The 57,671-nt window shown below is 66.7% G+C and carries 47 protein-coding genes and 1 tRNA gene (2 of these 48 only partly in view); 27 read left to right on the top strand and 21 right to left on the bottom strand.

Annotated elements, in window-relative coordinates; genetic code table 11:
* Both EO141_RS08185 and EO141_RS08180 read right to left on the bottom strand, forming a co-directional pair.
* Positions 1–135: the beginning of a plasmid replication/partition related protein gene (locus EO141_RS08185; RefSeq protein WP_127168935.1), read on the bottom strand. Its footprint begins 723 nt before the window's first position; 135 of the gene's 858 nt are visible here — the first part of the coding sequence; it begins with the start codon at positions 133–135; its stop codon lies off the left edge, out of view.
* 111 nt (positions 136–246) lie between these two features.
* A complete protein-coding gene (locus tag EO141_RS08180) occupies positions 247–1,599 on the bottom strand; it encodes an aspartate aminotransferase family protein (RefSeq protein WP_104582135.1) in 1,353 nt (450 codons plus the stop codon).
* Between the two features lie 406 nt (positions 1,600–2,005).
* Between EO141_RS08180 and EO141_RS08175 the strand changes: the two genes are divergently transcribed.
* From EO141_RS08175 to EO141_RS08155, 5 genes are all read left to right on the top strand, one after another.
* Positions 2,006–3,685: an OFA family MFS transporter gene (locus EO141_RS08175; RefSeq protein ID WP_115677443.1), complete on the top strand. Its 1,680-nt coding sequence runs from the start codon at positions 2,006–2,008 to the stop codon at positions 3,683–3,685.
* Between the two features lie 6 nt (positions 3,686–3,691).
* Complete coding sequence (gene fdhD, locus EO141_RS08170) at positions 3,692–4,537, top strand: formate dehydrogenase accessory sulfurtransferase FdhD (protein ID WP_127168934.1); 846 nt, start codon at positions 3,692–3,694, stop codon at positions 4,535–4,537.
* Positions 4,534–6,882 (top strand): FdhF/YdeP family oxidoreductase, encoded by a 2,349-nt coding sequence (locus EO141_RS08165; RefSeq protein ID WP_127168933.1) that lies wholly within the window; start codon positions 4,534–4,536, stop codon positions 6,880–6,882. Before fdhD ends, EO141_RS08165 begins: the two co-directional genes overlap by 4 nt.
* Positions 6,872–7,150, top strand: a complete 279-nt coding sequence (locus EO141_RS08160) for a hypothetical protein (protein ID WP_164739119.1) — start codon at positions 6,872–6,874, stop codon at positions 7,148–7,150. Before EO141_RS08165 ends, EO141_RS08160 begins: the two co-directional genes overlap by 11 nt.
* 1,001 nt (positions 7,151–8,151) lie before the next feature.
* Complete coding sequence (locus EO141_RS08155; RefSeq protein ID WP_127168931.1) at positions 8,152–9,456, top strand: MFS transporter; 1,305 nt, start codon at positions 8,152–8,154, stop codon at positions 9,454–9,456.
* Positions 9,457–9,483: 27 nt separating this feature from the next.
* Here EO141_RS08155 and EO141_RS08150 read toward each other — a convergent pair whose 3' ends face one another.
* From EO141_RS08150 to EO141_RS08140, 3 genes are all read right to left on the bottom strand, one after another.
* The gene (locus tag EO141_RS08150) at positions 9,484–10,782 is read right to left on the bottom strand and encodes a diguanylate cyclase (protein ID WP_047125193.1); all 1,299 of its coding nucleotides are present in this window, start codon (positions 10,780–10,782) and stop codon (positions 9,484–9,486) included.
* Positions 10,783–10,878: 96 nt separating this feature from the next.
* Positions 10,879–12,195, bottom strand: a complete 1,317-nt coding sequence (locus EO141_RS08145) for an FAD-binding oxidoreductase (RefSeq protein ID WP_127168930.1) — start codon at positions 12,193–12,195, stop codon at positions 10,879–10,881.
* Entirely contained in the window at positions 12,195–13,574 is a 1,380-nt protein-coding gene (locus tag EO141_RS08140) for a glutamine synthetase family protein (RefSeq protein WP_127168929.1), read from the bottom strand. The genes EO141_RS08145 and EO141_RS08140 overlap by 1 nt, the downstream gene beginning before the upstream one ends.
* A 285-nt stretch (positions 13,575–13,859) precedes the next feature.
* Between EO141_RS08140 and EO141_RS08135 the strand changes: the two genes are divergently transcribed.
* The 10 genes from EO141_RS08135 (at position 13,860) to EO141_RS08090 (ending at position 26,451) form a co-directional block, all read left to right on the top strand.
* Positions 13,860–14,615, top strand: a complete 756-nt coding sequence (locus EO141_RS08135; RefSeq protein ID WP_104582237.1) for a gamma-glutamyl-gamma-aminobutyrate hydrolase family protein — start codon at positions 13,860–13,862, stop codon at positions 14,613–14,615.
* 6 nt (positions 14,616–14,621) lie between these two features.
* On the top strand, positions 14,622–16,007 hold the full coding sequence (locus EO141_RS08130; protein ID WP_127168928.1) for a glutamine synthetase family protein: 1,386 nt from the start codon (positions 14,622–14,624) through the stop codon (positions 16,005–16,007).
* Positions 16,008–16,208: 201 nt separating this feature from the next.
* Positions 16,209–17,585, top strand: coding sequence for an aspartate aminotransferase family protein (locus EO141_RS08125; RefSeq protein WP_127169204.1), 1,377 nt, complete (start codon positions 16,209–16,211; stop codon positions 17,583–17,585).
* A gap of 214 nt (positions 17,586–17,799) precedes the next feature.
* Entirely contained in the window at positions 17,800–18,915 is a 1,116-nt protein-coding gene (locus EO141_RS08120) for a polyamine ABC transporter substrate-binding protein (protein WP_127168927.1), read from the top strand.
* A gap of 196 nt (positions 18,916–19,111) precedes the next feature.
* Positions 19,112–20,314 (top strand): HlyD family secretion protein, encoded by a 1,203-nt coding sequence (locus tag EO141_RS08115; protein ID WP_104649074.1) that lies wholly within the window; start codon positions 19,112–19,114, stop codon positions 20,312–20,314.
* Positions 20,311–21,897: an MDR family MFS transporter gene (locus EO141_RS08110; RefSeq protein ID WP_127168926.1), complete on the top strand. Its 1,587-nt coding sequence runs from the start codon at positions 20,311–20,313 to the stop codon at positions 21,895–21,897. The genes EO141_RS08115 and EO141_RS08110 overlap by 4 nt, the downstream gene beginning before the upstream one ends.
* A 4-nt stretch (positions 21,898–21,901) precedes the next feature.
* Positions 21,902–23,392, top strand: a complete 1,491-nt coding sequence (locus EO141_RS08105; RefSeq protein WP_164739118.1) for an efflux transporter outer membrane subunit — start codon at positions 21,902–21,904, stop codon at positions 23,390–23,392.
* Between the two features lie 172 nt (positions 23,393–23,564).
* Positions 23,565–24,695 (top strand): polyamine ABC transporter ATP-binding protein, encoded by a 1,131-nt coding sequence (gene potA / locus EO141_RS08100; RefSeq protein ID WP_119128631.1) that lies wholly within the window; start codon positions 23,565–23,567, stop codon positions 24,693–24,695.
* Complete coding sequence (locus EO141_RS08095; RefSeq protein ID WP_127169203.1) at positions 24,695–25,606, top strand: ABC transporter permease subunit; 912 nt, start codon at positions 24,695–24,697, stop codon at positions 25,604–25,606. Before potA ends, EO141_RS08095 begins: the two co-directional genes overlap by 1 nt.
* On the top strand, positions 25,603–26,451 hold the full coding sequence (locus tag EO141_RS08090) for an ABC transporter permease subunit (protein WP_127168924.1): 849 nt from the start codon (positions 25,603–25,605) through the stop codon (positions 26,449–26,451). Before EO141_RS08095 ends, EO141_RS08090 begins: the two co-directional genes overlap by 4 nt.
* Before the next feature lie 156 nt (positions 26,452–26,607).
* Here EO141_RS08090 and EO141_RS08085 read toward each other — a convergent pair whose 3' ends face one another.
* The gene (locus tag EO141_RS08085) at positions 26,608–27,018 is read right to left on the bottom strand and encodes a hypothetical protein (protein WP_102256702.1); all 411 of its coding nucleotides are present in this window, start codon (positions 27,016–27,018) and stop codon (positions 26,608–26,610) included.
* 270 nt (positions 27,019–27,288) lie between these two features.
* Here EO141_RS08085 and EO141_RS08080 point away from each other — a divergent pair, with 270 nt between their 5' ends.
* A complete protein-coding gene (locus tag EO141_RS08080) occupies positions 27,289–28,653 on the top strand; it encodes an NAD-dependent succinate-semialdehyde dehydrogenase (protein WP_127168923.1) in 1,365 nt (454 codons plus the stop codon).
* 268 nt (positions 28,654–28,921) lie between these two features.
* Here the strand turns inward: EO141_RS08080 and EO141_RS08075 are convergent, their stop codons facing one another.
* From EO141_RS08075 to EO141_RS08040, 8 genes are all read right to left on the bottom strand, one after another.
* A complete protein-coding gene (locus tag EO141_RS08075) occupies positions 28,922–29,923 on the bottom strand; it encodes a magnesium and cobalt transport protein CorA (RefSeq protein WP_047125205.1) in 1,002 nt (333 codons plus the stop codon).
* Between the two features lie 14 nt (positions 29,924–29,937).
* Positions 29,938–31,209 (bottom strand): DUF4105 domain-containing protein, encoded by a 1,272-nt coding sequence (locus tag EO141_RS08070; RefSeq protein WP_127168922.1) that lies wholly within the window; start codon positions 31,207–31,209, stop codon positions 29,938–29,940.
* Entirely contained in the window at positions 31,206–32,084 is an 879-nt protein-coding gene (locus EO141_RS08065; RefSeq protein WP_016901625.1) for a transporter associated domain-containing protein, read from the bottom strand. The genes EO141_RS08070 and EO141_RS08065 overlap by 4 nt, the downstream gene beginning before the upstream one ends.
* Before the next feature lie 95 nt (positions 32,085–32,179).
* Positions 32,180–32,698: a hypothetical protein gene (locus EO141_RS08060; RefSeq protein ID WP_119131417.1), complete on the bottom strand. Its 519-nt coding sequence runs from the start codon at positions 32,696–32,698 to the stop codon at positions 32,180–32,182.
* Entirely contained in the window at positions 32,698–33,183 is a 486-nt protein-coding gene (ybeY, locus tag EO141_RS08055) for an rRNA maturation RNase YbeY (RefSeq protein WP_104582154.1), read from the bottom strand. The genes EO141_RS08060 and ybeY overlap by 1 nt, the downstream gene beginning before the upstream one ends.
* A 240-nt stretch (positions 33,184–33,423) precedes the next feature.
* The gene (locus EO141_RS08050; protein ID WP_127168921.1) at positions 33,424–34,413 is read right to left on the bottom strand and encodes a PhoH family protein; all 990 of its coding nucleotides are present in this window, start codon (positions 34,411–34,413) and stop codon (positions 33,424–33,426) included.
* A gap of 754 nt (positions 34,414–35,167) precedes the next feature.
* Positions 35,168–36,622 (bottom strand): tRNA (N6-isopentenyl adenosine(37)-C2)-methylthiotransferase MiaB, encoded by a 1,455-nt coding sequence (gene miaB, locus EO141_RS08045; RefSeq protein ID WP_127168920.1) that lies wholly within the window; start codon positions 36,620–36,622, stop codon positions 35,168–35,170.
* A 69-nt stretch (positions 36,623–36,691) separates the two neighbouring features.
* Entirely contained in the window at positions 36,692–37,306 is a 615-nt protein-coding gene (locus EO141_RS08040) for a glutathione S-transferase family protein (RefSeq protein ID WP_115677109.1), read from the bottom strand.
* Between the two features lie 98 nt (positions 37,307–37,404).
* Here EO141_RS08040 and EO141_RS08035 point away from each other — a divergent pair, with 98 nt between their 5' ends.
* The 7 genes from EO141_RS08035 to EO141_RS08000 all read left to right on the top strand — a co-directional run bounded on the left by EO141_RS08035 (position 37,405) and on the right by EO141_RS08000 (position 44,609).
* Positions 37,405–38,373, top strand: a complete 969-nt coding sequence (locus tag EO141_RS08035; protein WP_127168919.1) for a WYL domain-containing protein — start codon at positions 37,405–37,407, stop codon at positions 38,371–38,373.
* A 49-nt stretch (positions 38,374–38,422) separates the two neighbouring features.
* Positions 38,423–39,412, top strand: a complete 990-nt coding sequence (locus EO141_RS08030) for a lytic transglycosylase domain-containing protein (RefSeq protein WP_127168918.1) — start codon at positions 38,423–38,425, stop codon at positions 39,410–39,412.
* 377 nt (positions 39,413–39,789) lie between these two features.
* Complete coding sequence (gene petA, locus EO141_RS08025) at positions 39,790–40,434, top strand: ubiquinol-cytochrome c reductase iron-sulfur subunit (protein ID WP_026064126.1); 645 nt, start codon at positions 39,790–39,792, stop codon at positions 40,432–40,434.
* Complete coding sequence (locus EO141_RS08020) at positions 40,434–41,693, top strand: cytochrome bc complex cytochrome b subunit (protein WP_104649060.1); 1,260 nt, start codon at positions 40,434–40,436, stop codon at positions 41,691–41,693. Before petA ends, EO141_RS08020 begins: the two co-directional genes overlap by 1 nt.
* Complete coding sequence (locus EO141_RS08015) at positions 41,686–42,444, top strand: cytochrome c1 (protein ID WP_164739117.1); 759 nt, start codon at positions 41,686–41,688, stop codon at positions 42,442–42,444. The genes EO141_RS08020 and EO141_RS08015 overlap by 8 nt, the downstream gene beginning before the upstream one ends.
* Before the next feature lie 1,007 nt (positions 42,445–43,451).
* Positions 43,452–44,087: a glutathione S-transferase N-terminal domain-containing protein gene (locus EO141_RS08005; protein WP_024939278.1), complete on the top strand. Its 636-nt coding sequence runs from the start codon at positions 43,452–43,454 to the stop codon at positions 44,085–44,087.
* A 78-nt stretch (positions 44,088–44,165) separates the two neighbouring features.
* Positions 44,166–44,609, top strand: coding sequence for a ClpXP protease specificity-enhancing factor (locus EO141_RS08000; RefSeq protein ID WP_127168917.1), 444 nt, complete (start codon positions 44,166–44,168; stop codon positions 44,607–44,609).
* A 198-nt stretch (positions 44,610–44,807) separates the two neighbouring features.
* On the opposite strand, the gene EO141_RS07995 is transcribed toward EO141_RS08000, so the two are convergent.
* Positions 44,808–45,152 (bottom strand): DUF3301 domain-containing protein, encoded by a 345-nt coding sequence (locus EO141_RS07995; RefSeq protein ID WP_119128642.1) that lies wholly within the window; start codon positions 45,150–45,152, stop codon positions 44,808–44,810.
* Between the two features lie 230 nt (positions 45,153–45,382).
* On the opposite strand from EO141_RS07995, the gene EO141_RS07990 reads away from it, so the two are divergent.
* Positions 45,383–49,777 (top strand): DEAD/DEAH box helicase, encoded by a 4,395-nt coding sequence (locus EO141_RS07990; protein WP_127168916.1) that lies wholly within the window; start codon positions 45,383–45,385, stop codon positions 49,775–49,777.
* On the opposite strand, the gene EO141_RS07985 is transcribed toward EO141_RS07990, so the two are convergent.
* On the bottom strand, positions 49,717–50,337 hold the full coding sequence (locus tag EO141_RS07985; protein WP_115676869.1) for a DNA-3-methyladenine glycosylase: 621 nt from the start codon (positions 50,335–50,337) through the stop codon (positions 49,717–49,719). The two genes, EO141_RS07990 and EO141_RS07985, sit on opposite strands and share 61 nt — an antisense overlap.
* A 296-nt stretch (positions 50,338–50,633) precedes the next feature.
* Here EO141_RS07985 and EO141_RS07980 point away from each other — a divergent pair, with 296 nt between their 5' ends.
* Entirely contained in the window at positions 50,634–52,292 is a 1,659-nt protein-coding gene (locus EO141_RS07980; RefSeq protein WP_104582168.1) for a methyl-accepting chemotaxis protein, read from the top strand.
* An 11-nt stretch (positions 52,293–52,303) separates the two neighbouring features.
* Positions 52,304–52,813 carry a chemotaxis protein CheW gene (locus EO141_RS07975; protein WP_104582169.1) on the top strand — a complete coding sequence of 170 codons (510 nt, stop codon included), beginning with the start codon at positions 52,304–52,306 and terminating at the stop codon, positions 52,811–52,813.
* A gap of 226 nt (positions 52,814–53,039) precedes the next feature.
* Here the strand turns inward: EO141_RS07975 and EO141_RS07970 are convergent, their stop codons facing one another.
* The 5 genes from EO141_RS07970 to rnd form a co-directional block, all read right to left on the bottom strand.
* Complete coding sequence (locus EO141_RS07970) at positions 53,040–54,119, bottom strand: sensor domain-containing diguanylate cyclase (protein WP_127168915.1); 1,080 nt, start codon at positions 54,117–54,119, stop codon at positions 53,040–53,042.
* Positions 54,120–54,325: 206 nt separating this feature from the next.
* The gene (locus tag EO141_RS21345) at positions 54,326–54,502 is read right to left on the bottom strand and encodes a hypothetical protein (protein ID WP_164739116.1); all 177 of its coding nucleotides are present in this window, start codon (positions 54,500–54,502) and stop codon (positions 54,326–54,328) included.
* 171 nt (positions 54,503–54,673) lie between these two features.
* Positions 54,674–54,749: transfer RNA gene (locus EO141_RS07965), tRNA-Ala, on the bottom strand.
* Positions 54,750–54,837: 88 nt separating this feature from the next.
* Complete coding sequence (locus tag EO141_RS07960; protein ID WP_104649055.1) at positions 54,838–55,239, bottom strand: H-NS family nucleoid-associated regulatory protein; 402 nt, start codon at positions 55,237–55,239, stop codon at positions 54,838–54,840.
* 462 nt (positions 55,240–55,701) lie between these two features.
* A complete protein-coding gene (gene rnd, locus EO141_RS07955; RefSeq protein WP_127168914.1) occupies positions 55,702–56,796 on the bottom strand; it encodes a ribonuclease D in 1,095 nt (364 codons plus the stop codon).
* Between the two features lie 97 nt (positions 56,797–56,893).
* Here rnd and EO141_RS07945 point away from each other — a divergent pair, with 97 nt between their 5' ends.
* Positions 56,894–57,671 carry the 5' portion of a formylglycine-generating enzyme family protein gene (locus EO141_RS07945; protein ID WP_104582240.1) on the top strand. The gene runs 1,085 nt beyond the window's last position, so only the first 778 of its 1,863 coding nucleotides appear in the window; its start codon is at positions 56,894–56,896; its stop codon lies beyond the right edge, outside the window.

Genomic DNA, 57,671 nt, shown 5'->3' with positions numbered 1-57,671 from the left:
CACCAGCACATCGCCCCACAGCACCAGTGCATCGCGGCAGCCCTCGGCCAGCAGGCTGCGCTCCAGCGCCTCGTGCTCGTCGGGCGTCAACGGGTCGATGTAGGCCTTGAGTTCTTCTTTGACAACGATGTTCATGCGGCAACTGCGGGGAAGTGCGGGGCCGGCATTGTAGTGAGCCTGCTCCGGCTTTGCGCGCTTGACCGGGCTGCGCGCGGACGGTACACGCGGGCGCCCGTGCCGTCGCCGTCAGGCAGTGCTGCGCAGGATCTTCCCCAGCGTTTCGACCATTTGCCCGATCTGCTCGGGGGTGACGATCAGCGGCGGCGACAGCGCGATGACATCGCCGGTGACGCGCACCAGCAGGCCGCCGTCATGGAAGCAGCGCTCGAAGACTTCGTAGCCGCGTGCGCCCGGCGCGCCGTCGCGCGGGGCCAGCTCGACCGCGCCGATCAGGCCGATGTTGCGGATGTCGATGACGTGCGGCAGCCCGCGCAGGCCGTGCAGCGCATCTTCCCATTGCCGCCCCAGCGTGATCGCGCGGTCGAACAGGTTCTCCTCGGCGTAGGTGTCCAGCGTGGCGATCGCCGCGGCGCAGGCCAGCGGATGGCCGGAATAGGTGTAGCCGTGGAAGAGCTCGATCGCGTTCTGCGGGCCGTGCATGAAGGCGTCAAAGATCGCATCGGCCACCAGCACCGCGCCCATCGGCACGCTGCCGCTGGTCAGCCCCTTGGCGGCGGTGATCAGGTCCGGGGTGACGCCGAAGCGTTGCGCCGCGAACGCCTCGCCGACCCGGCCGAAGCCGGTGATGACCTCGTCGAACACCAGCACGATGCCGTGGCGGTCGCAGATGGCGCGCAGCCGCTGCAGATAGCCTTCCGGCGGCAGGATCACCCCGGCCGAGCCGGACACCGGTTCGACGAAGACCGCCGCAATGGTGGAGGCGTCATGCAGGGTGATCAGGCGTTCCAGATCGTCGGCCAGTTCGGCGCCGTGCGCCGGCAGCCCGCGCGTGTAGGCATTGCGTTGCAGATCCAGCGTGTGCCGCAGATGGTCGGTGCCGGCCAGCAGGGGGCCGAACCATTTACGGTTGTTGGGCAGCCCGCCGATCGACATACCGCCGAAGCCGACCCCGTGGTAGGCCTTCTCGCGGCCGATGAAGCGGGTGCGCTGGCCCTCGCCGCGCAGGCGGTGGTAGGCGAGCACGATCTTCATCGCGCTGTCGACCGCCTCCGAGCCGGAGTTGGTGAAGAACACATGGCCCAGGCCGGGCGGGGCGATCGCGGCCAGCCGCTGTGCCAGCACGAACGGCAGCGGTGAGCCCATCTGGAAGGTCGGCGCGAAATCCAGCGTGCCGGCCTGCGCGCGGATCGCCGCCACGATGCGCTCGCGTGCATGGCCGGCATTGCAGCACCACAGCCCGGCAGTGCCGTCCAGGATCTGGCGCCCATCGACATCGCGGTAGTACATGCCGGCAGCGGAGGCCAGCAGGCGCGGGCGCGCCTTGAACTGGCGGTTGGCGGTGAACGGCATCCAGAACGCGTCCAGCTGCGCCGCTGCCTGCAACGCATGCGCGTCGTCGCGCGGAGGGTGGTCGTGCATGGCGGGCTCCGTCGCTGGGGAGCGTCCGACTCTACGGCCACCGCGCGTCGGCCGTCACCCCGCAGAGCGCGACGGCGACCACGATTTCCGGACCCGCATGCACCGATCCGCACGGACTAGTCAATTAGTCGCAGCGTCTGCCGCTAAGCTCTGGGAACGCCTTGTGGCGCGGGCCGGGACGGGTGTTTGAGCGGCTGCGGGGCGCGCCGAAGCATTGCAAAGATTCAACGATCGCCGATGATGCGCCAGACGAGTGCCAGTTGGGCCTGGTAGTCGCCGCTGCCCTTATCGCAACACGTCAATCGATCGCAGCCATCAATCGTTTTCGCGGCCACTGACACCGTCTGCGTGCAGGCGTTTCGTCAGGCGCTCCGGACACTTCATCGTACTTTTTAGGGGAACGGGAATGACACAAGGGTCCACCGTGGCGAGCGCCAACGGCGCAGACGCCGGCCTGCTGTCCAAGGAGCGCATCGTCGCGCGTCCTGGGTTCAATCGTTGGTTGGTACCGCCGGCCGCACTGGCGATCCATCTGTGTATCGGCATGGCCTACGGCTTCAGCGTGTTCTGGCTGCCGCTGTCCAAGGCGCTGGGCATCACCGAAGCGATCGCGTGCCCGGCCGACATGGGCCTGTTCGCGCGCATGGTCGCCACCACCTGTGACTGGAAGATCAGCGAACTGCAGTGGATGTACACGTTGTTCTTCGTGCTGCTGGGCTGCTCGGCGGCGGTCTGGGGCGGCTGGCTGGAACGTGCCGGCCCGCGCAAGGCCGGTGTGGTCTCGGCGCTGTGCTGGTGCGGCGGGCTGGTGATATCGGCGGCCGGCATCCACTTCCACCAGATCTGGATGCTGTGGCTGGGCTCGGGCGTGATCGGCGGTATCGGTCTGGGCCTGGGCTACATCTCGCCGGTGTCGACCTTGATCAAATGGTTCCCGGACCGCCGCGGCATGGCGACCGGCATGGCGATCATGGGCTTCGGTGGCGGCGCGATGATCGGCAGCCCCCTGGCCGATGCGCTGATGCGCCACTTCGCCACGCCGACCTCGGTGGGCGTGATGGAAACCTTCCTGGTGATGGCGGCGCTGTACTTCGTCTTCATGATGGCCGGCGCGTTCGGTTACCGCGTGCCGCCGAGCGGCTGGACCCCGGCCGGCTGGACCGCGCCGGTGGCCAGCAACAACGCCATGATCACCGCCAACCACGTGCACGTGAGCAAGGTCTGGGGCATCCCGCAGTTCTGGCTGCTGTGGGGCGTGCTGTGCCTGAACGTGTCGGCCGGTATCGGCGTGATCGGCATGTCCTCGCCGATGCTGCAGGAAGTGTTCGGCGGCCGCCTGATCGGGGTGGATGCCGGCTTCGGCAGCCTGGATACGGCGCAGCTGGCCAGCATCGCGGCCATCGCGGCCGGCTTCACCGGCCTGCTCAGCCTGTTCAACATCGGCGGCCGCTTCTTCTGGGCCAGCATGTCCGACAAGCTCGGCCGCAAGAACACCTACACGCTGTTCTTCGTGCTGGGCATCTGCCTGTATGCGGCGGCACCGTCGGCCGGCAGCGTGGGCGGCATCGCGCTGTTCGTGGGCATCTTCTGCATCATCCTGTCGATGTACGGCGGCGGTTTTGCCACCATCCCGGCATATCTGGCCGACCTGTTCGGCACCCAGATGGTGGGCGCCATCCACGGCCGCCTGCTGACCGCCTGGGCCACCGCCGGCATTCTCGGCCCGGTGGTCGTCGGCTACATGCGTGAGTACCAGCTGGCCCACGGCAGCCCGCCGTCACAGGTCTACAACACCACCATGTACATCCTGGCCGGCATGTTGGTGCTCGGTCTGATCTGCAACCTGTTGGTGCGTCCGGTGGCCGCGCGTCACTTCATGACGCCTGACGAACTGGCGCGCGAGAAGCAGCTGGCGCACGAGAAGGTGGACCGCAGCGGCAAGGCGATCCTGCCGCCGGAGCAGATGGCGCGCATCGGGCATGGCGGCAATCCCGCGCTGGTCGCGCTGGCTTGGCTGGCCGTTGGCGTGCCGATGTGCTGGGGCATCTGGGTCACGCTGCAGAAAGCCTTCGTGCTGTTTCATTGAGATGAGATGACCACTCTGTCTTCCCGTTCCGTGCGCGCCGGCAGTGTGGTGCGCACGGTCGTCCGCCACCGCGGCGGCCGCAACGCCACGGTGCAGGACATGGTGGCGGCCGAAATGCCGGTTGCCTTCCACTACAACGGCGTGCCGTTCGCAGTGATGATGGCCACGCCGGAGGACCTGGAGGATTTCGCACTCGGGTTCTCGCTGAGCGAAGGCATCGTCGAGCACCCGCAGGACTTGCGGGTGACGGCGGTGGAGACGTTCCTGGAGGGCGCCTCGCTGCAGATCGAGATTCCGCCCGGGCGTGCCGCCGCGCTGGACCAGCGGCGGCGCAACCTGGACGGGCGCAGCGGTTGCGGGGTATGCGGCAACGAATCGATCGAAGCGGTGCTGCGTGTGCCGCCGGTGCTGCAGTCCGCGCTGCAGATCGATGTGCAGACCCTGGCGCGTGCACTGGATGCGCTGCATGCGCAGCAGCCGATCGCCGCGCAGACCGGCGCGGTGCATGCCGCCGGCTGGGCCGATGCGCAGGGTGTGGTGCGTTACGTGCGCGAGGATGTCGGCCGGCATAACGCGCTCGACAAGTTGATCGGTGCCCTGGCGCGCGCGCGCGTCGATGCATCGCACGGATTTGCGGTGGTGACCAGCCGCGCCAGTTACGAAATGGCCATGAAAGCCGCGCAGGCCCGGATCCCGCTGCTCGCAGCGATTTCGGCGCCGACCGCGCTGGCGATCAGCCTGGCCGACAGTGCGGGACTGACCCTGATCGGGTTTGCCCGCAATCACGATTGTGTCGTTTACAGCCATCCGCAGCGCCTGGACTTGGGCGTCGCCGTGGGAGAGCCCGCATGAGCAAGAAGACCATCCAGCAATACGACAATCCCGCTGGCGGCTGGGGCGCACTGCGCTCGGTGGCCAAGCACCTGATGGAACAGGACATCGCGGTGCAGGGCGCCAAGACGCTGCTGCATGCCAACCAGCCGGACGGTTTCGACTGCCCCGGCTGTGCCTGGCCCGACCGCGACCACACCTCCACCTTCGAGTTCTGCGAGAACGGCGCCAAGGCCGTTGCCGCCGAATCCACCGCACGCCGCGCCGGGCCGGAGCTGTTTGCCTCGCACAGCGTCAGCCTGTTGTCGCAATACAGCGACTACTGGCTGGAAGGGCAGGGCCGGCTGACCCAGCCGATGCGTTACGACGCCGCCACCGATCACTACGTGCCGGTAAGCTGGGACGCGGCGTTTGCGCAGATTGCCGGGCACCTCAACGGGCTGGCATCGCCGGACGAGGCGATCTTCTACACCTCCGGGCGCACCAGCAACGAAGCGGCCTTCCTGTATCAGTTGTTCGTGCGCGAGTTCGGCACCAACAACTTCCCGGACTGCTCGAACATGTGCCACGAGCCGTCCGGCACTGCGCTGCGTTCGCAGATCGGCGTGGGCAAGGGCACGGTGTCGCTGCACGACTTCGAACTGGCCGATGCGATCTTCATCTTCGGCCAGAACCCGGGCACCAATCACCCGCGCATGCTCGGCGAGTTGCGGCAGGCCTCCAAGCGCGGCGCGGCGATCGCGGCATTCAATCCGTTGCGCGAACGCGGGCTGGAAAAGTTCGCCGACCCGCAGGACAAGCTGGAGATGCTGCACAACGGCTCCACCCGCATCGCCTCGGATTATTTCCAGCTCAAGATCGGCGGCGACCTGGCCGCGGTCAAGGGCATCATCAAGCATGTGCTGGAGCGCGACGAGCAGGCCCAGCGCGATGGCACGCCGCGCTTGCTGGACCTGGAATTCATCCACGCCCACACCGCCAATTTCGAGGCCTTCGCTGCCGAGGTGCATGGCGAATCCTGGGACACCATCATCGAAGAGTCCGGGCTGGACGAGGCCGCGCTGCGCAAGGCCGGCGAGCTCTATCTCAATGCCGAGCGCGTGATTGCCTGCTGGGGCATGGGCATCACCCAGCACAAGCATTCGGTGGCCACCATCCACATGATCACCAACCTGCTGTTGCTGCGCGGCCATCTGGGCCGGCCGGGCGCGGGCGTGTGCCCGGTGCGCGGGCACAGCAACGTGCAGGGCGACCGCACGATGATGATCTACGAGAAACCGCCGGCCGCCTTCCTGGACAAGCTGCAGACGCTGTTCGGGTTTGCGCCGCCGCGCGAAGACGGGTTCGACACCGTTGGTGCGATCGAAGCGATGCTGGACGGGCGCGGCAAGGTGTTCTTCGCGATGGGCGGCAACTTTGCCGCGGCCACGCCGGATACCGACGCCACGCATCGCGCGCTGCGCAATTGCGAACTCACCGTGCATGTGACCACCAAGCTCAATCGCAGCCACCTGGTGCATGGCCGCGATGCGCTGATCCTGCCATGCCTGGGTCGTACCGAAATCGACATCCAGGACGCGGGCCCGCAAGGCGTGACGGTGGAGGATTCGATGAGCATGGTGCACCTGTCGGCCGGCATCAATCCGCCGGCCTCGCCGGACCTGCTGTCCGAGCCGGCGATCGTGGCACGCCTGGCCGAGGCAACGCTGGGCGCGCGCAGCGCGATCCGCTGGCGCTGGCTGGTGGGCGACTACGACCGCGTACGCGATCTGATCGCACAGGTCTTCCCGGACTTTGCCGACTTCAACCAGCGCGTGCGCGTGCCGGGCGGTTTCCGTCTGTCCAACACCGCGCGTGATCGCCAGTGGGTGACGCCCGAGAAGCGCGCGGTGTTCAAGCCACACGCGGTGCCGACCGACAACCCGATCCACCGCGCACGCCGCAGCCACACCGGGCAGATGGTGTTTACGCTGGCCACCACGCGCTCGCACGATCAATACAACACCACCATCTATGGGCTGGACGACCGCTACCGCGGCGTGTTCGGCGAGCGCCGCGTGCTTTTCATCAATGGTGCGGACATCGCGGCATTGAACATGAAGGCCGGCGATTGGGTGGACCTGGAGAGCCTGTGCGAGGACGGTGTGCATCGTGAGGCACGCCGCTTCCTGCTGGTGGACTACAACATCCCGCGCGGCTGCCTGGCAGCGTACTACCCGGAAACCAACGCATTGGTGCCGCTGTCCAGCTTCGCCGACGAAGCGCGTACGCCCACCTCCAAGTCGATTCCGGTCATCGTGCTGCCGCACCGCGCCGAAACCGCCGATGCGGCGCCGCGCGACATCGGAGCGGTGCTTGTCCGCTGATCCACAGCTCACCACGCAGTTGCTTGTTGCGTTGGCCGACACGCCGGAGGGCGTGTCGCTGGCCCGGTTGTGCAAGCAGCTGGGCGTGCGCATGAGCGTCCTGCTGCGCACCCTGGCGTGGTTGGGCAGCGCCAGCCTGGACGGTCACCCCGGTCCGGGCTGGATCCAGGTGGAAGCGCGCGGCGAGCGCCAATTCGCGGTGCTGACGGATGCCGGGCGCGCTGCGCATGCGCAGCGTGCAATGGCACAGGCGCCGCACGGCGACTGAGCAACTTGCTGTCAGTTCCCGGCTGAGGAAGGCGGGAGACTGAAGCCTCTTCACCTGCACGGAAGCTTGATCAGACGCAACCTGATCCGAACAACGCAGGCCGTGCTTTGCTTGCAGCCAAACACACCGAGTGTCTCGACAGGTCCTTGCCCGCCCACCGTCGCGGGACCTTACGCGGCATGGATGCCGCGTAAGAGCCTACACGGACGTACTTGCGGCGTGTCCTACGAGGGTGGGCGGGCAAGGACCCTGCAGCACACTCGCAGCGTCGAGCCCCCAGGACGGGCCCACCGCGTGCGGGACACGCCGTGAACCCGTCCCTGGGGGCTCGGTGGCGGCATCCATGCCGCCACACGGTCCCGCAACCGGCGAGGACACCGCACCAGACAGTTGGTCGGCGCTCGTTTGAAGAGCTGTCTGTCGCGCGGTGCGCATCAGACGTGGAGGCGATGCTTCACGATCGAACAAGGCGCACCCAGCACTGCTCTACGTGACGTACCGACCATCTCGACTGGTCCTTGCCGGCCCACCGTCGCGGGACCCTGAGCGGCATGGATGCCGCGCCGGAGCCTACATGGACGTACTTGCGGCGTGTCCCGCGATGGTGGGCCGGCAAGGGCCTTGCAGCCAAATAGCTGACCAACCGCTCTGTCAGTGATCTATCCGCATTGTCTGACGACCACCCTAAAATAAGCGGAATTTCGGGAGTTAGCGATATACCCAGAGCGGACTTGCGGCACGTCCTGCTGTGGCGAGCAGACAAGAGCTCTACAGCCAAGTCGCAGACCCGCCGCTCTGCAACCGACGCATTTTCGGCGCGATCAATCCTCGGTGAAGAGAACGCGCCGCGCGCTGTCGGTCACTGCCAGAACTGAGGCTGACATGGCCCACCTCGGCCGGAGGTCACGTCTGTAACTTTTTGCCCACCGGTGGGCCTGCGCAAACCCTTGCTGCAATCTGCCAGAATCGTCTGTCCTGTCTTGTCTGGAAGCCGATCAACGATGACTGCTGCCGCGCCGCCCGCTGCTCCCATCAATTCGCCTGCGCGCGTGCTGTTCGCCAGCCTGATCGGCACCACGATCGAGTTCTTCGATTTCTATATCTACGCCACCGCCGCGGTGCTGGTGTTTCCCACCCTGTTCTTTCCGGCGGGCGATGGCAGCGCGGCGATGCTGCAGTCGCTGGCGACGTTTGCAGTGGCCTTCGTCGCGCGGCCGGTAGGCTCGGCGGTGTTCGGCCACTTCGGCGACCGGATCGGGCGCAAGGCCACCCTGGTGGCGGCGCTGCTGACGATGGGCTTGTCCACCGTGGCGATCGGCTTGCTGCCCAGCTACGCCCAGATCGGCGTGTTCGCACCAGCGCTGCTGGCCTTGTGTCGCTTCGGCCAGGGCCTGGGTCTGGGCGGCGAGTGGGGCGGGGCCGTGCTGCTTGCCACCGAAAATGCACCGCCGGGCAAGCGCGTGTGGTACGGCATGTTTCCGCAGTTGGGTGCGCCACTGGGCTTTCTGCTGTCCACCGGCACCTTTCTCGGCATGGGCGCGGTGCTCGACGATGCGCAGTTCATGCAATGGGGCTGGCGGGTGCCGTTCCTGGCCAGCGCGCTGTTGGTGCTGACCGGTCTGTGGGTACGCCTGAGCATCACCGAGACGCCGGATTTCCAGAAGGCCCTGGACCGCAAGACCCGTGTGCGCCTGCCCCTGGGCACGGTGATCTCGCAGCACTGGTCGGCGCTGATCATCGGCACGCTGGGCGCGTTCGCCACCTTCGTGCTGTTCTATCTGATGACGGTATTCGCGCTGGGTTACGGCACCAAGACCCTGGGCTACGACAAGGAGCAATTCCTGTTGTTGCAGATGGCCGGCATCGTGTTTTTCGCGATCGGCATCCCGCTCTCGGCCAGGTTTGGCGACCGTCATGGTGCGCCGCTGGCGATGATGCTGGCCAGTGTTGCGATCATTGCGTTCGGGTTGGCGTTCGCGCCGCTGTTCCAGGCCAATCACCCGCTGCAGGTACTGGCATTTCTGGGGCTGGGCTTCTTCTTCATGGGCCTGACCTACGGCCCCTGCGGCACGTTGCTGGCCGAGCTGTATCCCACTGAGGTGCGCTACACCGGTGCCTCGCTGTCGTTCAACCTGGCCAGCATTCTCGGTGCGGCGCCTGCGCCGTACGTGGCCACGCAACTAGCCGCACGCTTCGGCGTGCAGGCGGTGGGGCAGTATCTGGGCGGCGCTGCGGTACTGAGCCTGGTGGCGTTGATGGCCGCACGTGCGATGCGGCGCCGTTCGGCATCGGCGATTTCGACCTAGCCAGCGCGGCGGCGGAGCCAACGCGGCTCAGCTGGCCAGGCGCACCTGGTTGCGACCGCCGGCCTTGGCCAGGTACAGGTATTTGTCCGCTTCGCCCAGCAGGTGGTGCAGCGACTGGCCGTCTTCGGTAGCGATGCACACGCCGATGCTCACCGTCATGCTGAGGGTTTCATTGCCGATCCGCACGCGCAGCGCGCTGATGCGCTCGCGCAGGGTTTCGAAGTAACTGGTGGCGTTGGCGGCATCCAGCCCCGGCACCAGCAGGCAGAATTCCTCGCCGCCGAAACGTGCCACCAGATCCTGCGGCCGCGCATGGCTGGAGACCGATGCGGCCACCGCCCGCAGCGCCTGGTCGCCGGCTTCGTGGCCCCAGGTGTCGTTGATGTGCTTGAAGTGGTCGATGTCCAGCATCGCCGCGGTGACCGTCTGCTCCTGCGACAGCAGGGTGGGGATCACCCGCTGGCTCTGTTCCAGGAAATAGCGCCGGTTGGGCAGGCCGGTGAGGAAGTCGCGGGTGGCCAGGTCCTGCAGCGTGCCGATCAGTTCCAGCTGGTCCACATTCTGCGATACGCGGCAGAAGAATTCTTCGCGCGAAAACGGCTTGCGCAGGAAGTCGTTGGCGCCATTTTTCAGGAAGCGCGGAATCAGCGACGAATCGCTGTTGCCGGAGATGCCGATCACCGCGACCTTGTCGCGCGAACGGATCGCGCGCAGCCGGCGGGTGAATTCCACCCCTTCCATACCGGGCATTTCCTGGTCGACGATGGTCAGGCGGATACCGGGATCGCGCTCGATCGCCTGCAGGCCGGCCGCGCCGTCGGCCGCCAGCACCACGCGGTAGCCGTACATGGACAACAACGCGGCTGCATAGGTCCGTGCAGACAGCGAATCGTCCACCACCAGCGCCGCGATGCGGCGGTTGCGTTCCAGGCGCTGCACCAGCCAGGCCAGATACTCGATGCTGCCGGGCGCGTTCTTGAGCACGTAATCGATGATCTGCTGCTGCAGCACGCGCTGGCGCAGGTCCTCGTCATAGACGCCGCTGACCACCACGGTGGGCAGTTTGCGCGAAAGGAAAAATTCCACGACCTTGTCGCGGTCGCCGTCCACCAGCACCAGACCGGTCAGAACCAGAAACCAACCGTCTTCTTCGTCCAATACGCGGGCCGCTTCCGCCAGGGTCGACACGACCGTGACCGGCAGTTCCACACGTTGCTCGATGGCTTCGCGCAGCATGCTGGTGAAGGTGCGCGAGTTCTCCACCAGCAACACGCGTTGCGGCAGGACTGCGCTTTCGCTATTGCGATGTAGGGTACCTGGGGACATCGGCTGGCCGTGCGGATCGAACCGTCCTACCGGCTAACGGCCCGGTTCGCCAAAACTTGAGCGCCGCGTCTCAAAGTGCCCAAGACCGCGCCCCTCTCACCACAATGCATCGCGCAGCCGGTACCAGCTCATCGCGGCCACCAGCAGCGGGGTACGCAGCAGGCGTCCACCGGGAAAAGGCTGATGCGGGATGCGCGCGAACACGTCCAGCCGCCGGCTCTGGCCGGCGATGGCCTCGGCGACGACCTGGCCGGCCAGCCCGGTGGCGGCGACGCCATGCCCGGAGAATCCCTGGGCGAAATACACGTTGGACCCCAGCCGTCCCCAGTGCGGGGCGCGATTGCGCGAGATGTCCACGTAACCGCCCCACAGCGTTTCCAGCGGCACGTCGTGCAGTTGCGGAAAGACCATGTGCATGCGCCGGGTCATCAAGCGATCCAGCCCGGGGGGCGGGCGCGATGAGTAGCTGGCGCGCCCGCCGAACAGCAGCCGGTGGTCGGCGCTGAGCCGGTAATAATCCAGTGCCCAGTTGGTGTCGGCGACCGCCATGTCGTTGGCGATCAGCGTGCGCGCGCGGGCTGCGCCCAGCGGCGGCGTCGCGCCGACATAGGTGCCGACCGGCATGATGTGGCCTTCCAGCGTTGTGGAAATGCCCTGCAGCAGGGCGTTTCCGGCGATCACCCCGAAGTCGGCGCTGACGCTGCCCTGGTCGGTCTGCATCGTCACGCGCGCGCCATGTTCCAGGCGGGACACCGCCGAGGCCTCGTGGATGCGCACGCCAGCCGCCAGCGCTGCGCGTGCCAGGCCCAGTGCGTAGGCCAGCGGATGCAGATGGCCGCTGGCCGGGTCGAACATCGCGCCCAGGTAGAGCGGGCTGTCCAGCACCTGCCGGGTACGCGCGCGGTCCCACCATTCCAGCGGGTAGTCATAGCGCTCGGCCATCCGCACGATGCCGTGCTGCAGGGCCTGCACCTGGCGCGGTTTCAGTGGCACATGGGCGTGACCGTCGCGCCAGTCGCAGGCGATGGCATGACGCGCGATGCGCGCGCGCAGCAGGCGCATGCCGTCGCGCGAGAAGTCGAACAGCAGCCGCGCGTCGGCATCGCCGACCAGCGCTTCCAGGGTTTCCTGCTCGCAGCCGTAGCCGACGATGGCCTGGCCGCCGTTGCGCCCGGAGGCGCCCCAGCCGATGCGCCTGGCTTCCAGCACGATGACGGAGTAGCCGGCCTCGGCCAGGGCGAGCGCGGCGGTGAGGCCGGTGTAGCCGGCGCCGAGGATGCAGACATCGGCACGTGCGGCGCCCTGCAGGCGCGGTTGCTCCGGCAAGGGCGGCGTGCTGCGCGCGTACCAGCTGTCGGGATAGCCATTGCCCGGCGGATCGGCAGGCGGCAGGGGCGTGCCCGGGCCGTCCATCAGACGATTCGCAGATATCGGGCGTAGTCCAGATCCGGCACCAGCGCCTGGTAGTCGAGCAGCTCGCGCTGTTTCTGCTGGCCAAATACATGCTGGAACTGGCTGCCGAACTGCGCGCCGACGAAGTCGCTGGCGCCGAATGCATCCACTGCGCCCTGCCAGGTGCGCGGCCGGAACACCGATTGCGCATAGGCATTGCCGGTGACTGGCGCGGTGGGTTCGCCGGGGTGTTGCAGGCCGTCCAGCATGGCGGCAAGCACGGCGGCGGCGGCCAGGTACGGGTTGGCATCGGCGCCGGCGATGCGGTGTTCGATGCGGGTGTTGCGTACATCGCTGTGCGGGATGCGCAGCGCCACGGTGCGGTTGTTGAAGCCCCAGCTCGCATCCAGTGGCACGAAGGCGTTGCTGACGAACCTGCGGTAACTGTTGGCGTGCGGTGCGAACATCAGCAACGAGGCCTCCGCATGCCGTTGCAGGCCGGCGATGGCATGGCGCAGGCGGTCGGCAGGTGCAGCGACGCTGCCGGCAAACACGTTGTGTCCGTCGGCATCGAGCAGGCTCACGTGCAGGTGCAGGCCGCTGCCGGCCTGGTCGGGAAACGGCTTGGCCATGAAGCTCGCGAGCTTGCCCTGCTGCTGCGCAATCGCCTTGATGGTGCGCTTGAGCAGGAGTGCCTCGTCGCAGGCGGCCACCGCATCGGCACGATGCTGCAGGTTGATTTCGAACTGGCCGGGCGCGTACTCGGCCACGGCGGTGTCGGCCGGGATGCCTTGCTGCCGGCAGGCGGCGGTGACCGCGTCGGTGAACGTGCGCTGGTCGTCCAGGTCCTGCAGCGAATACACCTGGGTACTGTCGCTGCGCGCACCGGTCTGCGGGTCGCGCGGTGTTTGCGGACGCCCCTGTGCATCGGGCACCGCATCGAACAGGTAGAACTCCAGTTCCACCGCAATCACCGGTGTCAGGCCGAGCGCGGCGAAGCCGTGCAGCACGCGCTGCAGGACCGCACGCGGCGCGACCTCGAACACGCTGCCGTCCGGCTGATGCATCGCCAGCAGCAGCTGTGCCATCGGCCGCGGTGCCCACGGCACCGGGCGCAGCGAGCCTGCAATGGGCCGGCAGATGCGATCGGCATCGCCGATGGCATAGCCCAGCCCGGTTTCCTCGACGGTATTGCCGGTGATGTCGGTGGCGATCAGCGACATCGGCAGGCACACCCCGTCGCGATAGATCTTGCCCAGGACCTCGGCTGTCACGCGTTTGCCACGCAGCACGCCATTGGTGTCGGGCAACAGCAGGTCGACCGCCTCGCAGCCATCGATCCGCGCCAGCGTGGCGGCATCGGTGGCGGGCAAGCACGCGACGGAGTTCTCGGAAACCATGGGCACCACCTGCAGGGTCGCTGCCCAGACTAGCAAAGCGCACGTGATCTTTCGCAATCGTGCGCGTGCCGACCCTGGCAATGCCGCTGGCTGCGCGGTAAGTTCGCAGGCATCCACGACACACCCTCAACCCGTGGCGAAGACACGCTGACGTTGCGTCGCGATCGGAGCATGCAATGCCACGCACGATTGCAAACACGCGCCACCCTGTGGCCTGCACATTTCCTGCGCCTGCCTGACGGCGAGCGCACCCGTCTCCCTGCCGCGTACAACCGGGATATCCGCATGGCTGTCGTTCCCCTGGTCGGGTTGCCGACCGATCGCATCCAGCAAGGGCCGCATCCGTTTCTGGCCACCGGCGAAAAATACATCCGCGCGGTGGTGGACGCGGCCGGCGCAATGCCGGTGCTGTTGCCGAGCCTGCAGCCGGCGCTGGATGCGGGCGTCTGGCTGGATCGCCTGGATGGCCTGCTGCTGACCGGTGCGGTGAGCAATGTGGAGCCGCATCACTACAGCGACGAGCCGAGCTGGGAGGGCAATCCGCACGACCCGGCGCGCGATGCCGCCAGCCTCGGGCTGATTCCGCAGGCACTTGCGCGCGGCCTGCCGGTGCTGGCGATCTGCCGCGGGCTGCAGGAGGTCAACGTAGCGCTGGGCGGGCGTCTGCATCAGCGCGTGCATGAGGTGCCCGGTCTGGCCGATCACCGCGAAGACCGTACCGCGCCACTGGACGCGCAGTACGGCCCGGCGCATGCGGTGCAGCTGCATGCCGGCGGCCTGCTGGCCGGCATCAGCGACAGCGCGCAGGTGGCGGTGAACTCGCTGCACGGGCAGGGCATTGCGCGGCTGGCCGACGGCCTGCTGATCGAGGCGACCGCGCCGGATGGACTGATCGAAGCCTTTCGCGGCCCCGGGCCGGGCTTCCTGCTGGCGGTGCAGTGGCACCCGGAGTGGCGTGTCACACAGCATCCGTTCTACCGTGCCATCTTCCAGGCCTTCGGCGAGGCCTGTCGCCAATATGCCGCCCGACGCGGTCAGTGAGGTTGCATGTCCATCCGCACACGTTCGCGCACGTCCACGCCCAAGCAGCCCGAAAGCGCCCTGCGCCGCTGGCTCAAGGAGCGCCACATCACCGAGGTCGAGTGCCTGGTGCCGGATATCACCGGCAATGCACGCGGCAAGATCATTCCGGCCGACAAGTTCTCGCACGACTACGGCACCCGGCTGCCGGAGGGCATCTTCGCCACCACCGTCACCGGCGATTTCCCGGACGATTATTACGCGCTGACCTCGCCATCGGATTCGGACATGCATCTGCGCCCGGACGCGTCCACCGTGCGCATGGTGCCGTGGGCGGCCGATCCCACCGCGCAGGTCATCCACGATTGCTACACCAAGGATGGCCAACCGCATGAGCTTGCCCCGCGCAATGTGCTGCGGCGCGTGCTGGAGGCGTATGCCGAAGCCAGGCTGCAACCGGTGGTGGCGCCGGAGCTGGAATTCTTCCTGGTGCAGAAGAACACCGATCCGGATTTCCCGTTGTTGCCACCGGCCGGGCGCTCGGGGCGTCCGGAGACGGCGCGGCAGTCGTATTCGATCGATGCGGTCAACGAGTTCGACCCCATCCTGGACCTGATGTACGACTACTGCGATGCGATGGAGCTGGACGTGGATACGCTGATCCACGAATCCGGCGCCGCGCAGCTGGAGGTCAACTTCACCCACGCCGATGCGCTCTCGCGCGCGGACCAGGTGTTCCTGTTCAAGCGCACCATGCGCGAGGCCGCGCTGCGGCATGGCGTCTATGCGACGTTCCTGGCCAAGCCGATGGAGACCGAGCCGGGCAGTGCGATGCACATCCACCAGAGCCTGCTGCATGCCGGCACCGGCAAGAATGTGTTCAGCGGCAGACGCGAGGGCGGCTTCAGCGACACCTTCGCGCATTATCTGGGTGGCCTGCAGAAGTACATTCCGATGGCGATGGGGCTGCTGGCGCCCAACGTCAATTCCTACCGGCGGCTGATGTTCGGCGAGGTCTCGCCGAGCAATGTGCTGTGGGGCTTCGACAATCGCACCTGCGGGCTGCGCGTGCCGATCGATGCACCACAGAACATGCGGGTGGAAAGCCGCTTTGCCGGCTCCGACGCTAACCCGTATCTGGCAATGGCGGCGACCCTGGCCTGCGGGTTGCTCGGCATCCGCGAGAAGCTCGAGCCGACTGCGCCGATCAGCAGCAACGGCAAGGAGCAGGGCTACGATCTGCCACGCTCGCTGGGCGAGGCACTGGACGGACTGGAGGGCTGCGAGGCCTTGCAGGACATGCTGGGGCAGCGCTTCGTGCGCGCCTATATCTCGGTGAAACGGAAGGAATACGAGACCTTCTTCCGGGTGATCAGTTCGTGGGAGCGCGAGTTCCTGTTGTTGAATGTATAAGGCGTATGCGCCTCGCGCAGCGTGCCGCACCGTTCCCTTCTCCCATCGGGAGAAAGTGCCCGAAGGGCGGATGAGGGGAGGTTGTCTGGCAATGGCTCGAACCCAAGTGCACTGCTGGCGTCCGACGCGTTCTGCGCCAGCTGCTTTTTATAACGCCACTGCATTCGCGCCACTGGCGTGAGCCACCTCCCGGAGCAAGCCGTGCACCCCACCGCGTTGAAAACCCTGCAGCAACTCGATGCCGCCCATCACCTGCATCCGTTCAACGACAACGCGGCATTGGCCGAGCAGGGCACGCGCATCCTGACCCGCGGCGAGGGCGTGTATGTCTGGGACGCGCAGGGCAACAAGCTGCTGGATGCGTTCGGCGGCTTGTGGTGCGTGAATGTGGGCTACGGGCGCACCGAGCTGGCGCAGGCCGCAGCGCGGCAGATGGAACAGCTGGCCTACTACAACAGCTTCTTCCAGTGCACCACCGAGCCCACCATCCATCTGGCCGCCAAGCTGGCGGAGCTGGCGCCGGGCGATCTGAACCACGCGTTCTTCGCCAACTCCGGGTCGGAGGCCAACGACACCATCCTGCGCCTGGTGCGGCATTTCTGGGCGGTGCAGGGGCAGCCGGAAAAACGCATCTTCATCGGCCGTCACGACGGTTACCACGGCACCACCATGGCCGGTGCCAGCCTGGGTGGCATGAAAGGCATGCACAGGCAGGGCGGCTTGCCGATCCCGGATATCCACCACATCGCGCCGCCGTATCACTTCGGCGATGGCGGCGACATGGACCCCGAGGCCTACGGACTGCTGGCGGCACGTCGGCTGGAAGACCGGATTCTGCAGCTCGGGCCGGAACACGTAGCGGCGTTCATCGGCGAACCGATCATGGGCGCGATCGGGGTGTACATCCCGCCGCGCAGTTACTGGCCGGAAATCGAACGTATCTGCCGGCGTTACGACGTGCTGCTGGTGGCCGACGAGGTGATCTGCGGGTTCGGGCGTACCGGTGCCTGGTTCGGTGCGGAGTATTTTGGCTTCCAGCCCGACGTGATGACGCTGGCCAAGGGCATCACCTCCGGCTACATCCCGTTGGCAGCGGCAATGTTCAACGATCGCGTGGCCGGTGTGCTCAAGGCGCAGGGCGGCGAGTTGGCGCATGGCGGCACCTATGCGGGGCATCCGGTCTGCGCGGCGGTGGCGCTGGAGAACCTGCGCCTGCTGCAGGACGAGGGCATCGTGGAACGCGCGCGCACCCACATCGCACCGTATCTGGCGCAGCGCTGGGCCGAGCTGGGCGAACACCGGCTGGTGGGGGAGGCGCGTATCGCCGGGCTGGTCGGGGCACTGGAATTGGTGCCGGACAAACGCCAGCGCGGCGTCTACTTTCCCGAGCGCGGTCGGGTTGGCGCCCTGTGCCGCGATTTCGCGCTGCGGCGCGGGCTGATCCTGCGTGCCACCCATGACGCCATGCTGCTGTCGCCGCCGTTGATCATCACCCGCGAACAGGTCGACGAACTGTTCGACAAGGCCTGGGCGGCGCTGGACGATACCGCGCAGGCGCTGGGCGTCGGCGCGGCGTAAGCCCTGCCGGCGCAGCTCCCGAGGCTGAAGGTCTCGCGCGCATGTGCAAAGGGCGGCGGGCCGGTGCGATTCCGGCATCGGCCGTGCCCGCCTGCCGCAGTGCACGCGGGAATTGCGCCACGCCACGCTGTGCAAACACAAACACCATGGGTAGGCTGGACCTCCGACCGGCCGTACACCGGTCCGCCCTGATCGCGCTGCCCTGGAGACCCGCATGACGCTGCGACTGCTCGCCCTGACGCTGTCCACCACCTTGCTGGCCGCCTGCGGCGGCCGCAATGCGCCCGGCGACGCCGAGGCGCAGGCCAAGGTGCTCAATGTCTACAACTATTCGGACTACATCGCCGAAGACACCATTCCCGCGTTCGAAAAGAGCACCGGCATCAAGGTCACCTACGACGTGTTCGACAGCGACGAGATGGTGGAAACCAAGCTGCTCGCCGGTGGCAGCGATTACGACGTGGTGGTGCCCACGCTCAACTTCTTCGGCCGGCAGATCCAGGCCGGCGTGTTCCTGCCGCTGGACAAGGGCAAGATCCCCAATCTGGCCAATCTGGACCCGGACATCATGCGGCGCATCGCCACGCAGGATCCGGGCAATGCCTATGGCGTGCCGTACATGATCGGCACCACCGGCATCGGCTACAACGTGGACAAGCTCAAGGCGATCTTCGGCAGCACCGAGGTCGCCAACAGCTGGGATCTGGTGTTCAAGCCGGAAAACCTGTCCAGATTGAAGGACTGCGGCGTGACCCTGCTGAACACGCCCTCGGACCTGATTCCGATCGCGCTCAACTACCTGGGCCTGGATCCGCACAGCAGCGCACCGGCCGACATCGAAAAGGCCGCCGCGCTGATCAAGACGATCCGCCCGTATGTGCAGAACTTTCATTCCAGCCAGTACGTGACCTCGCTGGCCAACGGCAACACCTGCCTGGCAGTGGGCTGGTCGGGCGACATCATCCAGGCGCGCGACCGCGCGGTGGAAGCCGGCAACGGCATCAAGGTGGCCTACGCAATCCCCAAGGAAGGCGCGCCGCAGTGGTTCGACATGCTGGCCATTCCCAAGGACGCCAAGCACCCGGACAACGCCTACGCCTTCATCAATTATCTGTTGAAGCCGGAGGTAGCCGCGGCCAACAGCAACTTCATCCACTACGCCAACCCGGTGCGCACCGCCACGCCGCTGGTGGACGCGGCGATCCGCAACGACCCCACCATCTACCCGCCGCCGGAGGTGACCGCCCGGATGTTCACCTATGCGATCAATCCGCCCGAGGTGGACCGCCTGTATACGCGGCTGTGGACCGAGATCAAGACCGGGCGCTGACAGCCGCCATCACTGTTTTATTCCTGTAGGAGCGTCTGCCGGCGTTTGTCCGGAAGTCCGAGCGGACGCTGACTGCGGTCATCACGCAATCTGTACCGGGCGGTTCAAATAATTGTATGGTTGCGCCGCCTTCGCCGAACCGCTGATGCGGCCCCGTCGTCGCGCGCGCCTCGCCCACGACACAGGACACCCCACCTTGAGCAATCACGACCAGCAGTCCAACGACGGCCAGCCTTCGGGCACGGATGCGCAAGGCAGCGGCGCGCACGACGAGCAGGAGCCACCCAAGCCCTCGCCGTTGAAGAATCCCAAGGTCAAGTGGACGCTGATCGTGGTCGGGGTGCTGGTGGTGGTGCTGCTGGTGATCTGGCTGGCCTATTACCTGATCAAGGGCCGCTACATGCAGGACACCAACAACGCCTACCTGCAGGCCGATTCGGTCGCCGTGGCGCCGCGGGTCAGCGGCTACGTGACCAAGGTGATGGTGAGCGACAACCAGATCGTGGAGGCCGGCCAGCCGCTGCTGCAGATCGACGACCGTACCTACCAGGCCACGCTGCAGCAGGCCGAAGCCGCGATCGCCGCGCGCCAGGCCGATATCGCCGCTGCCACCGCCAATGTCTCCGCACAGGAGTCGGCGCTGGTGCAGGCACGTAGCCAGGTGAGCTCGGCAGCGGCGAGCCTGACGTTTGCCCAGGCCGAAGTGAAGCGCTTCGCGCCGTTGGCCGCCTCCGGCGCGGACACCCACGAACACCAGGAAAGCCTGCAGCACGAACTGCAACGCGCACGCGCGCAGTACCAGGCCGCGCAGGCGCAGGCCAAGGGTGCGCAAAGCCAGATCCTGGCCAGCAACGCGCAACTGGAACAGGCCCAGGCCGGCGTCAAGCAGGCCACTGCCGACGCCGACCAGGCCCGCGTGGCGGTGGAAGACACCTTGCTGACCAGCCGCATCCACGGCCGCGTCGGCGACAAGACCGTGCAGGTCGGCCAGTTCCTCGGGGCGGGTACCCGCACCATGACCATCGTGCCGCAGGAATCGCTGTACCTGATCGCCAACTTCAAGGAAACCCAGGTCGGCCTGATGCGTCCTGGCCAGCCGGCCGAAATCGAGGTCGATGCCTTGTCGGGCGTCACGCTGCACGGCAAGGTCGAGAGCCTGTCGCCGGGGACCGGCTCGCAGTTCGCACTGCTGCCGCCGGAAAATGCCACCGGCAACTTCACCAAGGTGGTGCAGCGCGTGCCGGTGCGCATCCGCGTGCTGGCCGGCGAGGAGGCGCGCAAGGTGCTGGTGCCGGGCATGTCGGTCGAGGTCACCGTGGACACGCGCTCGGCCAAGGACGCCAAGCAACGGGCCGAGGAGGAATCCGATCGCGTGCAGGCGCAGGAGCGCGCGCAGTGAGTGCAGCGGCAGCCACCGGCCCGCGTGCCGGCGGCAGCGCGCAACGCGAGAAGGCCGAGCCGGGCGCCTGGCTGGCGGTGCTGGCCGGCACCATCGGCTCGTTCATGGCGACGCTGGACATCTCCATCGTCAATGCGGCGCTGCCCACCATCCAGGGCGAGGTCGGCGCCAGCGGCACCGAAGGCACCTGGATCTCCACCGCGTATCTGGTTGCCGAGATCATCATGATCCCGCTGACAGGCTGGTTCGTGCGCACGCTGGGCCTGCGCAACTTCCTGCTGATCTGCGCGGTGATGTTCACCGCGTTTTCGGTGGTGTGCGGGCTGTCGACCTCGTTGACGATGATGATCATCGGCCGCGTGGGGCAGGGCCTGGCCGGTGGCGCGCTGATTCCCACCGCGCTGACCATCGTCGCCACGCGCCTGCCGCCCAGCCAGCAGACCATGGGCACCGCCCTGTTCGGCATGACCGTGATCATGGGCCCGGTGATCGGCCCGCTGCTCGGCGGCTGGCTTACCGAAAACGTCAGCTGGCACTACGCGTTCTTCATCAACGTGCCGATCTGCGTCGGCCTGGTGGCCTTGCTGCTGCTCGGCCTCAAGCATGAGAAAGGCGATTGGGCCGGCCTGCTCAATGCCGACTGGCTGGGTATCTACGGCCTGACCGCCGGCCTGGGCGGGCTCACCGTGGTGCTGGAAGAAGGCCAGCGCGAGCGCTGGTTCGAATCCAGCGAGATCAACACGCTCAGCGTGATCGCGCTCAGCGGATTTGCTGCACTGGTCGTGGGCCAGTTCCGCAAACGGCCGCCGGTGATCCACCTGTCACTGTTGCTGCATCGCAGTTTCGGCGCGGTGTTCGTGATGATCATGGCGGTGGGCATGATCCTGTTCGGCGTCATGTACATGATTCCGCAGTTCCTGGCGGTGATCTCCGGCTACAACACCGAGCAGGCCGGCTACGTGCTGCTGCTGTCGGGCCTGCCGACCGTACTGTTGATGCCGATGATGCCCAAGCTGCTGGAGGTGGTGGACGTGCGCATCCTGGTGATCGCCGGGCTGATCTGTTTTGCCGCGGCCTGCTTTGCCAATCTGTCGCTGACCGCCAACACCGTCGGCATGCATTTTGTCGCCGGCCAGTTGTTGCAGGGCTGTGGCCTGGCGCTGGCGATGATGTCGCTGAACCAGGCGGCCATCTCCTCGGTGCCGCCGGAGCTGGCCGGCGATGCGTCCGGCCTGTTCAATGCCGGCCGCAACCTGGGCGGCTCGGTGGGGCTTGCGCTGATCTCCACCTTCCAGGAGCGCCGCATGACCTTCCATACCGAAACCATCGGCAGTGCGATCACTGCCAATTCCTCGCGCGCGCAGGATTTTCTTTCCGGCCTGACCGCGCAGATGCAGGGCAGCGCCGGCGGCGAGGCGGCCATTCGCTCGGTTGCGCAGCTGGCGCGCCTGGTGCAGCAGCAGGCCCTGGTGATGACCTATAGCGATCTGTTCTGGATCTTCGGCGTGATCGTGGTCTGCACGATTCCGCTGGCCTTTTTGCTCAAGCCGTTACCCAAGGGGGCGCACCTTGCAATGCACTGATTCCATGCGCCTGGTCCGCATGCCGCTGGCCGCGGCGTTGAGCGTGGTCCTGCTCGGCGGCTGCATGCTGGGTCCCAACTACACCAAGGCGCCGGCAGTGGCCGATGCGGCGATGCAGGCGCCCGCATTGCATCGCGCCAGTGGCGCCGACGTGGTCGCTGCCGCGCCGCTGAATCACTGGTGGGAGGAGTTGCACGATCCGACCCTCACCCAGCTGGTCACCCAGGCCCTGGCCGACAGCCCCAACCTGCGCGCGGCGCAGGCGCGGCTGCGCGCCAACCGCGCGCTGGCCAGCCAGCGCCGTGCCGAGCGCCTGCCCAAGCTCAATGCCAGCGCGGTGTATGCGTATGCCGAGCCGCCGCAGACCATCGTCGATACGCTGGGCGGCTTGCAGAATGGCCAGAACGGCCAGCCACCGGCCCAGGGCAGCGAGGCGCTGGATCTGGAAAAGACCCAGATCTACAGCGCCGGTTTCGATGCCAGCTGGGAGCTGGATTTCTTTGGCCGGCGCCGTCGCGCCGCCGAAGGCGCCCTGGCGCAGGCGCAGGCCTCGGAAGCCGAGCTGGCCGATGCGCAGGTGCAGCTGGCGGCCGAAGTGGGGCAGGTATACCTCAACTACCGCGGCCTGCAGGCACGGCTGGCGATCGCCGATGCCAACCTGGACAAGATCGGGCAGACCCTGCGCCTGACCCAGCAGCGCCGCGCGCGTGGCGCGGCCTCGGACCTGCAGGTCGAGCAGATCGCCACGCAGGTGCAGCAGCAGGAAGCGCAACGCCTGCCGCTGGAGATGCAATCGCAGGAAGCGCTGGACCAGCTGGCGCTGATGGTGGGGCGCGCGCCCGGCGCGCTGGATGCGCAGTTGCGCGCGCCGCAGCCGTTGCCGATGCTGCCCACGCAGGTGCGCGTGGACGATGCCGGCGCCCTGATCCGTCGCCGCCCCGATGTGCGCAAGGCCGAGCGCGAGCTGGCGGCCTCCAGCGCGCAGATCGGCGAGGCGTTGAATGGCTATTTCCCGCAAGTGACCTTGCTGGGCGGCCTGAGCTGGGTGGCCGGTTCGCCCAGCGATTTCAATTCCGACGCGTTGACCACGCTGGCGGTGCCGATGCTGCGCTGGTCGATCTTCGATTTCGGCAAGACCCGCGCACAGGTGGAGCAGGCGCGTGCCGGCAACGCCGGCCGCGAGGCGGCCTACGAGGGTGCGGTGCTGGCGGCGTTGCAGGACGCCAACTCTGCATTGTCGCGTTTCGGCTCGGCGCGCAAGCAACTGGTGGTGGCGCGGCAGGCCGAAGCCTCGGCAACGCGTTCGGCCGGGTTGATGCAGCAACGCCGCGATGCCGGTGCCACCTCGTCGATCGATCTGCTCGACGTGCAACGCCAGCAGCTGTCGGCGCAGGACGCTGCCGCACAGGCGCAGGTGCAGTTGCTGGTGAACTACGTCGCGCTGCAGAAGAGCCTGGGGCTGGGCTGGAGCGCGCCGGTGCAGGAGGCACGCTGATCGCGACCGGTCGCGGCGGGCATGGGCACGCTGGTCCTGGCAGGGTGCTGGTGGCAGAGCACGCGATTGAACTGAAGGGGACCGGTGCCGACATTCGCACCGGGCACTGGCGGCCCCGGCGTCTTGCGGTGCACAGTCATTGCCGGGCCACGCTTCGCAAACGAGAGGGTTCATGGCACTTACCCAGGCCGCAGCGGCGCCGCTTTCCGCTGGCGACAACGCCTATCTGAGCATCAGCGAGGTCCGCAAGGAGTTCGACGGCGTCGTCGCGGTCGACGAAGTCAGCCTGCAGATCCGCAAGGGCGAAATCTTCGCGTTGCTGGGCGGCTCGGGCAGCGGCAAGTCCACCTTGCTGCGCTGCCTGGCCGGCTTCGAGCGGCCGACCAAGGGCCGCATCGTCCTCGATGGCCAGCCGATCGACGCGCTGCCGCCGTACGAGCGGCCGATCAACATGATGTTCCAGTCGTATGCGCTGTTTCCGCATATGAGCGTGGAGCAGAACATCGCCTTTGGACTGAAGCAGGAAGCCCTGCCCAAGGCCGCAATCGCGGCGCGCGTGGGCGAGATGCTGGAGCTGGTGCAGCTCGGTAGCCTGGCCAGGCGCAAGCCGCATCAACTCTCCGGCGGCCAGCAGCAGCGCGTGGCGCTGGCGCGTTCGCTGGCCAAGCGGCCCAAGTTGCTGCTGCTGGACGAACCGATGGGCGCGCTGGACAAGAAGCTGCGCTCGCAGATGCAGCTGGAGCTGGTCAACATCATCGAGACCTCCGGCGTCACCTGCGTCATGGTCACCCATGATCAGGAAGAGGCCATGACCATGGCCACCCGCATCGCGCTGATGGACCAGGGCTGGATCCAGCAGGTCGGCACCCCGGACGAAATCTACGAACAACCGGCCAACCGCTTCGCCGCCGAATTCATCGGCTCGGTCAATCTGATCGATGCGGTCATCGTCGAGGACAAACCGGACCACGTCAGCCTGAAGGCCCCGGCATTCGACGCCAGTATCCGGGTCGGCCATGGCATCACCGGTTTCGAAGGGCAGGCGGTGGCGTTCGCGCTGCGTCCGGAAAAACTGGTCATCGGCAAGGAGGAACCCGCCCAGCCCTGCAACAAGGCGCAGGGCGTGATCGAGGACATCGCCTATTTCGGCAGCCACTCGGTCTACCACGTGCGCCTGCCCGGTGGCTTCAAACTGATGGCCAACTTCGCCAATCGGCAGCGCTGGGCCAGCGAAGCACTGACCTGGGGCGACACCGTATGGCTGAGCTGGGGCGAGGACGACGGCGTGGTGCTCACAGCATGATGCGCCGCCTGTTCCGCGCAGCAGTGCCGGGCGCGCGCTGGGGCGTGATCGCCGCACCGTATCTGTGGCTGCTGGTGTTCTTCGCGATCCCGTTCCTGATCGTGCTGAAGATTTCCTTCGCCGAGCGCGCCACCGCGATGCCGCCGTACACGCCGCTGTTCGCCATCGCGGCCGATGGCGCGGTGAGCGTCAAGCTGCATCTGGGCAACTATCTGGTCCTGCTGCACGACAGCCAGTACCTGGCGGCGTATGCGAGTTCGATCCGGATCGCGGCGTTGTCGACCGTGCTTGCGCTGTTGATCGGCTACCCGATGGCCTATGTCATTGCGCGGCTGCCGCTGGCCACGCGCAACGTGGCGATGATGCTGGTGGTGCTGCCGTCGTGGACCTCGTTCCTGGTCCGCGTCTACGCCTGGATCGGCATCCTCGACGGCAACGGATTGCTCAATCAGGCGCTGCTGGCGCTGGGAGTGATCCGCCAGCCCCTGCAGTTGCTGTACACGCCGCTCGCCGCCTATATCGGCATCGTGTACTGCTATCTGCCCTTCATGGTGCTGCCGTTGTACGCCAACCTGGTCAAGCACGATCGGCGCCTGCTCGAAGCCGCCTACGATCTAGGCGCGCGGCCGTGGCAGGCGTTCGTGCGCATCACCTTGCCACTCTCGCGCAACGGGATCGTGGCCGGCTGCATGCTGGTGATGATTCCGGCGGTGGGCGAATTCGTGATTCCGGAAATGCTGGGCGGGCCGGACACCTTGATGATCGGCCGCGTGCTGTGGGGCGAGTTCTTCAACAATCGCGACTGGCCGGTGGCCGCTGCGGTGGCCACGGTGATGTTGCTGCTGTTGCTGGTGCCGATCGTGCTCTTCCACCGGTATCAGCAGCGCGAGCTGGAAGGGCGGCTGACATGATGCGCGCCTCGCGCGGTGGTCGCGTGCTGGGTGGCAGCGTGCTCGCGCTGGGCTTCGGCTTTCTGTACCTGCCGATCCTGTTGCTGATGGTCTACTCGTTCAACGCCTCGCGGCTGGCGATGGTGTGGGGCGGCTTTTCCACGCGCTGGTATGGCGAATTGCTGCGCGATCGCCAGCTGCTGGATGCGGCCTGGGTCAGCCTGGAAGTCGCGTTCTGGACCGCCGGGGCATCGACGCTGCTGGGCACGATGGCGGCGCTGGCGATGGTGCGCATGCGGCGTTTCCCCGGCAAGACCCTGTTCGGTGCGCTGATCACCGCGCCATTGGTGATGCCGGAGGTGATCATCGGCCTGTCGATCCTGTTGTTGCTGGTCTCGATGGGCGGCGTGCTCGGCATCGCACCGCGCGGCGCGGTGGCGATCTGGGCGGCGCATGTCACCTTCACCGTCTCGTTCGTGACGGTGGTGATCTCCTCGCGCCTGCAGGAACTGGATCGCTCGCTGGAAGAAGCGGCGATGGATCTGGGCGCGACACCGTTGAAGGTGTTCTTCCTGATCACCTTGCCGATCATCGCCCCCGCATTGGCGTCAGGCTGGCTGCTGGCGTTCACGCTGTCGCTGGACGATGTGGTGATCGCCAGCTTTCTGGCCGGGCCCAGTTCGACCACCTTGCCGATCAAGGTGTTCGCGTCGGTGCGGCTGGGCATCAGCCCCAAGATCAACGCGCTTGCCACGCTGATGGTGCTGGCGGTGTCGGTCGCCGCAGCGATCGGTTGGTGGCTGCTGGCGCGCAGCGAACAACGCCGCCAGCGCGATGCGCAACTGGCGCTGCAAGCTGCTTCCTGAGCAGGCACCAATATGAGTGTGGCGAATGCATCGCCACCAGCGGCGGCCAGACGGCTGCGAACGCCGACGCCACCGACATCCACGATGGCTGCACGCCGATTGCGGACGCCTGATGCGGCCACCGGACGCCGGGCACGGCAGTTGGTTGGGCCGCTGTTACCTGGCCGGAGGCGTGTACCCGCTGTCCCAGGGCTGCGGCTTGGTCAGGTAGCACTGATACTCGGCGCTGATGTCGTAGCCCTGTTGCTCGACCTTGGGTTGTTCGTCGGCGCGATCCTTGTCCTTGTTCTTTCCGTCGTCCTTGGATTTCTGCTTGCTCGGATAGATCGTGACCATGTTCGGCGACGAGTGCGCGGTAACGAATTGGCGGATGGCAGTGTCCGAGCAGGCCCGCAGTGCCTGTTCCTCGCAGGGTTGGCTGGGATTGGGCAGCGTGTTGGTGCAGCTCACGGTGACAAATCCGTTCGGACCCGGACGCGGGCCGTGCAGCATGTCCTGCAGGACGGCGCACCCCGGCAGGCAGGCGCCGATGCCAAGTACAACTAGAACAATCAGATCCCGGCGCATCGTGGTGGTCTTCCGTGAATGGATGAAGCTGCCAAGTGCCGAATGCTAGAGCATTTTTGTGCGGTGGGACGGTCGGGACAGGGCAGGGCCGCTTTCGTTAGCGTGGCTGGGAGCGTTGCTCCGGTTGCCAGTGATCCGCGAGCGGTGCGATGGAGGTGCGGCATTGCGTCGCGGCGTGGGTAAACACAGCGTTGCAGCGATTTGCTGCGGTTGTGACGCGGCTGCAACTTCCCGACGACTAGCATGACGGGCCTGTAACAGGAGACCGTCATGTCCTACGACACCGTCAACCCGGCCAATGGCCAGGTCGAGCACACCCAGCACATCCTGGACGCCGCCGGCATCGAAGCGCGCCTGGCTGCTTCCGCCAAGGCATTCCCGCAGTGGGCGGCGCTGCCGTTGGCCGAGCGCGGCGCGCTGTTGCGGCGCGTGGGCGACGAGCTGACCCGGCGGCGCGACGAGTTGCAGCGCATCATGACCGCCGAGATGGGCAAGCTGCGACACGAGGCGCTGGCCGAGGTCGACAAGTGCGCACAGGCCTGCGCCTATTACGCCGAGCATGCGGCCGAATATCTGGCACCGCGCGACATCCCGACCGAGGCGCAGTCCAGCTATGTGCGCTACGAGCCGCTGGGTTGCGTGCTTGCGGTGATGCCGTGGAATTTCCCGCTGTGGCAGGCGTTTCGTTTCCTCGCCCCGGGGCTGATGGCCGGCAATGTCACGCTGCTCAAGCATGCCAGCAATGTGCCGCGTTGCGCCGATGCGATGAAGCAGGTGCTTGATGCCGCCGGTATTCCGCCCGGCGTGTTCGACGTGCTGCATATCGACAACGATCAGGCCGCAGATGTGCTGCGTGACGATCGCATCGCCGCGGTGACGCTGACCGGCAGCGAGCGCGCCGGGCGGTCGCTGGCTGCAAATGCGGGCGATCAGTTGAAGAAGTGCGTGATGGAACTGGGCGGCAGCGACGCGTTCGTGGTGCTGGAAGACGCCGACCTGGAGCACACCGTCGCTTCAGCCGTGCAGTCGCGTTTCGACAACAGCGGGCAGACCTGCATCGCCGCCAAGCGCTTCATCGTGGTGGACGCCATCGCCGATCGCTTCATCGAACGCTTCGTGGCCGCCGCGTCCAAGCGCGTGCTCGGTGACCCGCAGCAGGAGGGCACCACGCTGGCGCCCATGGCCCGCGCGGATCTGCGCGACGAGTTGCACAAGCAGGTACAAGCCAGCGTGGAAAAAGGTGCCAAGGTGCTGCTGGGCGGCGAACCGGTACCTGGTTCGCATGCCGGCTATCCGGCCACCATTCTCGATCACGTCGCCCCGGGCATGCCGGCCTACGAGGAAGAATTCTTCGGTCCGGTGGCCTCGGTGATTCGCGTGCGCGATGAGGCCGAGGCGGTACGCGTGGCCAACGACACCAGCTTCGGCCTGGGCGGCAGTGTGTGGACTTCCGATGCCAAGCGCGGCGAGCGCGTGGCGCAGCAATTGCAGTGCGGCGCGGCGTTCGTCAATTCGGTGGTCAAGAGCGACGTGCGCCTGCCGTTCGGCGGCATCAAGCGCTCCGGGTTCGGCCGCGAGCTGGCCGAGCACGGCATCCACGAGTTCATGAACATCAAGACCATCTATGTGGCTTGATGGCCGGGATTGGTGATCCGGGATTTGGGATTCGTAAAAGCAGGCCTTCCTTCTCCCCTCGGGAGAAGGTGCCCGAAGGGCGGATGAGGGTACGGGCAGCCCACGATGATGCCGACGCCTTCAAACCAGCCAGTACCAGCGCGCCTTGCAGTACGTGCAGTGCGGGAACCTCCAGCAGCTCTGTGCCAAGCCAACACTCAGCAGTCAGAAAAACCTGCTCTACCCATTCCCGAATCCCGAATCCCGATTCCCAGGCCGCAACGCGGCCTCAAAGCCACCGCGCACGCTTGAACAGGCGATACAGCACCAGGCACGAGGCGACCACGCCGGCGACCAGCAGCGGGTAGGCGTAGCGCTTGTCCAGTTCGGGCATGTGGGTGAAGTTCATGCCATACCAGCTGGTGATCAGGGTGGGGGCGGCCAGCAGCGCGGCCCAGGCGCCCAGGCGCTTGACGGTCTCGCCCTGGGCCAGGGTCACCATCGACAGGTTGACGCTCAGCGCGGTGCCCAGCATCTCGCGCAAGGTGTCGATGGCGTCATTGATGCGCACCGCGTGATCGAGCACGTCGCGCAGGTAGATGCCGACTTCGTCGTGGATCAGCGAGCCCGGGTTGCGCTTGAGGTGCGAGAGCACGTCCTGCAGCGGCGCCACCACCAGCCGCATCTTGTTGAGTTCGCGCTTGAGCTCGTACAGGCGCACCACGGTTTCGCGCTTGTAGTTGTCGGCAAAGATGTCCTTTTCCAGGCCTTCCAGCGTGTCGCGGAACTCGTCCATGATCGGCAGATAATTGTCGACCACGAAATCGAGCACGCCATACAGGCAGAACGAGGCGCCCATGCGCAGCATGGCCGGTTCGCGTTCGACCCGGTGCCGCACCGGCGTATACGACAGCGATGCGCCATGGCGCACCGTCAACAGAAAGCGCGCGCCCAGGAACGCGTGCGTCTCGCCGTAGCGGATGCGCTCGTTGACCAGCTGCGCGGTATTGACCACCACGAACAGGGAGTTGCCGTAGCTCTCGGCCTTGGGGCGCTGGTGCGCCTTGAGCGCATCCTCGATGGCCAGATCGTGCAGGCCGAACTCGTCCTGCAGTTTGTGCAGTACCGATTCCTGCGGCTCGTACAGCCCCACCCAGACGAACCCATCCGGGCGCTGCAGCACGTCGCTGATCTGCTCCAGGCTGATGTCGTGGCGTTCGCCCTCACCGTCGTAATAGGCACAGGTGATGACGCAGGAGGGGTTGTCCGGATGGCGGCCGTGGTGGTTCATGGACGCATCCTGGATCAGCGCGTGCGCACGGACAAGTCACGCCGCCGCAAGGCGATGGCGAGCGCGGTGTGGATGGGCAACAGCAGCAGCACCCATTGCAGGTTGTCCTGCGCCTGGAACGACAGCCAGTGGATCAGCAGGGCCAGCAGGGCCGAGCCGGCGACCACCCAGCGCAGCACTTCGAACCAGCGTCCGGGCCGGCGCCCGCGCAGCAGGGCGATGCCGCCGACCAACAGCAGCACGCACAGCGGGTTGACCAGCAGCAGGTTGCGATTGGCCCAGGCCGATTGATGCACGGTGAAGCCCCACAGATACACCAGCAGGCCGCCGCCGATCGCGCACAGCAGCCAGTACGGCAGGGCGAAAGCGGCGAGCACGCGCTGCCGGCGACCGAGCGCCAGCACGCCGGCGGCGACGATCAACCCGGTCAGCAACCATGGCCACCAGTGCCGTTGCTGTTCGGCCGGCTCCGGTGCGATGCGATGCGGCAACAGCACCTGCGTGGACTGCACCAAAGGGCGGCCGGCGCTGTTGTGCACCTGGGTCAGGCTGTCGGCCAGCCGCATCGGTACGAAGGCTTCTTCCCAGCGCGACAACGGGCGGTCGGCGTACGGCCCCAGGCCCAGGTCGAAGCCCAGCCACATCCACGGGGCGGGAGAGGCCAGGCGTACTGCCTCGCTGCGGTAGGTATTGCCACGCGAGCGCCCGGCCAGTTGCGATTTCAATGCGCCGCCCATCGCCCGGTCCAGCGTGTCGCGGACCATCGTGGCGCAGTTGGCCACGAAATAATCGTAGTGGTAGCGCGCGTTCTCGGGCCGGCTGCGAACGGCCAGCCCGTCGGCCAGCGCGCGCGCCTGGTCCGGTGGCAGATCCAGCCACTGGATGCTGACGCCGCGGCCGACCGCGCGATATTGCTGCAGGTCTTCGTCCAGCGGCAACGCAACCAGGTAGTACATCATCTCGCCACGCGCGAAACGCGGAACGAAATCCGGCTCGCTGGGATCGAAGAAGCCGAAGTTGTAGGAGGTGGCCTGCCCGGTGACCGGATCGACCACCACGATGGCATCGTGGCCGAAGCGCTCGAAGAACACCTCGCCCGGCTGCATGGTGACCACGCCGACACGCGGTGCCGACGCAGCCGGTTGGGCAGGGGCCTGATCGGCGACCTGGGCAACGGCGGCAGGCGCCACCAGCAGTGCAAGCAACAGCAGCAGACAGGACGCCGCCCATCGCCGAACCCTGCCGCGGCCTGTTGCTGCAGCAGTCATGCGGTGCGAAAGGTTCAAGCGTCGTCCTGCGGGTCTGGCGGCAGGATGGTCACGTGGAAGGCGTGCACGCGCCGCGCATCGGCCTTGGCCACGCGGAACGCAAAGCGCCCCAGCGTCAGCTCCTCGCCGGTTTCCGGCAGATGCCCGATCGCATCGGTAACCAGGCCGCCGACGGTGTCGTACTCGTCATCGGGGAAGTCGGCGCCAAAGCGCTCGTTGAAGTCCTCGATCGGCGTCAGCGCATCGACCACATAGCGGCCGTCGGCCTGGATGGCGATCAGCGAATTCTCTTCCTCGGCATCGTCGTGCTCGTCGTCGATCTGGCCGACGATCTGCTCCAGCACGTCCTCGATGGTGACCAGCCCGGCGACACCGCCGTACTCGTCCACCACGATGGCCATGTGGTTGCGCGACAGGCGGAATTCCTTGAGCAGGACGTTGAGCTTCTTCGACTCGGGGATCAGCACCGCCGGGCGCAGCAGTTCGCGCACATTGCCGGGGCCGTTGTCGGCAACCACGCCGCGCAACAGATCCTTGGCCAGCAGGATGCCGAGCACTTCGTCCTTGTTCTCGCCGTGCACCGGGAAGCGCGAATGGCCCGATTCCACCACCTGCTTCATCAGGTCGATGAAACGCGCCTCCACCGGCAGCGAGACCATCTGCGAGCGCGAGATCATCACATCGCCCACGGTGAGCTCGGACACGGAAATCGCGCCTTCCATCATGCGCAAGGTGTCTGCGGCGATCAGGCCGTCCTGCTCGGCGGTCCGCAGCAACGCGACCAGTTCGTCGCGGGTATGGGGCTCGCCAGAGAAGGCAGCGCTCAGGCGCTCGAGCCAGCTACGGCGTTTTTCGGGTGTTTCTTGGGATTGGCTACTGTCGTCTTCGGACATCGTGACGGGGGGCGGCACCCGGCAAACCAGGCGATAGCAGGCAGTCTAACAGGAAGCCGCTAAGGCGCTGTAGACGGGGCGGGGCGGGCCCCGCGTCAGGGCAGGTCCAGGCTGTAGCCGCAGCCGACCACGGTCTTGCCCGGATGTGACTTCACGTTGGAGACGCTGAGCACGATCGATTCGATCATCGCCTCGCCGGTCTTGGGGTTGGTGGTGTCTTCGCTGACCAGCTCGCGGCCGTACATGACCTTGTCGGCGTTATCCACGCCCAGTTCCAGGTTCAGCTGCTTGGCCAGCGGGCGCGGGTCGGGCAGGTCCAGCAGCGCCATGACGCTGGCGCCGGAAAACGCGATATGGGTGGTGCGGTGGCCGAACACGCTGATCGGCGTGTTGAGCGTGTACTCGGTCATGAACAGGTTGGCCTGTTCCAGCGGCGTCCAGCCCAGCGCCACCGCCTTGAGCGGGTCGGCCAGCACCGGCGCCAGCGCGTTGAAGTCGCCGATGCGCTGGCGGCATTCGATCAGGGCCGGCAGGTCCGGACGCACCGGCGCGGTCTGGGCCCAGGCGCCGGAGCAGGCCAGCAACAGCACCGCGGTGGCGACACAGGCCCGCATCAGTGCTCTCCCGCATAGGGATCGTCGATGCCGAGATCGGCCAGGATCTCGCGTTCGAGTTGCTCCATCGCGTCGGCTTCCTTGTCGTCCTCGTGATCCCAGCCCAGCAGGTGCAAGGTGCCGTGCACGGTCAGATGGGCGTAATGGGCGGCCAGCGACTTGCCTTGTTCGGCGGCCTCGCGCGCCACCACCGGTGCACAGATCACCAGATCGCCGAGCAGCGGCATCTTGATGCCCTTGGGCAGGCCCTCGGGCAACTCGGCCGGAAAACTCAGCACATTGGTGGCGTAATCCTTGCCACGGTAATGGTGGTTGAGCGAGCAGCCTTCCTTCTCATCGACAATGCGCACCGCCAGATCGGCCTCGCGGATGCGTCCCTTCAGCGCGGCCGCCACCCATTTGCGAAAACTCACCGCCGACGGCAGGCCGGCGCGCGGCAGCGCATAACTGACAGCGACGTCGAGGCGGACAGGTCCACGGGTCATGGCGAGAGTTTCCTGGGCTGGGGTCAGTGCGTGCACGTGATCAGCAGTATCACCGCAGGCCCGTTGGCCACGCGGTAGCTCGAACTTCCGATCGGGCCGCGCCCGCAGCCGCGATTGTAATCCCGCACCCGCAAGCTTGAAACGAATCCTTGCTGGTCATGCAGCCAGACCGCACGCGATCGGGATGCCCGGCGACGGCGACGACTGCGTCTGTCAGCACCAGGCTCACAGGGCGCGAACTCACTCAGGCTGTTGCTTGGCGGCAGCGTCCTGCTGATCGCGTTTTTCATACGCGGTAACGATGCGCTGCACCAGCGGGTGGCGCACCACGTCGCGTGCCTCGAAGAAGGTGAAGCTGGCGCCGTCCACATCGCGCAGCACCTCGATGGCGTCGCGCAGGCCGGACTTGACGTGCTTGGGCAGGTCGATCTGGGTCAGGTCGCCGGTGACCACCGCGGTGGAGCCGAAGCCCAGGCGGGTCAGGAACATCTTCATCTGCTCAATGGTGGTGTTCTGCGCCTCGTCCAGGATCACGTAGGCATCGTTGAGCGTGCGGCCACGCATATAGGCCAGCGGCGCAATCTCGATGACGTTCTTTTCCAGCAGCTTGACCACCTTTTCCACGCCCAGCATCTCGTACAGCGCGTCGTACAGCGGGCGCAGGTACGGGTCCACCTTCTGGCTGAGATCGCCAGGCAGGAAACCCAGCTTCTCGCCGGCTTCCACCGCCGGGCGCACCAGGATCAGGCGCTGTACGCGCGATTCGTTCAAGGCTTCCACTGCGCTGGCCACAGCCAGGAAGGTCTTGCCGGTACCGGCCGGGCCGATGCCGAAATTGATGTCGTGCGTGGCAATCGCATGCAGGTACTTGGCCTGGTTGGCGCCGCGGCCACGCACGGTGCCGCGCTTGACCTTGATCGCCACGTCCTGGGCCACGTAGGAACGATCGACCACGTGCTCGACATTGGCATCGTTCACGCGCAGGTGGATGGCGTGGTTGTCGAACGTGGTGGCGGCAGCCTCCTCGTACAAGGCCGTCAGCAGCGACTGCGCGGCGGTGACCGCCGGCTCCGGGCCGGTGACGCGGAAGATGTTGCCGCGGTTGGCGATCTCCACGCCGAGCTTGAGTTCGATCTGGCGCAGGTGCGCGTCGAACGGGCCGGCCAGATTGGCCAGGCGCTCGATGTCGTCGGGTTCCAGGGTGAAGTCGCGATGTGCAGGTGAGTTCATGGTCGGATCGGACCGCGCACGCATGCGCTGGTCGGTTGGGCGGCAGACGAGGGTAGCGCGCAGCGCGTGATCCCACCAACACGCCGGGCCACTGCAATCACCCGGTCTGGCCGGGGCCGGCGGCGTGCGCGGGTTTTCCACAATCGCTGTGGAGTCACGCATCACTAACCTGTGGATAAAAATCGTGGTGCCTACTCGCACAAGGTCCGGCAGGGGCATGGCGAAAAAATCACCACTGCGATGGCGGTTGTCCACAAGCGGTGTGGATCGAATTCGGCAAAGCCTGTGGGTAAGTGCTCGCACGCCTTATGCCGCAAGGCGTTGCAGACAAGTGGTGAAATTTTGATCACTTGCCTTGCGCGCTGTGTGACCAGGAACGTCGGTGTCGTTGCTGTGCGCGATCACGACCATGCCTGGCGTATGCGAGCAGTGCGCGCCGTTGTTGACCTAGACCGACCACGGCTTAGTAGCGCGCAGATGCTGGAGCGCCGATCGGCGAATGCAGTGCGGCAAGCAATCAGCTGCGTGCTTGCCGACGATCGAGGTGCGAGGCACGACGCGCGTGACCTCAACGCAATTGCCAGCGTGTTGCACGCACGCAGCCACGCAAAGCAACGCAACAACGATGGCAGGCAGACGCAGCATCGCGTGTCCGGCCGCTGGATACGAGACCAGTGACCAACCAGCGCGTACCTTCCAGTAAGCACGACGCGATGCATGCCGTGGCGCCCCGCGCCCCGGCACCTATGCGGCATCAGCTTTCGCTGTCGTCCACCTGGATAAGGCCACGCAGCGAATTGCTCATCGCCTCGGTGATCAACACATCGACGAAGTGCCCGATCAGGCGCGGGTTGCCGGGGAAATTCACCGGGCGCATGTTCTCGCTCTTGCCGGTCAACTCGTTCGGATCGCGCCGCGACGGGCCTTCCACCAGTACCCGTTGCACGCTGCCGACCATGGACTGCGAGATACGCGTGGCGTGCGCATTGATCTGCGCCTGCAGGCGGGCAAGCCGCGCCTGCTTGACGGCTTCCGGCGTGTCGTCCTGCAGGTCCGATGCCGGCGTGCCGGGACGACGCGAATACACGAACGAGAAACTCTGGTCGAAGCCCACGTCCTCGATCAGCTTCATGGTCTTTTCGAAATCCGCTTCGGTCTCGCCGGGAAAGCCGACGATGAAGTCCGAGCTGATCGAAATGTCCGGGCGTACCGCGCGCAGCTTGCGGATCTTGGACTTGAATTCCAGTGCGGTGTAGCCGCGCTTCATCGCCGACAGGATGCGGTCGCTGCCGGCCTGCACCGGCAGGTGCAGGTAATTGGCCAGCTGCGGCACGTCGCGATAGGCATCCACCAGCGAATCGGAAAATTCCAGCGGATGGGAGGTGGTGAAACGGATACGGCCGATGCCGTCGATCTGCGCGATGGTGCGGATCAACAAGCCCAGATCCGCGTACTGCGCCGCATCGCCGGCATCGGCGCCGTACGCGCCGCGATACGCGTTGACGTTCTGGCCGAGCAGGTTGATCTCGCGCACGCCCTGCGCAGCCAGTTGCGCCACTTCCACCAGCACGTCCTCGAACGGCCGGCTGACTTCCTCGCCGCGGGTGTAGGGCACCACGCAGAACGAGCAGTATTTGGAGCAGCCTTCCATGATCGACACGAATGCCGACGGGCCATCGGCACGCGGCTCGGGCAGGCGATCGAACTTCTCGATTTCCGGAAAGCTGATGTCCACCTGCGACTTGCCCGATTCGCGCCGCGCGCGGATCAGCTCCGGCAGGCGATGCAGGGTCTGCGGGCCGAACACCAGATCCACGTACGGCGCGCGCTTGACGATGGCCTCGCCTTCCTGTGACGCCACGCAGCCACCCACCCCGATGATCACCGGCTTGCCGCCGGCCTTCAGTGCCTTCCAGCGGCCGAGCTGGCTGAACACCTTTTCCTGCGCCTTCTCGCGGATGGAGCAGGTGTTGACCAGCACCACGTCGGCGTCTTCGGGGTTGTCGGTCAGCTCCAGGCCCTCGGAGGCGGCGAGCACGTCGGCCATCTTGGCCGAGTCGTACTCGTTCATCTGGCACCCGTGGGTCTTGATGTAGAGCTTGCCGCGCACCACGGCAGGCGCCGACGGGCGGGCCACCGGTAGCGGCAACAGGGCAGGTGCGTCCACGGCGGTGGCTGCGGACAGGTCGGAAACGGATGTCCCGGGCATGGCGCTTATTCCAGGCGGGTAGAAGATAGCCGCACAGTTTACCCGCTTGCGCCGGGCCCGTCCGCCTGGTCAGGCCTTGGCGTTGGTCGCCTCGGCACGTGCAAACGCCGGCCGGTCGGCCATGCGGGCGATGTAGGCGCGGGTGCTGGCAGGCGGATCGATCAGGCCGAAATCGAGCATCCAGCCCAGCGCGCCGCCCCACAGCACATCGGCCGCGCTGCAGCGTTCGCCCAACAGATAGTCGCCCTTGGCCAGTTGCGCATCGATCACCTGCAGCACCGTGTCGCAGTCGGCGTAGGGCGAGATCGCGCGCGGCGGCGCGTCGCGCTTCAGCGCGCGGTCGATGATCGCCGGCTCGAACGCCGAGCCGTAGAAGGCCAGCCAGCGCAGGTAGGCGCCGCGATCGGCGTCGCCCGGGGCCGGCGACAGGCCGGCTTCCGGATACAGCTCGGCCAGGTACTGGTAGATCGCACCCTGCTCGGTGACCACGCTGTCGCCGTGCCGGATCGCCGGAATCTTGCCCATCGGGTTGATCGCCAGGTATTGGCTCGTCAGTTGCTCGCCTTTTTCCAGATTGACGATCTGCAGGTCGTAACTGGCGCCGAGCTCTTCCAGCAGCACCAGCACGCCGCGCGAGCGCGAGCGGGGATTGTGGAACAGGGTGATGTGGCGCTGGTCGGACATTGCAGGTTCCTTGGTGGAGGCGGCAGGCATGGGCCGCGGTGCCAGCGCCATCCTACGCAGCCATTGCGGACAGTTCCTGTCCGCAATACGGTGGCGCGATGGCTTCGACCGCTGCCCGCTTGTTGCGTCTGCTCGCCCTGCTGCAAGGCGGCCGGACCTGGTCCGGTGCGGCGCTGGCCGAGCGCCTGGAACTGCATCCGCGCAGCGTACGGCGCGCGGTCGAGCGCTTGCGCGGACTGGGCTACCCGGTGCAGGCCGCGCCCGGGGCCGGAGGCGGTTATCAGCTGGGGCAGGGCGCTGCGGCCCTGCCGCTGTTGTTTGAAGAGGACGAAGCGCTGACCGTGGCGATCGCCTTGCGCGCAGCGGCTCCGGTGATGCGCGGCATGGATGCGGCGGCGGCGCGGGTGCTGCGCAAGCTTGATCCGTTGTTGCCGCGGCGCAGCGGCCAGCGTGCCAGTGCCGCGCATGCGGCCACGGCCAGTCTGCCGATCACCGAGGACGCCGGTGCCCTGGTGGATACGGCACTGCTGGCGCACCTGGCCAGCGCCTGCCGCGACCGGGCCACGCTGCGGCTGGACTATCGGCGGCATTCCGGCGTGCCGATCACGCGCTGCGTGGAACCGGCCTTGCTGGTGAACTACGGGCGGCGTTGGTACCTGCTGGCCTGGGACTGCGAGCGTCAGGACTGGCGTACCCTGCGGGCCGACCGGATCGACCAGGCCAGCGCGACCGGCGCCCGGTTCGCCGCGCGCGCGTTGCCGGAGGAGCCGCTGCAACTCCTGCGCAAGGCGATCGGCGAGTCGCCGTTTCCGTGTCGGGCGCGGGTACGCCTGCACGGCACGCTGGATGCACTCGCCGCGCGCATCCCGCCCTGGCTGGGCGCGCTGGAAGCCGACGGGCCGGCACATTGCTGGCTGGGCCTGGGCGCACCGAGCATGCCGGCGCTGGCGGCCAACCTGCTGCTGCTCGATCTACCTTTCGATGCGATCTCCCCGGACGTCGTGCGCGCGCCCCTGACCCAGGCGCTGAACGCGTTGCGGACGCGGCTGGAGCAACTGCCCGGATAACCGCGGCAGCCACTTGGCAAGCCCGGGCCAAGCTGGGACACTCCGCCGCATGAAGGGGATGTCAAGAGTGCTGGGGCTGCTAGTTGTCACGTTGTCGGCGGCGCCGGCCAGCGCCGGCACCTTGTACAAGTGCGTCAGCGGCGACGGGATCACCAGCTACCTGAGCAAGCGCCAGAGCGGGGCGACCTGCAGCGTCATCAGCAGCTACACCCCGGACCGGTCCGCGCGCCGCGCCGCGCCGTCCACGCTCCGGCCGACGCCGGGCGTGGTCGCCAGCCCGGCGCGCAGCAGCGCCACGATCGACAGTGGTGCGCCGGCCACGATCATCAGCCAGCCGGCCAGCCAACCGCCTCCTCGCGCTGCCGAGCTCGCCTCGGAGCTGAGGCCGCGCGCGCAGCCGGTGTCGGAGACGTCGATCGTGCAGCCGCCCGCTGCTGTCGCGGTCAATCCGCGCCGGGTGGTCAGCGGGCAGGTCTATTCGTACATGAAAGACGGTGTGCGCCATTACACCAGTGCGCGCCCGCGCCAGGTCGCCAGCATCCAGGGCCTGCGCACCATCCACTACAGCTTCATCGAAACCTGCTACGCCTGCGGAGCCAAGCCGGGCGTCAATTTCGGCGCAATCCGGCTCAATACCAACGCCTACCAGCAGGAAATCACTGCGGCCGCGCGCGAGTTCGGGGTTGAAGAGGCGATCGTGCGCGCGATCATCCATGCCGAGTCGGCCTACAACCCGCTGGCACTGAGTCGTGCCGGCGCGCAGGGGCTGATGCAGTTGATGCCCGGGACCGCACGCCGCTTCGGGGTCAGCGATGCCTATGATGCAACGCAAAATATTCGCGGTGGCGTGCAATATCTTTCGTGGTTGCTGAAGCGCTTCAACGGCGATCTCACGCTGGCTGCTGCCGGCTACAACGCCGGCGAGGGCGCGGTGGATCGCTACGGTGGCGTGCCGCCTTACAGCGAGACCCAGCGCTACGTGCAACGCGTCGGCCTGCTGGCCGGACGCTATCGTGGGCAGGCCACGGCAGCCAACTGAGCTGCGTGCCTTCGCACGCATGCGCTGCCCGCTTCGGCCTGCCTTGACTGCAACCAGTCGGGACGGATGTCTGGCGGCCACCACGTCGCGCAGGCAGCCTTCGCGGCTGCGCGATGCCGCAGCCCACGCGCAGCAGGTCTTCGACTGGTACAGGGTCGATGCCAGCACTGCGTCACAGCTGTCGGTCCTGTGCCAGGCTGGCACGTGATGCAATCGGCGCGCACCTGCATCCGGTGTTTGCACTGCGCCGGTCCGACTGCGTACATTGCGTTGTCTGTGTATTAAGCGTTCCGCTACACTGCGGTCGATTCATCGCGGCTGGACCCCCCGCCAGCCGTTGGCAGCCTCACGCTACCTAATCAAGATCGGAGAGCCGGATGGCCAACGATGGGGTTAACGCACCTGCGGATATCGGGCGTCGTCGGTTCTTGACCGCGACAACGGCCGTGGTCGGTGCGGTCGGAGCAGGATTTGTCGCAGTTCCGTTCGTGAAGTCGTGGAATCCCAGTGCACGCGCCAAGTTGGCCGGTGCCCCGGTGACTGCCGACATCAGCGCCTTGCAGGAGGGGCAACGGCTGGTTCTGGAATGGCGCGGTCAGCCGATCTGGATCGTCAAGCGCTCCAAGGCGATGCTCGACGCGCTGCCATCGCTGGATGACCGGCTCAAGGATCCCAAGTCCGAGAACAAGGACCAGCAGCCGGACTATGTACTGAAGAATCCCGAATACCGCTCGATCAAGTCCGACATCTCGGTGCTGGTCGGGCTGTGCACGCATCTGGGCTGCTCGCCGGAAATGGTCGCCGAAATCCGCCCCGAGCCCTACGACCCGCAATGGAAGGGCGGCTATTTCTGCCCCTGCCACAAGTCGCGTTTCGACATGTCCGGCCGCGTCTTCGATGGCGTGCCGGCACCGATCAATCTGCTGGTGCCCCCACACCACTACGTGGACGACAACACCCTGGTGATCGGCGTCGATCCCGATGGTGCCGGTACGTCGGCCAACAGCACGGGGGCTGCCTGATGAGCAATATCCTGGTCCGTACCGCCAACGGTGTGTTCGATTGGGTCAACGAACGCGCGCCCGGGCTGATGCCCATGTATCGCAAGCATGTCAGCGAGTACTACGCGCCGAAGAACTTCAACCTCTGGTACTACTTCGGCTCGCTGGCCATCGTGGTGCTGGTCAACCAGATCGTCACTGGCATCTTCCTGACGATGCACTACAAGACCAGCGCCGCCGATGCATTCGCCTCGATCGAATACATCATGCGCGACGTGGAGTGGGGCTGGCTGATCCGCTACATGCACAGCACCGGCGCCTCGCTGTTCTTCATCGTGGTGTATCTGCACATGTTCCGCGGGCTGATGTACGGCAGCTACCAAAAGCCGCGCGAGCTGGTGTGGATTCTCGGCATGCTGATCTATCTGGTGCTGATGGCCGAAGCCTTCATGGGCTACGTGCTGCCATGGGGACAGATGTCGTTCTGGGGCGCCAAGGTCATCATCTCGCTGTTCGGTGCCATCCCGGTGATCGGCAACGGGCTGACCGAATGGATCATGGGCGACTACCTGCCCGGCGATGCCACGCTCAACCGCTTCTTCGCGCTGCACGTGATCGCGCTGCCGCTGGTGCTGTTGCTGCTGATCGTGCTGCACATCGGCGCGCTGCATGAAGTGGGCTCCAACAATCCCGATGGCGTGGACATCAAGAAGGGGCCGAAGGGCAACCGCTGGGACGCGCACAAGCCGGCCGACGGCATCCCGTTCCACCCGTATTACACGGTCAAAGATCTGGTCGGGGTCGGCTTTCTGCTGTTGATCGCGGCCTTCATCATCTTCTTCGCGCCGGCGTTTGGCGGCCTGTTCCTGGAGCACGACAACTTCACCGAGGCCAATCGCCTGGTGACTCCCGAGCACATCAAGCCGGTCTGGTACTACACGCCGTATTACGCGATGTTGCGGGTTGTGCCGAACAAGCTCGGCGGCGTGCTGGTGATGTTCTCGGCGATCGCGATCCTGTTCCTGGTGCCGTGGCTGGATCGGGCCAAGGTGCGCTCGATCCGCTACCGTGGCTGGATCTCCAAGGTCGCGCTCGGCGTGCTGGTGGTGTGCTTCGTGTGGCTGGGCGTGATCGGCTCCGGCCCCGGCACCGACGCGCACGAAACCTATGTCGGGCGCGTGCTGACCTTCCTCTACTTCGCCTTCTTCATCACCATGCCGGTGTGGACGCGGCTGGACAAGACCAAGCCGGTGCCGGAGCGGGTGACCACCCATGACTAATTCCAACGTGAGGTCATGGACGTCGCGCCTGGTCGCCCTGCTGTGCGGGCTGTTCATTGGCGGCGGTGCGATCGCGGCCGAAGGCGGTGCGGTGCAGCAGGCCGGCAATGACCTGAGCGACCGTGCCTCGCTGCAGCGTGGCGCGCAGTTGTTCATGAACTACTGTTCCGGCTGCCACTCGCTGAAATACCTGCGCTATTCGCGCATGGCCAGCGATCTGGGCTTGAGCGAAGCAGAGGTCATGACCAACCTCAACTTCACCGGCGCCAAGATCGGCGAACACATCGAAGGCACCATGCCGCACGATGCGGCGGCCAAGTGGTTCGGCAAGGCGCCGCCGGACCTGACCCTGATCGCCCGCGTGCGCGGCACCGACTGGGTCTATACCTACCTCAAGTCGTTCTACCTGGATCAGACCCGCCCCCTGGGCTGGAACAACCAGTTGTTCCCGAATGCGTCCATGCCCAACCCGCTGTGGGAGCTGCAAGGCTTGCAACAGGCGCAGTTCGGCCCGCCCGACAAGGCGACCGGCGACAAGCCGGTGCAGGCGCTCAAGCTCGGCCAGCCCGGGCGACAGGCGCCGGTGGAGTTCGACCAGACCGTGCGCGACATCGCCAACTTCCTCGAGTACGCGGGCGAGCCGGCGGCGCTGAAACGGCAAAGCATGGGCGTGTGGGTGATCCTGTTCCTGGCCTTGCTCACCTTCATTGCCTACTTGCTCAAGAAGGAATACTGGAAGGACGTGCATTGATCGTGCGGTGAACCCGAAGCGGCCGCGCAATGCCGCGGCCGCCCAGGAATAGCAACCGATCGCCCGGTGCATGCAGGCGCTGCGCAGGGCAGGGGTGCGCATGCTATATGCCAGTTCCGGGCCTGGGCCGCGTCCGTCGGCGGTGGCGCAGTCGTTGAGCGGCATGGACGCCGTTCAAGAGCCTAGATCGACTCAAGAGCCTACATCGACGTACTTGCGACGTGTCCCGCGACGGCGGGCGGGCAAGGGCCCTGCAGCACACTCGCAACGTCGAGGGCGCGGCGCCTTCACCGCTTGCGGGACACGCCGTGAACCCGTCCCTTGCGGGACCGTGTGGCGGCATCCATGCCGCCACACGGTCCCGCAACCGGCAAGGACACCCACCAGACAGTTGGTCGGCGCTCATCCGAAAAGCCGTCTGTCGTGCGGTGTGCATCAGACGTGGAGCCGCTGCTCATGATCAAACGAGGCGCTTCCAGCACTGCTCTTCCCATGCACACCGGCCATCTCGACTGGTCCTTGCCCGCTCACCGTCGCGGGACCCTGAGCGGCATGGATGCCGCGCCGGAGCCTACATGGACGTACTTGCGGCGTGTCCCGCGATGGTGGGCGGGCAAGGGCCCGGCAGCAAACTCGCAGCGTCGAGGACGTACTTGCTCGCAGCGTCGAGGACGTACTTGCGGCGTGTCCTGCGATGGTGGGCGGGCAAGGGCCCGGCAGCAAACTCGCAGCGTCGAGGACGTACTTGCGGCGTGTCTCGCGATGGTGGGCGTGCAAGGGCCTGCACAGAATCCGCAGATCCGCCGCGGACCCACCTGCCGATGACGCGTCATCGCCGGCCGCGCCCGACATTGATTGCCACAATATGGCCAGTTGGTGTTTTTGAGGCCCTATCACCCTTGGCTTTTGCGTGACGTGATTGCACACTCGAAGGACCGTGGTGACGGTCGGCGTTGGGCCGGCCGCGCCGATGCGGCCGGCGGATTCCGGTCGTCGGAGAGCCTTGAATGGCGACGAGTGTGCGTATGCGGAATACCTTGACTTTGTTTTCGTCCAACGACGACGTGTTGTGCCACCGGGTCCGTCTGGTCCTGGCGGCGAAAGGGGTGACCTACGACCTGGTGCCGGTCGACCCGCAAAATCCCCCGGAAGATCTGATCGATCTCAATCCCTATCATTCGGTCCCGACCCTGGTCGAACGCGACCTGGTGCTGTACGCCGCATCGGTGGTCAGCGAATACCTGGACGAGCGCTACCCGCATCCGCCGTTGATGCCGGTCGACCCGCTCTCGCGCGCGCGCCTGCGTCTGGCGATGTTGCGGATCGAGCACGACTGGGTGCCGCAGGTGCAGGCCATCCAGCTCGGCAACAAGACCCAGGCCGAAGCCGGCCGCAAGCGCCTGAAGGAACTGCTCACCGCGTCGGTGCCGCTGTTCAAGGCCAGCAAGTTCTTCCTCAATCCGGAAATGAGTCTGGCCGATTGCGCAATGGCGCCGATCATCTGGCGACTGGACGCGTTGGAGATCGGGCTGCCCAAGGATGGCAAGGCGATCGAAGACTACGGCAACCGGATCTTCCGCAATCCCGGCTTCATCCGCAGCCTGACCGATCAGGAAAAGAAACTGCGCGACCTGCCAGGCTGATGCGACGGCTGTATGCCAACAGACCGACGCCGCATCGCGCAGCCGCCGCTGCGGGCCGTGTGCGGGTAAAATGATGCCATGAGCGAAGATTTCCCCCGCATGACCAGCCATCGCCCGTACCTGTTGCGGGCCTTGGTCGAATGGATCAACGACAACGGCATGACGCCGCACGTCCTGGTGGATGCAGGACTGCCCGGCGTGCAGGTGCCTGCCAGTGCGGTCAAGGACGGCCGTGTGGTCCTGAACATCGCCGAGCGCGCCGTGGTCGGGCTGCAGGTCGACAACGAAAGCGTGCAATTCACCGCGCGCTTTGGCGGCGTCAGTTATCCGGTGATGGTGCCGATGGCCGCCGTCCTGGCGGTATATGCGCGCGAGACGGGGCAGGGCATGGCCTTGCCGGACGATATCCCTGGTACCAGCACCGAACCGCCGGATCCGGGTGCGTCGCCGCCGCCGGGCGCGCCCACGCCGGACGAGTCGCCGGCTGCCGGCAAGCGTCCGCATCTGCGCGTGGTCAAGTAACCGGCGACGGGCGCGCACCGCGCGCCCGTGCGGTGCCGCGGCAGGTACGCGTGGTGTGTGCGCCGCGGTCGAATGAGGGCACCGACAGATGCGGTTGCAGTCACTGCGGCGGCTTCTTGAATGCGCTGCAGGACGCTGGTCTTCGGTCGCCGCCTGCAGGCCAGGCGCCTGCATGCGTCCACAGCGACCAGATCGCGGTCAGTTCAGGCGCTGATGATCCGGGCTCAGCGGTGTCACCGTGGCCACTTGCGGTCCGGTAAAGGCGATCAGCTGATCGCCGCGCAGCACCAGGCGGCCGCTATGCCGGTCGATGCCATCGTGCGAATACTCGAACCGGAACGTCCGCTCGAAGCCCAGCCAGCCATTGGGCTTGCGGCAGATGCGCAGGTTGGTGGAATGCACGCTCTGGTCCAGCCATTGCACGTCGGCGGCACGGCAGGCGTTGCGGCCGAGGATGTCGGCACGTTCGGCTGCGGCACGCGAGGAGTTCCAGAACGCGTACAGCGCGGCGCCGGCAATCATGAAGAGAATCAAGCTGGGCATGGGCGTCAATGTGCCATGGCACGCGCCCGGTCGACAATCGTCGCGCCGGGCCGCAGTGTTGCGTTGGCCGCCGGCGAGGTCGCGCGCCGGTCGTCCTCCGATTTCATGATGCATCGCCATTGCTGCGGCTGGCTTGTGTGGGGCGCAGCGCAACCCCATCCATTGAACTCACCCCCTTGAATCCACGCGCCGTCGGTCCTGGCTTGGCATCACGGCCTGCGGTATCGCCTATGCATCCTGTCCTGCAGCAGTTCCATCCTGTCGTGGCTGCGTGGTTCGCGCAGACTTTCGCCGCGCCCACGCCGGCGCAGATTGCCGCGTGGCCGGCGATCCAGGCCGGACGCCACACGCTGGTAGCCGCGCCCACCGGCTCGGGCAAGACATTGACGGCGTTCTTCGCGGCGATCGATGCATTGATCCGCGACGGCCTGGCCAACGGCGGCGCGCTGCCGGATGAAACCCGCGTGGTTTACGTTTCGCCGCTGAAGGCGCTGTCCAACGACATCCACCTTAATCTGGATGCGCCGTTGCAGGGCATCCGCACGGCCCTGGTCGCGAGCGGCCTGCCGGACGTGGCAGTGCGCACGGCGGTGCGTACCGGCGACACCCCGCAACGTGAGCGGGCGCAAGCACGCCGCACGCCGCCGCATATCCTGGTGACCACGCCGGAGTCCCTGTACGTGCTGTTGGGCTCGGCCTCCGGACGCCATGCGCTACGGCATGTGCGCACCGTCATCGTCGATGAAATCCACGCGGTGGCGGCGGACAAACGCGGCAGCCACCTGAGCCTGACCCTGGAGCGGCTGCAGCGGCTGGCCGAGCGCCCGATCACCCGCATTGGCTTATCGGCGACGCAGAAGCCGATCGAGACCGTGGCGCAGTTCCTGGTCGGGGCGGGTGATGCCGGCCAGCCGCCGCCTTGCGAGATCGTGGACATCGGCTACACCCGCAAGCGCGATCTGGCGCTGGCCCTGCCGCCGACGCCGCTGAGCGTGGTGATGTCCAACGATCAGTGGCTGCAGGTCTACGCCGATGTCGCCAGGCTTGCGGAGCAGCATCGCACCACGCTGGTGTTCGTCAATACCCGGCGCATGGCCGAGCGGGCTGCGCGCCATCTTGGCGATCTGCTCGGCAAGCAGCGCGTCGCCGCCCATCACGGCAGCTTGTCGCGCGAAACGCGTCTGCTGGCCGAGCAGCGGCTCAAGGCCGGCGACCTCACCGTGCTGGTGGCCACCGCATCGCTGGAACTGGGTCTGGATATCGGCGATGTGGACCTGGTCTGCCAGCTCGGTTCACCACGCTCGATCGCCACCTTCCTGCAGCGCGCCGGACGCTCCGGGCACAAGGTCGGCGGCACGCCCAAGGCGCGCCTGTTCCCGCAGACCCGCGACGAGCTGGTCGAATGCGCCGCGCTGCTGGACAGCGTGCGCCGCGGTGAGCTGGACGCCTTGCGCATGCCGCTGGCGCCGATCGACGTGCTTGCGCAACAGATCGTGGCCGAGGCCGCGTGCGAGGACTGGGACGAAGACGCGCTGTTCGCCTTGGTGCGTCGTGCCTGGCCGTTTGCGCAGCTGAGCCGTGCGAGCTTCGACGACGTGGTGCGCATGTTGTGCGACGGCTTCAGCACACGGCTTGGGCCGCGTGCGGGTTACCTGCATCGCGACGCGGTGCATCGGCGCCTGCATGCGCGGCGTGGCGCACGCATGACCGCGCTGACCTCCGGCGGCACCATTCCCGAAACCGGCGACTACAGCGTGGTGCTGGAGCCGCAGGCCGAAAAGATCGGCACGGTGAACGAGGATTTTGCGGTCGAAAGTCTTACCGGCGATGTGTTCCAGCTTGGCAATGCCAGCTACCGCATCCTGCGTGTGGATGCCGGGCGCGTGCGCGTGGAAGATGCCAAGGGCGCGCCACCGAATATCCCGTTCTGGCTGGGCGAGGCGCCCGGGCGCAGCGATGAATTGTCGGCGGCGGTGTCGCGCCTGCGCGGAGAGATTGCGGTGCGGCTGGAGAGCCCGCCACATCAGGCCGCCTGCGACTGGCTGCACGACGTCTTGGGTCTGTCGGTGGAAGCTGCACGCCAACTGGTCGACTATCTCGCCCATGCCTGCACGGCCCTGGGCGCGATGCCGACCCAGCAGTGTCTGGTGATGGAGCGCTTCTTCGATGCCAGTGGCGGCACCCAGCTGGTGATCCACTCGCCGTACGGCAGCCGCATCAACCGTGCCTGGGGACTGGCGTTGCGCAAGCGCTTCTGCCGCACCTTCAACTTCGAACTGCAGGCCGCCGCGACCGAGGATGCGATCGTGTTGTCGCTGTCCACCAGCCACAGTTTTGCGCTGGAGGAGGTGGCCCGCTACCTGCATTCGTCATCGGCCGAGCATGTGTTGATCCAGGCGCTGCTGGATGCACCGCTGTTCGGCGTGCGCTGGCGCTGGAATGCGACCAATGCGATGGCGCTGCCGCGCTTTGCCGGCGGCCACAAGGTCGCGCCGCAACTGCAACGGATGAAGTCGGAGGATCTGCTGGCGACCGTGTTCCCCGACCAGGTCGCCTGCGCGGAGAACCTGGTCGGCGAGCGCGAGGTGCCGGACCACCCGTTGGTGGCGCAGACACTGGAAGACTGCCTGCATCAGTCCATGGACAGCGAGGGCTGGTTGCAAGTGCTGCGCGGGCTGGAGTCGGGCGCGATCACGTTGGTGGCGCGCGATCTGGCGGCACCGTCGCCGCTGGCGGCCGAAGCCTTGAATGCGCGGCCGTATGCCTTCCTGGACGACGCACCGCTGGAGGAGCGCCGCACCCAGGCCGTGCAGAGCCGTCGCTATACGCCGCAGAGCAGTGACGACCTGGGGCAGCTCGATCCCGAGGCCATCGCCTCGGTGCGTGAACAGGCCTGGCCGCAGCCGCGCGATGCCGAAGAAATGCACGAGGCGTTGGTCGGGCTCGGTGTGCTTCCGGTCGATGAAGCCGGCGATGCGCAATGGCAGGCGTGGCTGGCTGCACTCGCCGGCGATGGGCGCGCCAGTTGTCTTGCCTTCGACGGGGTGCCCGCGTTGTGGATCAGTGCCGAGCGCATCGACTGGTTTGTGCCGCTGTATCCGCATGCCGTTGCCCAACCGCCGCTACAGGCGCCGGCAGATTGCCGCGTTGCCGACTGGCAGCGCGACTGGGCCGTGCGCGAGCTGCTGCGCGGGCGAATGTCTGCGGTCGGCCCGGCGCAGGTGCCGGCCCTGGCCGGCGCATTGCGCCTGCCCGAATCCGAGATCGTGCTTGCCCTGGCCGCGCTGCAGCGCGAGGGCTATGTCATGGCCGGCCACTTCAGCGCGCAGGCGCAGTCGGAAGAATGGTGCGAACGTCATCTGCTGGCGCGCATCCATCGCTATACCCTGGGGCGGTTACGCCGCGAGATCGAGCCGGTGGCGCAGCGCGATTACGCGCGGTTCCTGTTCGAGTGGCAGCACGTCGATGGCGCCAGCCGTGTGGCAGGGCCGGACGCACTGGCCGGCGTGGTCGGGCAGCTGGAAGGCTTCGAGGCCCCCGCAGTGCTGTGGGAGAGCGAGCTGCTGCCGGCACGCGTGCGCGACTACCAACCGGCCTGGCTGGACGAGCTGTGCACTGCCGGGCGCACCGTGTGGGCGCGGCTGCGGCCCGGCGGTGGCCGTGGCGGTGCCGCGCTGCGCAGCACGCCGATCGTGCTGCTGCCGCGCCGCGCGGCGCAACGCTGGAGCAGCCTGGCACGCGATGGCGACGACGCACCATTGGGTTCGCGCGCGCAACGGGTGGCGGAGGTCCTGCAGCAGCAAGGCGCCTTGTTCTTCGATGAGATTGCCGATGCGGCCCGGCTGATGAGCACCGAATTGGAAGATGCCCTGAGCGAACTGGTGATGCGCGGGCGTGCGCATTGCGACAGTTATGCCGGGCTGCGCGCGTTGCTGGTGCCGGCGTCCAAGCGGCCCTCGGCGCTGTCGCGCCACCGGCGCCGCGCCAGTGCCCTGGGCATTCGCGATGCCGGGCGCTGGGCGCCGGTGCGCGCGCTGCCGGAGTTGCCGCTGGCCGAAGCCGGCGAGCGTCATCAGGACATGCTCGAACATGTGGCGCACACCTTGTTGCGTCGCTACGGCGTGGTCTGTTGGCGGCTGCTGGAGCGCGAGGCGGCATGGTTGCCTCCGTGGCGCGAATTGCTGCGCATGTACCAACGCCTGGAAGCGCGTGGCGAAATCCGTGGCGGGCGTTTCATCGCCGGCCTGTCCGGCGAGCAGTTCGCGTTGCCCGATGCGATCGCCGCCCTGCGCCGCGTACGTGCGCAAGCCTTGCCGCAGCAGTGGGTGTGCGTGAGCGCGAGCGACCCGAGCAATCTGCTGGGCAGCCTCCTGCCGGGCGAGCGCGTCGCGCGCGTGCCCGGCAATCGGGTGGCCTATCTCGATGGCCTGCCGATGGCGGTATGGGCGGCCGATCGCTTCCAGCCGCTGCAGGACCTGAGCAACGAGCAGGCCGAGCAGGCCCTGCGCCTGCTGCAGCGTGGGCCTGGCGCTGCCGAGCAGACGCCGATGGAGCAGTGGCTGGCTCAGTCGCCCGGCAGCACCGCGCGCGCGCCTGTCGCCCGTGGCAGCGGACGCGACAGATAGCGGCTATCGGGCACCACCCAGCGCCATGGTGCATCCATCGCCTTGCGGATGCCGATGCGCGGCGTTGCCAGCGGCCCGGATGGCGGCGGCAGGCCATCGTCCTCGATCCACAGGCGTGCGCGCGCGTCGGTCAGGTCCAGCCCGTTGTCCGCGGCGTTCACGCCAAATGCCTGGGCCAGGCGACCGGGACCGGTGGTCAAGGTCTTGAGCGGGGCGGCGCTGCGCGCGGCCTGCATGGCGGCGATTGCGGCCAGCGGCTCGAGCGCGCGGATCAGCACCGCATGCCCGGGCGCACCACCGCACACCGCGTTGATCGCCCAATGCATGCCGTAGATGAAATACACATACAGATGCCCCGGTGCGCCGAACATCACCTGCGTGCGCGGGGTCATGCCGCGAAACGAATGCGCGGCCGGATCTTCGCTGCCGCAATACGCCTCGACCTCGGTGATGCGGCCGCGGCGCCCATCCGCGCTGACCAGCACCTTGTTGAGCAATCGCGGTGCGACCTGGCGGGCATCGTGCGCATAGAAGCTGCGTGGAAGTGGCTGTGGCGACATGCGCCAAGCCTAACCGTGCAGTCGTGATGTCGCTGCGGACTGTCCGGGCATCAATCCGGGGGTAGGAATTTTCTGAATGCCCGGCCCTGCGAGCGCGTGACCGGTCACAAAAGCGCATATCCGATGGCGTGAATACGCGGTTAAGCACCGTTTGTGTCTCAAGCGCGTTTTGGCGTCGCCGATAGCCATTAGCGATTGGTTAGACAAGCCGCATCGCAGCGAGCGGCATCCGCATCACGCCACCGGGCGACCCTGCACTGCAGGTCGCACATGCACCATCTCAAGAGAACTTCCCAATGTTAGGCAACTTCAGAATTGGAACCAGGCTGATCGTGGCGTTCCTGATCGTCTCGGCGATCGGTGCATGCATCGGCTGGGTGGGCTATTCCAACTCCGGTCGTATCAGCGACCTGTCGACCTCGCTGTACCAGCGCGAGCTGCTCGGCCTGTCGAACGTGAAGGAGGCCAATATCAACCTCATCTACGCCGGCCGCGCACGCGCCAACCTGTTGTTGGCCAGCAGCGCCGAAGAGCGTCAGTCGCATGTGCAGAACATCGACAAGTACACCGCCAAGGTGGTCGACTACATGACGCGCGCGCGGCCCAGTTTCCAGACCGAGGAAGGCAGGAACAAGCTGGCGCAATTCGACCGCGCCTGGCAGAAATATCTGGAAGAGCGCGGCCGCTTCATCGACGCCGCCAACCGCGAAGCCTTGCGCGACGCCAACCCGGAACTGGCCGAACTCTCGCGTGCGGTGCGTGCCAGCTCGGATGAAGTCGATAGCCTGATGACCGACCTGAGCGGGCTGCGCGAGCGCAGTGCCGCCTCGGCCAATGCCGAAGCCGGCAGCATCCACACGCGCAGCTCCCAGCTGCTGATCGCCATCATCTGCGGCGGCGTGCTGCTCGGCGCGATTCTCGGCGTGGTGATCAGCCGTAGCGTCACCGGCCCGATCCGCCGCGCGGTGACGGTGGCCAACGGGCTGTCCGAAGGCGACCTGACCATGCGCATCGACGTGCATGGCCGCGACGAGACCGCGCAGCTGCTCGAAGCGATGCGCACGATGGTGCAGAAGCTGTCGCAGGTGGTCGGCGAGGTCAACACCAGTGCCGAAACCCTGGCCAGCGCGTCGGAAGAAGTCAGTGCCACCGCGCAATCGTTGTCGCAGGCTGCCAGCGAACAGGCCGCCGGTGTCGAAGAGACCAGCGCCTCGCTGGAACAGATGACCGCATCGATCAGCCAGAACACCGAAAATGCCCGCATCACCGATGGCATGGCCACGCAGGCCGCCAAAGAAACCATCGAAGGCGGCGAAGCGGTGGTCGCCACCACCCAGGCGATGAAGCAGATCGCACAGAAGATCGGCATCATCGACGACATCGCGTACCAGACCAATCTGCTCGCGCTCAACGCGGCGATCGAGGCGGCGCGCGCCGGCGAGCATGGCAAGGGTTTTGCCGTGGTGGCCGCCGAGGTGCGCAAGCTGGCCGAACGCAGCCAGGTGGCCGCGCAGGAGATTGGCGAGGTGGCCAGTTCCAGCGTCGAACTGGCCGATCGTGCCGGCCGTCTGCTCGACACCATCGTGCCTAGCATCAAGCGCACCTCGGACCTGGTGCAGGAGATTTCCGCAGCGTCCGAGGAACAATCCTCCGGCGTCAGCCAGATCAATTCGGCGGTGGTGCAGCTGAGCCAGACCACCCAGCAGAACGCCAGTGCATCGGAAGAACTGGCCGCCACCGCCGAGGAAATGAGCGCGCAGGCCGAGCAGCTGCAGCAGAGCATGGCGTTCTTCCGCCTGGGCGGGCAGGGGCCTGCGAGCACCCCGCCCAAGCGCGGCAAGGTGGCGGCCGCAGGCCCGGCACGTGCGCCCGGAACGCGCGGCTGGCGCAGCACCGCGGCGCCTGCCTATGCGATGTCCGAGGGCCCGGACGAAGGCCAGTTCGCCCGCTTCTGAGAGACCGATCGATGACTGCACAGACCCCCGATGTGATGCCTGGCGACGCCGCTGCGGCAGCCCAGTACCTGACCTTCCAGCTGGATGGTGAAATCTTCGCCATCAGCATTGTTGGCATTCGCGAAATCATCCAGTACCGCGCGCCCACGCCGGTGCCGTCGATGCCGGCCTGCGTGCGCGGGGTGATCAATCTGCGCGGTGCGGTGGTACCGGTGGTGGACCTGCAGGCGCGGCTCGGGCGTGCCGACAGTGCGATCAGCAAACGCAGCTGCATCGTAATCCTGGCCACCGAACAGGCGCAGGGACCGCAGGTGATCGGGGTGCTGGTCGATGCGGTCAACGCGGTGATCGAACTGGCCGATCAGGACATCGAAGCGGCGCCGTCATTCGGCACGCATATCCGCCGCGACCTGCTGCGCGGCATGGGCAAGGTGGGCGAGCGCTTCGTGGTGCTGCTGGAGATGGACCAGGTGCTGCAGGTGGACGAAATTGCCGGCAACACCGATGCCTTGGCAGCCTGAGCCTGGCCAGGCGCAGCCCACCAACACGGCTGCGGACTCGCCGGGCGGCGGCCCGCCACGTGTGATCAGCCACTAAAGGAAGCGTTCCCGGGTGCGTACGCACCGCATCCGCAACCGCAACGACTGCAGCCGGACACCGGCATCGACCACGCCGCCCGAGGCTGCGTGGCCGGGGCGATCCGCGCACTGGTGACCGACCTCCTCAGACCTGGGTGTGGTCTGCCGCTCAGTCCTGCCGATGCCAGCCATCGAAGCGACGCACGCAGTTGCGTCCCTTGCCGATCGCGCCCTGCAGGGCGTGCCGTGCACGCGCCAGCAAGGCGTTGCTGTCGAGCGACGCACCGGCTGCCACCTCGACCAGGCCGGCGCTGATCGTCAGTGCACCGGCTGGCCAGCGCGCCGCTTCGATCGCCCTGCGCACGGCCTCGATCATCTCCATGGCCTCGGTCGCCGCTGTCTCCGGCACTGCGACACAGAACTGGTCGCGGCTCAACCGCGCCACCGTGGCGGTCTCCGGCAGCTGCGCTTCGATCATCCTGGCAGCCTGGACCAGCGTGGCGTCCGCTGCTGCCGTTCCAGCCTGCAGCTTCAGCCGCTTGAAGCCGTCCAGGTCGATCAGCGCCAGCGCAAGCGATGGCGACGCGGCCGTCTCCGATCCCTGTGCCAGCGTCTGCAGTGCCTGCTCCAGGCCGGCGCGATTCCACACGCCGGTGAGGTCATCGCGCAATGCGTCCAGCTCGACCAGCCTGGCCGCACGCTGCAACTCGATGGTGTTGACGACCTGCCTGGCCAGTGCCTGTAGTGCGTCGCGCTCGGCGACCGACAGGCGGCGGGGTGTGCGATCCAGCACGCACAGCGTGCCCAGCGCGATCCCGTCGGAGGTCAGCAGCGGGGCGCCGGCATAGAAGCGGATCTGCGGCTCGCCGGTGACCAGCGCGTTGCGCACGAAGCGCGCATCCAGCTGGGTGTCGCCCACTTCCATCACATGATCGGGTTCGAGGATGGCGTGGGCACAGAACGACAGCTCGCGCGGGGTTTCACTCGGCGCCATGCCCAGCTTCGACTTGAACCACTGGCGCTGCGTGTCGATCAGCGAAATCAGTGCCATCGGCGTACGGCAGACCGCCGCCGCGATCGAGGTGAATTCGTCGTAGACCGGCTCCGGAGCGGTGTCCAGAAGCTGGTAGTCCTGCAGTGCAGCCAGGCGTTCGTCTTCGTTGGCCGGTACCTGCGCCGCTACGGCGGCATCGCCTGGCAACAGCGTCGCGTGGAAGAGTTGCAGCGCGGACGCATCAGGAATCTGCATACGAAGACCACCGGAACAGGGCGCCGTCAGGCGAGGGAGGTGTGCGTGCGGCGAGGGCGTGTCGCAGCCCATCGCGCGCGCTGGTTGGCGTAGGCCTCATCCACCCCGGCGGATGACGGCTGTCGCCGATCTTGCCACATCGGGCAGGGCGGAGCAGCGCCAGCGAACCCGCGCTGAGGCGCTGCGAAACCGCCCTGCTCGGCAGGTCATTCGCCCTGGCCGGCGTTGCCCTTGGGGCGGCGGGTCTGTTCGTCATGGACCTGCAGGTCTTCCTGTCCGGGGCGCTGCTTGGCGGCCTCATCCTGTTTGCGATCCTGCTGGCTCTCCGAAACACCGTGCTGGTTGTCGGCGGCCTTGTCGGGCTGGCTCTGCTTGTTGTTCATGGCTTGCGTCCGGCGTGATGATGAGACGGACGTTAGCGCGCACGATGTGATCCCGGCGACATGGCCGTGACCGGCACCGGCACTGCACTGGCCGACGCGCTCCCGATGCACACGCCCGACACGAAAAGGCCCCGGAAACATGGCGTTTCCGAGGCCCTACGGTTGAAGCAATGGTGGAGCGGAAGGGGATCGAACCCTCGACCTTCGCGATGCGAACGCGACGCTCTCCCAGCTGAGCTACCGCCCCACGTGTCCTGATTCTACCCACATGTGGCGCGATTCGCCAAGCAGGCCGGCGGCGTGGATCGCCTCCCGAAGGCGCGATCCTGCGGCAATCACTCGCGGACGAGCGGGAACTTGAGGTCCGGATTCTTGGCCTTCCATTCCTTGTACGACACCGACCCTTCCCAGGCGGCGAAGGCCTTGGGCGTGCGGCCGCGACCGGACCAGGTCTCGCCGGTGTGCGGCAGTTCGTACTTCGGCTTGACTTCGCTGCGGCCGCTCTTGACCACGTCCTTGCGTGCAGCAGTGGTGCCCAGGTAAGCGGCAATATCGTTGCGCTGCTTGGTGTTGAAGTGGCCGGCAAACTGTTCCAGCAGCGAGACGATGGTGGCATGCGCAGAGGATGCCTCGCTGGCGCGCTCGGTCTTTTCCTGTTCTTCCAGCTTCTGCAGCTCGTCCAGCAGCTTGGCTTTGGCTTGTGCGATGGAATCCAGTTTGGAAGTGGTATTGCTCACAGAGGTATAGCCTCGGAATAAGTGGTGGAGACGTTGCCCGATGGACACGCGTCATTATGGCATGTGGCCCGGGGGCGGCCGTTGTGCGCGCCTGCAGAAGTGACCAGGCCTTTCACAGGGCCTGTTCGCGCGTTCGCGGTGTCTGGCGAGGCCGCCGAAGATGCTTGCGCACACGGCGACCCCGGCCGTAACGATACAGCAGCAGGCCAGGCGAGATGACACATCCGTGCAGTCCTTGGCCAGACACTGACCGCTTCGTGACCAGAACATGTCCTGATGGACTGCGCCAGCTTCGATGGCGCGAGCTCCATCTCAGATGCGGCGATCGACGGGGATGCTGCTGGCGTGTGTGGTCTGATCCACAGGCTGCGCTGTGGAAGTGAAGCTGGCTGAAAACCGCCTGCGCTTTGCCCGCCTCGCGGCGGGCGCATGGAGGCGTGATCTCAGGACCGCTGCACCACGTCACTGCGTCGCAGTGTCTTCCAGCAGTGGCGTCAGCTGCGCTTCCAGGGCATGGCGGCGCCATTGTCCCAACGGTGCAGGCCAGCTGCGTTGCTCGATCAGGGTTTCCAGATGCCGGCGCGAGGCCAGGATGCCGTCGGGCAATCCCAGCTCGCGGCTGCGCTGGGCCACCGCATCCTGCAGGCGCTTGAGCACGGCCTTGTTGCCGTCGGTGGCAGCCTGCGCCAGCGGCGCGTGCTCCTCGTCGGGCAGCGGCGTGTTCAGCGCTTCCCATACGGCGGCGGCGAGCTTGCGCGGCGCCTTGGGGAACTTGTCGAACTGACGCAGCAGGGCGTCCAGATCAGCCGGCGGAAACCGTGCCAGCTGGCTAGCCAGTTCGTTGTCCAGGATCCAGCTGCGCGGGCGATCGCTCTGGCGCGCCTGCAGGTCGCGCCAGCGCAGCAGGCGCAACAGGCGACGTTGCGCCGCCGGTTCCAGGAACTGCGCGGTGCGCAGGCTCACGTGCGGCCAGCGCTCGCCGTCGTCGTGCTCCACCGTGGTGAGCAGGCGCTCGGCATCTTCGGCCAGCCAGCCCAGGCGATCCTGCTCGGTCAGGCGACGGGTGAGTTCGTCGTGGATGGCGAACAGGTAGCGCACATCGTCGGCGGCGTATTCCAGCTGCGCCGGCGACAGCGGGCGGCGCATCCAGTCCGAGCGCGTCTCGCCCTTGCTCAGCAAGGTGCCGGTCACTTCCTGCACCAGTTTCTGATAGCCCATGCCGCCACCCACACCCGCCAGCGCGGCGGCGATCTGGGTGTCGAACAACGGCCGCGGCAACACCCCGCACGCGCATTTGAAGGTGACCAGATCCTCGCTGGCGCTATGCATCACCTTGACGATGTCGGTGGCGGTCAACCACGCCTTGAGCGCCTCGTTCATGCCCGGGATCAGCGGGTCGATCAACAGGATCTCCTCGCCGATGGCCATCTGCACCAGCGCCAGTTGCGGCCAGTAGGTGCGTTCGCGAATGAATTCGGTATCCAGGCCAATGCGGGATGGACGCGACGCCTGCAGGCGTTCGGTCAGCTCGGAGGGGTGGGTGATCCAATGGGGCACGTGATTTCCGTCGACAGCGAGGGTTTGCGCAGAACGCGCAGAATAGCCTAACGTCGCGATCGCCTGTCGTGCGGCAGAGCACTGGAAGGAGCAGGTGGTGGGTGAGTGCGGTAACCGGATCGCAGCATGGGCCTTGCTCGCGCTAGGCGTGTGCGCCTGTTCGCGGACACCGACGCCGGCGCCTGCCGCGGCGCCCCCAGCTGCCGCCGCCGCGCCGTCGAGCCAGCCCAATGTGTCCATCGGTGGCGAGGAATCCGCCGAGACCGTGGCGCAATGGCAGCCACCGCCGGTGGACCTGGGCGACGAGACGCTGGCGCAGGCGCGCAAGCGCGCCGACCAGGCATTGCAGGATGACCGGCTGTATCGCAATGCGGACGACGCGATTCCGCTGTACCTGGCGATCCAGCAGCGCGCCGGCGGCAAGGACGCGGCCAGCCGGCGCGGGCTGGAACAGGCGCGGCGTCGCTTGATCGAGCTGGGCGAAGCGCTGATCGAGCAGACCGACCGCCAGGACAGTGCACTGGAACAGGCGCGTGAGCTGGCCATCGTGGCGCTGGCGCTCGCTCCGCAGGATCCGAAGGTGCGCACGCTGCAACGCGCGGTGGAAACCGCGCAGCGGGTGCTGAGCTTCAACCGTGCCGGCGAGGAGGATCTGCGCGGCGGCCGGCTGGGCGAGGACGGCAACGGGGCGCTGGTGAACTTTCGCGATGCGGCGCAGCTGGATCCGGACAACCCGCGCACGCGCCAGGGGCTGGCTGCGGTGGAAAGCGGCCTGCTGGCACGCGCCGAACAGGCTGCGGAGGCGAGCGACTTCATCGGCGCGCGCTACTGGTTGCAGATGGCCGGGCAGGTACGTGAGCGCGCCCCGACCATTG

The sequence above is a fragment of the Xanthomonas sp. BRIP62415 genome (genome assembly GCF_003993515.1).
GTDB classification, from domain to species: Bacteria; Pseudomonadota; Gammaproteobacteria; order Xanthomonadales; family Xanthomonadaceae; genus Xanthomonas; species Xanthomonas euroxanthea.
This window is presented reverse-complemented; position numbering and strand designations above follow the sequence as displayed.

Excerpts from the sequence above, each read along its gene's own strand:
- EO141_RS08040 (WP_115677109.1), bottom strand. The coding sequence starts at position 37,306 with ATGTCCGACCAGCGCCACATCACCCTGTTCCACAATCCCCGCTCGCGC.
- EO141_RS08120 (WP_127168927.1), top strand. The coding sequence starts at position 17,800 with ATGACGCTGCGACTGCTCGCCCTGACGCTGTCCACCACCTTGCTGGCC.
- miaB (WP_127168920.1), bottom strand. The coding sequence starts at position 36,622 with ATGCCCGGGACATCCGTTTCCGACCTGTCCGCAGCCACCGCCGTGGAC.
- EO141_RS08180 (WP_104582135.1), bottom strand. The coding sequence starts at position 1,599 with ATGCACGACCACCCTCCGCGCGACGACGCGCATGCGTTGCAGGCAGCG.
- EO141_RS08015 (WP_164739117.1), top strand. The coding sequence starts at position 41,686 with ATGACTAATTCCAACGTGAGGTCATGGACGTCGCGCCTGGTCGCCCTG.
- EO141_RS08065 (WP_016901625.1), bottom strand. The coding sequence starts at position 32,084 with ATGTCCGAAGACGACAGTAGCCAATCCCAAGAAACACCCGAAAAACGC.
- petA (WP_026064126.1), top strand. The coding sequence starts at position 39,790 with ATGGCCAACGATGGGGTTAACGCACCTGCGGATATCGGGCGTCGTCGG.
- EO141_RS07990 (WP_127168916.1), top strand. The coding sequence starts at position 45,383 with ATGCATCCTGTCCTGCAGCAGTTCCATCCTGTCGTGGCTGCGTGGTTC.
- EO141_RS08175 (WP_115677443.1), top strand. The coding sequence starts at position 2,006 with ATGACACAAGGGTCCACCGTGGCGAGCGCCAACGGCGCAGACGCCGGC.
- EO141_RS08030 (WP_127168918.1), top strand. The coding sequence starts at position 38,423 with ATGAAGGGGATGTCAAGAGTGCTGGGGCTGCTAGTTGTCACGTTGTCG.
- EO141_RS07975 (WP_104582169.1), top strand. The coding sequence starts at position 52,304 with ATGACTGCACAGACCCCCGATGTGATGCCTGGCGACGCCGCTGCGGCA.
- EO141_RS08075 (WP_047125205.1), bottom strand. The coding sequence starts at position 29,923 with ATGAACCACCACGGCCGCCATCCGGACAACCCCTCCTGCGTCATCACC.
- EO141_RS08020 (WP_104649060.1), top strand. The coding sequence starts at position 40,434 with ATGAGCAATATCCTGGTCCGTACCGCCAACGGTGTGTTCGATTGGGTC.
- EO141_RS07980 (WP_104582168.1), top strand. The coding sequence starts at position 50,634 with ATGTTAGGCAACTTCAGAATTGGAACCAGGCTGATCGTGGCGTTCCTG.
- EO141_RS08005 (WP_024939278.1), top strand. The coding sequence starts at position 43,452 with ATGGCGACGAGTGTGCGTATGCGGAATACCTTGACTTTGTTTTCGTCC.
- EO141_RS08060 (WP_119131417.1), bottom strand. The coding sequence starts at position 32,698 with ATGCGGGCCTGTGTCGCCACCGCGGTGCTGTTGCTGGCCTGCTCCGGC.
- EO141_RS08145 (WP_127168930.1), bottom strand. The coding sequence starts at position 12,195 with ATGGACGGCCCGGGCACGCCCCTGCCGCCTGCCGATCCGCCGGGCAAT.
- EO141_RS07995 (WP_119128642.1), bottom strand. The coding sequence starts at position 45,152 with ATGCCCAGCTTGATTCTCTTCATGATTGCCGGCGCCGCGCTGTACGCG.
- EO141_RS08165 (WP_127168933.1), top strand. The coding sequence starts at position 4,534 with ATGAGCAAGAAGACCATCCAGCAATACGACAATCCCGCTGGCGGCTGG.
- EO141_RS08130 (WP_127168928.1), top strand. The coding sequence starts at position 14,622 with ATGTCCATCCGCACACGTTCGCGCACGTCCACGCCCAAGCAGCCCGAA.
- EO141_RS08085 (WP_102256702.1), bottom strand. The coding sequence starts at position 27,018 with ATGCGCCGGGATCTGATTGTTCTAGTTGTACTTGGCATCGGCGCCTGC.
- EO141_RS08000 (WP_127168917.1), top strand. The coding sequence starts at position 44,166 with ATGAGCGAAGATTTCCCCCGCATGACCAGCCATCGCCCGTACCTGTTG.
- fdhD (WP_127168934.1), top strand. The coding sequence starts at position 3,692 with ATGACCACTCTGTCTTCCCGTTCCGTGCGCGCCGGCAGTGTGGTGCGC.
- EO141_RS21345 (WP_164739116.1), bottom strand. The coding sequence starts at position 54,502 with ATGAACAACAAGCAGAGCCAGCCCGACAAGGCCGCCGACAACCAGCAC.
- EO141_RS08095 (WP_127169203.1), top strand. The coding sequence starts at position 24,695 with ATGCGCCGCCTGTTCCGCGCAGCAGTGCCGGGCGCGCGCTGGGGCGTG.
- EO141_RS08050 (WP_127168921.1), bottom strand. The coding sequence starts at position 34,413 with ATGAACTCACCTGCACATCGCGACTTCACCCTGGAACCCGACGACATC.
- EO141_RS07985 (WP_115676869.1), bottom strand. The coding sequence starts at position 50,337 with ATGTCGCCACAGCCACTTCCACGCAGCTTCTATGCGCACGATGCCCGC.
- potA (WP_119128631.1), top strand. The coding sequence starts at position 23,565 with ATGGCACTTACCCAGGCCGCAGCGGCGCCGCTTTCCGCTGGCGACAAC.
- EO141_RS08090 (WP_127168924.1), top strand. The coding sequence starts at position 25,603 with ATGATGCGCGCCTCGCGCGGTGGTCGCGTGCTGGGTGGCAGCGTGCTC.
- EO141_RS08135 (WP_104582237.1), top strand. The coding sequence starts at position 13,860 with ATGGCTGTCGTTCCCCTGGTCGGGTTGCCGACCGATCGCATCCAGCAA.
- EO141_RS08105 (WP_164739118.1), top strand. The coding sequence starts at position 21,902 with ATGCGCCTGGTCCGCATGCCGCTGGCCGCGGCGTTGAGCGTGGTCCTG.
- ybeY (WP_104582154.1), bottom strand. The coding sequence starts at position 33,183 with ATGACCCGTGGACCTGTCCGCCTCGACGTCGCTGTCAGTTATGCGCTG.
- EO141_RS08080 (WP_127168923.1), top strand. The coding sequence starts at position 27,289 with ATGTCCTACGACACCGTCAACCCGGCCAATGGCCAGGTCGAGCACACC.
- EO141_RS07970 (WP_127168915.1), bottom strand. The coding sequence starts at position 54,119 with ATGCAGATTCCTGATGCGTCCGCGCTGCAACTCTTCCACGCGACGCTG.
- EO141_RS08035 (WP_127168919.1), top strand. The coding sequence starts at position 37,405 with ATGGCTTCGACCGCTGCCCGCTTGTTGCGTCTGCTCGCCCTGCTGCAA.
- EO141_RS08150 (WP_047125193.1), bottom strand. The coding sequence starts at position 10,782 with ATGTCCCCAGGTACCCTACATCGCAATAGCGAAAGCGCAGTCCTGCCG.
- EO141_RS08155 (WP_127168931.1), top strand. The coding sequence starts at position 8,152 with ATGACTGCTGCCGCGCCGCCCGCTGCTCCCATCAATTCGCCTGCGCGC.
- EO141_RS08140 (WP_127168929.1), bottom strand. The coding sequence starts at position 13,574 with ATGGTTTCCGAGAACTCCGTCGCGTGCTTGCCCGCCACCGATGCCGCC.